At 68.4% G+C, this 57138-nt stretch carries 56 protein-coding genes (1 of these 56 only partly in view); 42 read left to right on the top strand and 14 right to left on the bottom strand.

Going from position 1 to position 57138, the window contains the following annotated elements:
• From ACFVJ3_RS08100 to ACFVJ3_RS08075, 6 genes are all read left to right on the top strand, one after another.
• A protein-coding gene (locus tag ACFVJ3_RS08100; RefSeq protein ID WP_378451576.1) for a bifunctional FO biosynthesis protein CofGH crosses the window boundary here: on the top strand, positions 1–1768 show its 3' portion. The gene continues 851 nt to the left of window position 1, outside the view; 1768 of the gene's 2619 nt are visible here — the last part of the coding sequence; the start codon falls outside the window, past its left edge; it ends in the stop codon at positions 1766–1768.
• A complete protein-coding gene (locus ACFVJ3_RS08095) occupies positions 1765–2526 on the top strand; it encodes a hypothetical protein (protein ID WP_378451575.1) in 762 nt (253 codons plus the stop codon). The genes ACFVJ3_RS08100 and ACFVJ3_RS08095 overlap by 4 nt, the downstream gene beginning before the upstream one ends.
• 108 nt (positions 2527–2634) lie before the next feature.
• The gene (gene fdxA, locus ACFVJ3_RS08090) at positions 2635–2958 is read left to right on the top strand and encodes a ferredoxin (RefSeq protein ID WP_005239185.1); all 324 of its coding nucleotides are present in this window, start codon (positions 2635–2637) and stop codon (positions 2956–2958) included.
• Positions 2959–2960: 2 nt separating this feature from the next.
• Positions 2961–4061, top strand: coding sequence for a succinyldiaminopimelate transaminase (gene dapC / locus ACFVJ3_RS08085; protein WP_378451574.1), 1101 nt, complete (start codon positions 2961–2963; stop codon positions 4059–4061).
• A 45-nt stretch (positions 4062–4106) separates the two neighbouring features.
• On the top strand, positions 4107–4985 hold the full coding sequence (locus ACFVJ3_RS08080; protein WP_378451573.1) for a hypothetical protein: 879 nt from the start codon (positions 4107–4109) through the stop codon (positions 4983–4985).
• 53 nt (positions 4986–5038) lie between these two features.
• Positions 5039–5452 (top strand): PPOX class F420-dependent oxidoreductase, encoded by a 414-nt coding sequence (locus tag ACFVJ3_RS08075; RefSeq protein WP_378451572.1) that lies wholly within the window; start codon positions 5039–5041, stop codon positions 5450–5452.
• Here ACFVJ3_RS08075 and ACFVJ3_RS08070 read toward each other — a convergent pair.
• A complete protein-coding gene (locus ACFVJ3_RS08070; protein WP_378451571.1) occupies positions 5449–6045 on the bottom strand; it encodes a hypothetical protein in 597 nt (198 codons plus the stop codon). The two genes, ACFVJ3_RS08075 and ACFVJ3_RS08070, sit on opposite strands and share 4 nt — an antisense overlap.
• 156 nt (positions 6046–6201) lie before the next feature.
• Here ACFVJ3_RS08070 and pruA point away from each other — a divergent pair, with 156 nt between their 5' ends.
• The 10 genes from pruA to ACFVJ3_RS08020 all read left to right on the top strand — a co-directional run bounded on the left by pruA (position 6202) and on the right by ACFVJ3_RS08020 (position 19111).
• The gene (gene pruA / locus ACFVJ3_RS08065; protein ID WP_378451570.1) at positions 6202–7842 is read left to right on the top strand and encodes an L-glutamate gamma-semialdehyde dehydrogenase; all 1641 of its coding nucleotides are present in this window, start codon (positions 6202–6204) and stop codon (positions 7840–7842) included.
• Positions 7839–8816, top strand: coding sequence for a proline dehydrogenase family protein (locus tag ACFVJ3_RS08060; RefSeq protein ID WP_378451569.1), 978 nt, complete (start codon positions 7839–7841; stop codon positions 8814–8816). The genes pruA and ACFVJ3_RS08060 overlap by 4 nt, the downstream gene beginning before the upstream one ends.
• A 55-nt stretch (positions 8817–8871) precedes the next feature.
• Positions 8872–9528: a rhomboid family intramembrane serine protease gene (locus tag ACFVJ3_RS08055; protein WP_378451568.1), complete on the top strand. Its 657-nt coding sequence runs from the start codon at positions 8872–8874 to the stop codon at positions 9526–9528.
• A 12-nt stretch (positions 9529–9540) separates the two neighbouring features.
• Complete coding sequence (locus ACFVJ3_RS08050) at positions 9541–10941, top strand: acyl-CoA synthetase (RefSeq protein ID WP_378451567.1); 1401 nt, start codon at positions 9541–9543, stop codon at positions 10939–10941.
• Positions 10942–10993: 52 nt separating this feature from the next.
• A complete protein-coding gene (locus ACFVJ3_RS08045; protein WP_378451566.1) occupies positions 10994–12034 on the top strand; it encodes an NADP-dependent oxidoreductase in 1041 nt (346 codons plus the stop codon).
• 129 nt (positions 12035–12163) lie between these two features.
• Positions 12164–13402 (top strand): PucR family transcriptional regulator, encoded by a 1239-nt coding sequence (locus tag ACFVJ3_RS08040; RefSeq protein WP_378451565.1) that lies wholly within the window; start codon positions 12164–12166, stop codon positions 13400–13402.
• A gap of 122 nt (positions 13403–13524) precedes the next feature.
• A complete protein-coding gene (locus tag ACFVJ3_RS08035) occupies positions 13525–15171 on the top strand; it encodes a substrate-binding and VWA domain-containing protein (RefSeq protein WP_378451564.1) in 1647 nt (548 codons plus the stop codon).
• Positions 15172–15281: 110 nt separating this feature from the next.
• Positions 15282–17642 carry an arylsulfatase gene (locus tag ACFVJ3_RS08030; RefSeq protein WP_378451563.1) on the top strand — a complete coding sequence of 787 codons (2361 nt, stop codon included), beginning with the start codon at positions 15282–15284 and terminating at the stop codon, positions 17640–17642.
• 13 nt (positions 17643–17655) lie between these two features.
• A complete protein-coding gene (locus ACFVJ3_RS08025) occupies positions 17656–18585 on the top strand; it encodes an HAD family hydrolase (protein ID WP_378451562.1) in 930 nt (309 codons plus the stop codon).
• Between the two features lie 112 nt (positions 18586–18697).
• Complete coding sequence (locus ACFVJ3_RS08020; protein WP_378451561.1) at positions 18698–19111, top strand: DUF1622 domain-containing protein; 414 nt, start codon at positions 18698–18700, stop codon at positions 19109–19111.
• An 18-nt stretch (positions 19112–19129) separates the two neighbouring features.
• Here ACFVJ3_RS08020 and ACFVJ3_RS08015 read toward each other — a convergent pair whose 3' ends face one another.
• On the bottom strand, positions 19130–20494 hold the full coding sequence (locus ACFVJ3_RS08015) for an amino acid permease (protein WP_378451560.1): 1365 nt from the start codon (positions 20492–20494) through the stop codon (positions 19130–19132).
• 31 nt (positions 20495–20525) lie between these two features.
• Positions 20526–21479, bottom strand: a complete 954-nt coding sequence (dapD, locus tag ACFVJ3_RS08010; protein ID WP_061046243.1) for a 2,3,4,5-tetrahydropyridine-2,6-dicarboxylate N-succinyltransferase — start codon at positions 21477–21479, stop codon at positions 20526–20528.
• 141 nt (positions 21480–21620) lie between these two features.
• On the opposite strand from dapD, the gene ACFVJ3_RS08005 reads away from it, so the two are divergent.
• The 11 genes from ACFVJ3_RS08005 to ACFVJ3_RS07955 all read left to right on the top strand — a co-directional run bounded on the left by ACFVJ3_RS08005 (position 21621) and on the right by ACFVJ3_RS07955 (position 31096).
• Positions 21621–22574, top strand: a complete 954-nt coding sequence (locus ACFVJ3_RS08005; RefSeq protein WP_378451559.1) for an SMP-30/gluconolactonase/LRE family protein — start codon at positions 21621–21623, stop codon at positions 22572–22574.
• A gap of 41 nt (positions 22575–22615) precedes the next feature.
• On the top strand, positions 22616–23689 hold the full coding sequence (dapE, locus tag ACFVJ3_RS08000) for a succinyl-diaminopimelate desuccinylase (protein ID WP_378451558.1): 1074 nt from the start codon (positions 22616–22618) through the stop codon (positions 23687–23689).
• Positions 23690–23731: 42 nt separating this feature from the next.
• The gene (locus ACFVJ3_RS07995) at positions 23732–24532 is read left to right on the top strand and encodes a TIGR00730 family Rossman fold protein (protein WP_378451557.1); all 801 of its coding nucleotides are present in this window, start codon (positions 23732–23734) and stop codon (positions 24530–24532) included.
• On the top strand, positions 24532–25089 hold the full coding sequence (locus tag ACFVJ3_RS07990) for a TIGR00730 family Rossman fold protein (RefSeq protein ID WP_378451556.1): 558 nt from the start codon (positions 24532–24534) through the stop codon (positions 25087–25089). The genes ACFVJ3_RS07995 and ACFVJ3_RS07990 overlap by 1 nt, the downstream gene beginning before the upstream one ends.
• Positions 25090–25173: 84 nt before the next feature.
• On the top strand, positions 25174–26946 hold the full coding sequence (locus ACFVJ3_RS07985; protein ID WP_378451555.1) for a long-chain-acyl-CoA synthetase: 1773 nt from the start codon (positions 25174–25176) through the stop codon (positions 26944–26946).
• A 107-nt stretch (positions 26947–27053) separates the two neighbouring features.
• The gene (folP, locus tag ACFVJ3_RS07980; RefSeq protein ID WP_378451554.1) at positions 27054–27953 is read left to right on the top strand and encodes a dihydropteroate synthase; all 900 of its coding nucleotides are present in this window, start codon (positions 27054–27056) and stop codon (positions 27951–27953) included.
• Entirely contained in the window at positions 27950–28909 is a 960-nt protein-coding gene (locus tag ACFVJ3_RS07975) for a glucosyl-3-phosphoglycerate synthase (RefSeq protein ID WP_011598038.1), read from the top strand. The genes folP and ACFVJ3_RS07975 overlap by 4 nt, the downstream gene beginning before the upstream one ends.
• 52 nt (positions 28910–28961) lie before the next feature.
• Positions 28962–29273 (top strand): DivIVA domain-containing protein, encoded by a 312-nt coding sequence (locus ACFVJ3_RS07970; protein WP_005239244.1) that lies wholly within the window; start codon positions 28962–28964, stop codon positions 29271–29273.
• Positions 29270–29845, top strand: a complete 576-nt coding sequence (locus ACFVJ3_RS07965; protein ID WP_378451553.1) for a DNA-3-methyladenine glycosylase I — start codon at positions 29270–29272, stop codon at positions 29843–29845. The genes ACFVJ3_RS07970 and ACFVJ3_RS07965 overlap by 4 nt, the downstream gene beginning before the upstream one ends.
• Before the next feature lie 150 nt (positions 29846–29995).
• Positions 29996–30163: a DUF3117 domain-containing protein gene (locus ACFVJ3_RS07960; RefSeq protein WP_003936084.1), complete on the top strand. Its 168-nt coding sequence runs from the start codon at positions 29996–29998 to the stop codon at positions 30161–30163.
• Positions 30164–30253: 90 nt separating this feature from the next.
• A complete protein-coding gene (locus tag ACFVJ3_RS07955; RefSeq protein WP_378451552.1) occupies positions 30254–31096 on the top strand; it encodes a putative RNA methyltransferase in 843 nt (280 codons plus the stop codon).
• A gap of 9 nt (positions 31097–31105) precedes the next feature.
• Here ACFVJ3_RS07955 and glgA read toward each other — a convergent pair whose 3' ends face one another.
• Positions 31106–32275, bottom strand: a complete 1170-nt coding sequence (gene glgA, locus ACFVJ3_RS07950) for a glycogen synthase (RefSeq protein ID WP_378451551.1) — start codon at positions 32273–32275, stop codon at positions 31106–31108.
• Between the two features lie 121 nt (positions 32276–32396).
• On the opposite strand from glgA, the gene glgC reads away from it, so the two are divergent.
• Positions 32397–33611: a glucose-1-phosphate adenylyltransferase gene (gene glgC / locus ACFVJ3_RS07945; protein ID WP_283332887.1), complete on the top strand. Its 1215-nt coding sequence runs from the start codon at positions 32397–32399 to the stop codon at positions 33609–33611.
• A 24-nt stretch (positions 33612–33635) separates the two neighbouring features.
• Here glgC and ACFVJ3_RS07940 read toward each other — a convergent pair whose 3' ends face one another.
• Positions 33636–34274 (bottom strand): O-methyltransferase, encoded by a 639-nt coding sequence (locus ACFVJ3_RS07940; protein WP_378451550.1) that lies wholly within the window; start codon positions 34272–34274, stop codon positions 33636–33638.
• 283 nt (positions 34275–34557) lie between these two features.
• Here ACFVJ3_RS07940 and sigE point away from each other — a divergent pair, with 283 nt between their 5' ends.
• The 4 genes from sigE (at position 34558) to tatB (ending at position 37682) form a co-directional block, all read left to right on the top strand.
• Complete coding sequence (sigE, locus tag ACFVJ3_RS07935; protein ID WP_378451549.1) at positions 34558–35190, top strand: RNA polymerase sigma factor SigE; 633 nt, start codon at positions 34558–34560, stop codon at positions 35188–35190.
• A 16-nt stretch (positions 35191–35206) separates the two neighbouring features.
• Positions 35207–35569 (top strand): RNA polymerase subunit sigma-70, encoded by a 363-nt coding sequence (locus tag ACFVJ3_RS07930; protein ID WP_378451548.1) that lies wholly within the window; start codon positions 35207–35209, stop codon positions 35567–35569.
• A 94-nt stretch (positions 35570–35663) separates the two neighbouring features.
• Positions 35664–37187, top strand: a complete 1524-nt coding sequence (locus ACFVJ3_RS07925) for a S1C family serine protease (protein ID WP_378451547.1) — start codon at positions 35664–35666, stop codon at positions 37185–37187.
• A gap of 69 nt (positions 37188–37256) precedes the next feature.
• Positions 37257–37682 (top strand): Sec-independent protein translocase protein TatB, encoded by a 426-nt coding sequence (tatB, locus tag ACFVJ3_RS07920; RefSeq protein WP_378451546.1) that lies wholly within the window; start codon positions 37257–37259, stop codon positions 37680–37682.
• Between the two features lie 66 nt (positions 37683–37748).
• Here the strand turns inward: tatB and ACFVJ3_RS07915 are convergent, their stop codons facing one another.
• The 5 genes from ACFVJ3_RS07915 to ACFVJ3_RS07895 all read right to left on the bottom strand — a co-directional run bounded on the left by ACFVJ3_RS07915 (position 37749) and on the right by ACFVJ3_RS07895 (position 43161).
• Positions 37749–38885, bottom strand: a complete 1137-nt coding sequence (locus ACFVJ3_RS07915) for an Mrp/NBP35 family ATP-binding protein (RefSeq protein ID WP_378451545.1) — start codon at positions 38883–38885, stop codon at positions 37749–37751.
• Positions 38886–38908: 23 nt separating this feature from the next.
• Positions 38909–39784, bottom strand: a complete 876-nt coding sequence (locus ACFVJ3_RS07910) for a lytic transglycosylase domain-containing protein (RefSeq protein WP_378451544.1) — start codon at positions 39782–39784, stop codon at positions 38909–38911.
• Positions 39785–40073: 289 nt separating this feature from the next.
• Positions 40074–41255: a lytic transglycosylase domain-containing protein gene (locus ACFVJ3_RS07905; protein WP_378451543.1), complete on the bottom strand. Its 1182-nt coding sequence runs from the start codon at positions 41253–41255 to the stop codon at positions 40074–40076.
• 116 nt (positions 41256–41371) lie between these two features.
• On the bottom strand, positions 41372–41893 hold the full coding sequence (locus ACFVJ3_RS07900; RefSeq protein ID WP_378451542.1) for a DUF1003 domain-containing protein: 522 nt from the start codon (positions 41891–41893) through the stop codon (positions 41372–41374).
• Complete coding sequence (locus ACFVJ3_RS07895) at positions 41890–43161, bottom strand: magnesium transporter MgtE N-terminal domain-containing protein (protein WP_378451541.1); 1272 nt, start codon at positions 43159–43161, stop codon at positions 41890–41892. Before ACFVJ3_RS07895 ends, ACFVJ3_RS07900 begins: the two co-directional genes overlap by 4 nt.
• A 71-nt stretch (positions 43162–43232) precedes the next feature.
• On the opposite strand from ACFVJ3_RS07895, the gene ACFVJ3_RS07890 reads away from it, so the two are divergent.
• From ACFVJ3_RS07890 to ACFVJ3_RS07865, 6 genes are all read left to right on the top strand, one after another.
• Positions 43233–44195, top strand: coding sequence for an HpcH/HpaI aldolase/citrate lyase family protein (locus ACFVJ3_RS07890; protein ID WP_378451540.1), 963 nt, complete (start codon positions 43233–43235; stop codon positions 44193–44195).
• A 67-nt stretch (positions 44196–44262) separates the two neighbouring features.
• Positions 44263–44754, top strand: a complete 492-nt coding sequence (locus ACFVJ3_RS07885) for a general stress protein (RefSeq protein ID WP_005239275.1) — start codon at positions 44263–44265, stop codon at positions 44752–44754.
• Between the two features lie 232 nt (positions 44755–44986).
• On the top strand, positions 44987–46369 hold the full coding sequence (locus ACFVJ3_RS07880) for an ABC transporter substrate-binding protein (RefSeq protein ID WP_378451729.1): 1383 nt from the start codon (positions 44987–44989) through the stop codon (positions 46367–46369).
• Positions 46366–47313 carry a carbohydrate ABC transporter permease gene (locus tag ACFVJ3_RS07875; RefSeq protein ID WP_378451539.1) on the top strand — a complete coding sequence of 316 codons (948 nt, stop codon included), beginning with the start codon at positions 46366–46368 and terminating at the stop codon, positions 47311–47313. The genes ACFVJ3_RS07880 and ACFVJ3_RS07875 overlap by 4 nt, the downstream gene beginning before the upstream one ends.
• Before the next feature lie 2 nt (positions 47314–47315).
• Entirely contained in the window at positions 47316–48152 is an 837-nt protein-coding gene (locus ACFVJ3_RS07870) for a carbohydrate ABC transporter permease (RefSeq protein WP_005239292.1), read from the top strand.
• A 4-nt stretch (positions 48153–48156) separates the two neighbouring features.
• Entirely contained in the window at positions 48157–49326 is a 1170-nt protein-coding gene (locus ACFVJ3_RS07865; RefSeq protein WP_378451538.1) for an ABC transporter ATP-binding protein, read from the top strand.
• Here ACFVJ3_RS07865 and ACFVJ3_RS07860 read toward each other — a convergent pair.
• Positions 49316–50836, bottom strand: coding sequence for an MFS transporter (locus ACFVJ3_RS07860; RefSeq protein ID WP_378451537.1), 1521 nt, complete (start codon positions 50834–50836; stop codon positions 49316–49318). The two genes, ACFVJ3_RS07865 and ACFVJ3_RS07860, sit on opposite strands and share 11 nt — an antisense overlap.
• A gap of 75 nt (positions 50837–50911) precedes the next feature.
• On the opposite strand from ACFVJ3_RS07860, the gene ACFVJ3_RS07855 reads away from it, so the two are divergent.
• The gene (locus ACFVJ3_RS07855) at positions 50912–52018 is read left to right on the top strand and encodes a winged helix DNA-binding domain-containing protein (RefSeq protein WP_378451536.1); all 1107 of its coding nucleotides are present in this window, start codon (positions 50912–50914) and stop codon (positions 52016–52018) included.
• Here ACFVJ3_RS07855 and ACFVJ3_RS07850 read toward each other — a convergent pair.
• Positions 52008–52874, bottom strand: coding sequence for a hypothetical protein (locus tag ACFVJ3_RS07850; protein ID WP_005264657.1), 867 nt, complete (start codon positions 52872–52874; stop codon positions 52008–52010). The genes ACFVJ3_RS07855 and ACFVJ3_RS07850 overlap by 11 nt on opposite strands.
• Positions 52864–53559, bottom strand: coding sequence for a metallophosphoesterase (locus ACFVJ3_RS07845; RefSeq protein ID WP_185728757.1), 696 nt, complete (start codon positions 53557–53559; stop codon positions 52864–52866). The genes ACFVJ3_RS07850 and ACFVJ3_RS07845 overlap by 11 nt, the downstream gene beginning before the upstream one ends.
• 65 nt (positions 53560–53624) lie before the next feature.
• Between ACFVJ3_RS07845 and ACFVJ3_RS07840 the strand changes: the two genes are divergently transcribed.
• Positions 53625–54212: a suppressor of fused domain protein gene (locus ACFVJ3_RS07840; protein ID WP_378451535.1), complete on the top strand. Its 588-nt coding sequence runs from the start codon at positions 53625–53627 to the stop codon at positions 54210–54212.
• On the opposite strand, the gene corA is transcribed toward ACFVJ3_RS07840, so the two are convergent.
• Positions 54209–55300: a magnesium/cobalt transporter CorA gene (gene corA, locus ACFVJ3_RS07835; RefSeq protein WP_378451534.1), complete on the bottom strand. Its 1092-nt coding sequence runs from the start codon at positions 55298–55300 to the stop codon at positions 54209–54211. The two genes, ACFVJ3_RS07840 and corA, sit on opposite strands and share 4 nt — an antisense overlap.
• Before the next feature lie 146 nt (positions 55301–55446).
• Between corA and ACFVJ3_RS07830 the strand changes: the two genes are divergently transcribed.
• Together ACFVJ3_RS07830 and ACFVJ3_RS07825 are read left to right on the top strand one after the other, a co-directional pair.
• Complete coding sequence (locus ACFVJ3_RS07830; protein ID WP_378451533.1) at positions 55447–56301, top strand: PHP domain-containing protein; 855 nt, start codon at positions 55447–55449, stop codon at positions 56299–56301.
• Positions 56298–56657, top strand: a complete 360-nt coding sequence (locus ACFVJ3_RS07825; RefSeq protein ID WP_378451532.1) for a hypothetical protein — start codon at positions 56298–56300, stop codon at positions 56655–56657. Before ACFVJ3_RS07830 ends, ACFVJ3_RS07825 begins: the two co-directional genes overlap by 4 nt.
• Positions 56658–57138 lie beyond the last annotated feature (481 nt).

Raw genomic sequence — 57138 nt, 5'->3', positions numbered from 1 at the left:
GGCGGAATCGATCATGGCGATCCGTAAGTCGCACAAGGCGTTCGGGCATGTTCAGGAAGTGATCGTGCAGAACTTCCTCGCCAAGCCGGACACCGCGATGCGCGACGTCCCGGATGCGGGTCTCGAGGAGTTCACCGCGACCATCGCCGTGTCCCGGTTGCTGCTGGGCCCGGGGATGCGCATCCAGTCGCCGCCCAACCTGGTCTCGAACACCGAATGCGCGGCGCTGCTGGGTGCGGGTGTCGACGACTGGGGCGGCGTGTCGCCGTTGACCCCGGACCACGTGAACCCGGAGCGGCCGTGGCCGAACCTGGACACCCTGGCCCAGATCACGGCGGAGGCCGGGTTCGAGCTCACCGAGCGCACGGCGGCGCAACCGCAGTATGTGCTCGCCGGGTCGCCGTGGATCGATCCGCGGATCACCGGGCACGTGCAGGCCCTCGCGGACCCGCACACCGGACTGGCGAAGCGGGATACGAAGCCGGTCGGGTTGCCGTGGCAGGAGCCGGACGAGTCGTGGGAGTCGACGGGCCGGGTGGATCTGAACACCGAGATCGACACCGACGGCCGCAACACCGAGACGCGCAGCGACCTGGGCAGCGCGTTCGGGGACTGGGAGACCGTCCGCGAGCAGGTGCTGGAGTTGAGCGGCCCGGTGCGGGTGGACACGGACGTCCTCGCGGCGCTGCGCAGCGCGGAACGCGATCCGGCGGGCTGCACCGACGACGAATACCTGGCGTTGGCGACGGCGGAGGGGCCGGGGCTCGAGGCGATGGTGGCGTTGGCGGATGCGCTCCGCAGGGACGCCGTCGGTGACGAGGTGACGTATGTGGTGAACCGGAACATCAACTTCACCAACATCTGCTACACCGGCTGCCGGTTCTGCGCGTTCGCGCAGCGCAAGGGCGACGCGGACGCGTTCACGCTGTCCACCGGCGAGGTCGCGGACCGGGCCTGGGAGGCGCACGTCGCGGGTGCGACGGAGGTCTGCATGCAGGGTGGCATCGACCCGGAGCTCCCGGTCACCGGGTACGCCGATCTGGTGCGGGCGGTGAAGGCGCGGGTGCCGTCGATGCACGTGCACGCGTTCTCCCCGATGGAGATCGTCAACGGCGCCTCCCGCGGCGGGCAGAGCATCCGGGACTGGCTGACGGAACTGCGTGAGGCGGGTCTGGACACCATTCCCGGCACGGCCGCGGAAATCCTCGACGACGAGGTGCGCTGGGTGCTGACTAAGGGCAAGCTGCCCACCGCCACCTGGATCGAGGTGGTGACCACGGCGCACGAGGTGGGGTTGCGGTCGAGTTCGACGATGATGTACGGCCACGTCGACAACCCGAAGCACTGGGTCGGGCATCTGCGGGTGCTGCGCGGAATCCAGGACCGGACCGGCGGCTTCACCGAGTTCGTTCCGTTGCCGTTCGTGCATCAGAGCGCGCCGCTGTATCTGGCGGGCGCGTCGCGTCCGGGCCCGACCAATCGGGACAACCGGGCCGTCCACGCCCTGGCCCGGATCATGCTGCACGGGCGGATCCCGAACATCCAGACCAGCTGGGTCAAGCTGGGTGTCACCGGTACCCAGGTGATGTTGCAGGGCGGCGCCAACGACCTCGGCGGCACGTTGATGGAGGAGACCATCTCCCGGATGGCGGGATCCGAGCACGGATCCGAGAAGACGGTCGCCGAACTGCGGGCCATCGCCGAGGAAATCGGCCGCCCGGCCCGCGAGCGCACCACCACACACGCACGACGGGACGCCGCGGCATGAGCGAGACGGATCGGCTGGGCGACGACAAGGTCGTCGGCATCCTGGATCGTGCCGCGCGGGGCATCAACCCCGTGCTCGATCTGGCCCTCACGGATCCGTTCGGCATCAAGAGCCGGACGTTCACCCCGACCGCGGAGGACCGGGGCGCCGCGGAGGCGCTGCTCGACGGTATCGCCTGGATTCTCGACACCGTGCAGTTCCCGGGGACGGCGTCGTGGGAGAAGGCGAGCGACGACGAGCGGGCGCGGTGGTGGGTGACCCGGATCGGTGCGTTGAACACGATCGTGGTCGCGTTCCCGGGCATGTTCGGTGTGCTTCTCAACCGGTTCCCGATCCAGGACGTGCTCGGGTTCGCGAATCAGGCCGTCGTTCTCGTCGCCGTCGCCCGGGAACACGGCGTGACGAACCGGTCCGACCAGGTGGACCTGCTGGCGGCCGTGCTCTGCCGGCGTGAGACGGACGCGGTGCTCGCCGACACGGCGCGAACCGATTCCGCGGACGGCGAGTCGTTGTGGCGCCCGTTCGCGCTGATCGGCGCGCTGTGGCGCACCGCCCGCACGGTGCGCGCGCTCAGTGACGAACTCGACAAGCGTCCTGGGCCGGGCTCGACCTACTCGCTGCTGGGCAACATCCCGGTGGTCGGTGTGGTGGCCGGGTATCTCGGCGAACGGGGCGCGCTGGTGAGAGCCGCGAAACAGGGCGAGCAGTGGATCGCGTCCCGGGCGCCGTTGCCCGCGGCGGTACGCCGGGTCAGGTAACCCTCACCGCAGAGAGGTCCGCCGGGCAGGCGATAATAGTGTCTTCCGCGGGGTACAAGCGGCCCGTACCCCGTGCCTACTCGTGTCAGAAAGGCAGGGAGAGCGGCAGTGCCCTACACGATTGCTGAACCGTGCGTGGATGTGTTGGACAAGGCGTGTATCGAGGAATGCCCTGTCGACTGCATCTACGAGGGCGGGCGGATGCTGTACATCCATCCGGACGAATGTGTGGACTGCGGCGCCTGTGAACCCGTCTGCCCCGTCGAAGCCATCTTCTACGAAGACGACGTCCCGGAACAGTGGAACGGCTACATCGCCGCGAATGTCGACTTCTTCGACGACCTCGGTTCTCCCGGCGGCGCGGCGAAGCTGGGCAAGGTCGACTACGACCCGCCGTTCGTCAAGGCTCTGCCCCCCATGGGCGAGGACTAGATGTGCCTCGTATCCCGGTAGCCACAGCACTTCCCGACTTTCCGTGGGACTCGCTCGAGTCGGCGAAGGCGAAAGCCTTCGCCCACCCGGGTGGCATCGTCAACCTGTCGGTGGGAACTCCGGTCGATCCGGTCGCCCCGATCATCCAGGACGCGCTGACCGCGGTCGCCGCGGTTCCGGGATATCCGACGACGCACGGCACCGAGGAACTGCGGAACGCCGCGGTGGAGGCGCTGCGTCGCCGCTACGGCATCACCGGCATCGATCCGGCTGCGGTGCTGCCCGCGATCGGCACGAAGGAGCTCATCGCCTGGCTGCCACGCCTTCTCGGGCTCGGCGCAGACGACCTCGTAGTCATTCCGGAGCTGGCGTACCCGACCTACGAGGTCGGCGCGCTCCTCGCCGGTGCGCGGGTGATCCGGGCCGACGGTCTCAACCGGCTCGGCCCGGAGGGCGCGTCGCTGATCTTCGTGAACTCGCCGTCCAACCCCACCGGCAAGGTGCTCGGTCTCGAGCATCTGCGCAAGGTGGTCGACTGGGCGCGCCGCCGGGGCGCCATCGTGGCGTCCGACGAGTGCTACCTGGGGTTGAGCTGGGAAGGCGAAGCCCTCTCGATCCTCGACGAGCGGGTGAACGACGGCGATCTCACCGGGCTCCTCGCGGTGCACTCGCTGTCGAAGACGTCCAACCTCGCGAGTTACCGCGCAGGCTTCGTCACCGGTGACCCGGCGTTGGTGGCCGAACTTCTCGAGGTCCGCAAGCATGCGGGCATGATGGTGCCGTTGCCGATCCAGTCGGCGATGACCGCCGCGCTCAGCGACGACGACCACGAGAACGAGCAGCGTGAGCGGTACCGCCGTCGCCGCGAGATCCTTCTCGCAGCGGTGCGCGGCGCCGGATTCACCGTCGACAACTCCGAAGCCGGGCTGTACCTGTGGGCGACCCGTGGCGAAGCCTGCCGGGACACCGTCGAGTGGTTCGCCGCGCGTGGCATTCTCGTGGCACCAGGGGAGTTCTACGGTCCCGGCGGCGGCACCCACGTACGCATCGCCCTCACGGCCAGTGACGAACGAATCGCGGCCGCGGCCGAACGACTGGTCTGACCCGAGTCTGCCCGGACAGAGCGGTCACGGTGAAAGTATTGGGCCGTGACCCTCGACGACGTCGCCGACGAACTGTACGGCCTCGACCCCGGTGAGTTCGTCGAGGCCCGCACCGCGCAGGTGACCGCGGCGAGGGAGGACAAGGACCGCGCACTGGCGACCGCGATCGGGAAGCTGCGGAAGCCGACGGTCGTCGGCTGGCTCGTCAACCTGCTCGCCCGCGAGCTGCCCGACGAGGTCGGCGCGCTCCTCGCCCTCGGGGACGCCCTCCGTGACGCGCAGCGACACCTGTCCGGCCCGGACCTTCGGCGGCTGAACACCCAACGGCAGCAGGTGGTGCGCGCGTTGGCGCGCAAGGCCGGTGAACTCGCCGCCGAGCGAGGTCGGACGGTCGGGGAGGACGCGCTGCGGGATGTCGGTCAGACGCTGCACGCCGCACTCGCCGACGCCGCGACCGCCGAGCAGGTGCGGCGCGGCCGGGTGGTGACGGCGGCGAGCTACAGCGGTTTCGGTCCGGCCGGACTCGCCGTCGTCCAGGGAAAGACCGCGAAGACCCCGAAGTCCGAACCCGCCACCACGCCCCCGGAGGAGAAGTCGAAGAAGAAGTCGGTGGAGCGCGACCGCGACGCCGAACGCGCGGCGGCCGAGGCCGAACTGGCGGACGTCACCTCCCAGGCCGACGAGGTCCGCGGCGAACTGAACGACGCGAGAACGGAACTGGAGCAGGCGCGGTCGACGCTGACGGAGATCGACCACCGGATCGAGGAGCTGCGCGTCGAACTCGAACACGCCGAGCAGGAGCGGCAGTTCACCCGGAACGCGGAGAAGGCGTCGGCGGAGGCGGTGCACCGAGGCGAACGAGATCTCGATGCGGCGGAGCGGCGCGTCGAGGAAGCCCGGCGCGCAGTCGACGATCTCGACTGACGAATGTCGCGAACGCTTGACCTCGAGTGCGGTTCAGGTTCTAGCCTGACCCCATGTCCTTCACAGAAGAAGAACTCGACTACCTGGCGTCACAACGCCTGGGCCGGCTCGCGACGGTTCAGCCGAATGGCACGTTGCAGGTCAGTCCCGTCGGTTTCCACTACAACGCCGGCACGTCCACGATCGACATCCAGGGCTACAACATGGCGGCGAGCCGCAAGTTCCGCAACGTCGCCGACAACGGGAAGGTGGCGTTCGTCGTGGACGACGTGCCGTCCGTCGACCCGTGGCGGGTGCGCTGCGTCGAAATCCGCGGGCGCGCCGAGTCCCTCGACGCCGAGGCCGCCGAGGCGAACGGTCTCGGTGGACCGACCATTCGCATTCACCCCGAACGGATCATCAGCTTCGGTCTCGGCGCCACCGACCAGGACGTCCATCAACTCGTGTCGAACGCACGCGACGTCTAGACGTACGCGACGTCCGGACGGTAGCCGGCTGCGAGGACGGCGACGGTGGACGGCGGTGTCAGGACGGTGGCGGTGCCGGCCGGCCGGTTCGCCGGAGTCCCGTATCCCTCGGCCGACCACGGGAGGACGGTGCCGCCCAGCACGACCGCGGGTCCGCCGTCGAACAGCGCGAACGCGCCGTCGGGCAACGACGACCACGCGGCCTCGTGCGTGCGCTGGTGGGAACCGACCAGCCGCTCACCGTGCAGCCGGGCGTCCATCTCGTCCGCGCCGGGCAGCCCACCCCCGTTGGCCGACTGCCACGCGACGCGAAAGTCGTTGTACCGCTCGCGTCGGCACAGGGCGCACGGCCGATGTCCTGCCGCGAGGGCCAGCGCCTCGTCGTGGAAGAACAGGACCGTGTAGTGGCCCCCGCTCCACTGGGCGACGGTGCGGGCCGGGTAGTCGGTGACGCAGATGATCCACCGCTTGCCTGCATGGTTGCGCACGACGGTGTGTCCCCGGTGCAGGCAGCCCCGGTTTCCCATGAACCGGCCACGGAGTGGAATCGCGACGATCTCGGATCGGGGTGACACACGATTCCGTTCGGCCATGTGCCGATGGTAGCCAGCCGACCCGCGCGTCAAAACCGGATGAGTACCCCAGTCCGGCGCTAACCTGGGCTCAAGGGTTCCGCTCGGACGGGTGTCCCCGTCCGCCCGCGGTCCCGGTCACAGTTCCTCACGATCTGAGGGCAGGAGGCAGGCAGCATGGACGCCATCACCCAGGTTCCGGTGCCCACCAACGAGCCGGTCCACACGTACGCGCCGGGCAGTCCCGAACGTTCCCGAGTGCAATCGGCACTCACCGACATCGCCACCAATCCCGTCGACATCCCGCACGTGATCGGTGGCAAACACCGGCACGGTAACGGCGACCGCGTGGACGTCGTGCAACCCCATCGGCACTCCGCCGTGCTCGGCACGCTGCGCAGCGCCACCCACGACGACGCGTCGGCGGCGGTCGAGGCGGCCACGGCCGCGGCGCCCCACTGGCGGGCGCTGTCGTTCGACGACCGGGCCGCGGTCATCCTGCGCGCCGCCGACCTGCTGTCCGGGCCGTGGCGCGAAACGCTCGCCGCGGCGACGATGCTCGGCCAGTCCAAGTCGGTCCAGCAGGCGGAGATCGACGCACCGTGCGAGCTGATCGACTTCTGGCGCTTCAACGTTCACTTCGCACGCCAGATCCTCGCCGATCAGCCGATCTCCTCACCCGGTGTGTGGAACCGGCTCGAATACCGTCCGCTCGAGGGCTTCGTCTACGCCATCACGCCGTTCAACTTCAGCGCGATCGCAGGCAACCTGCCGACCGCGCCTGCGTTGATGGGCAACACGGTGATCTGGAAGCCGTCGTCGACGCAGACCGTCGCCGCGTACTGGACTGTGAAACTGCTCGAGGCGGCGGGAATGCCTCCGGGTGTCATCAATCTGCTCACCGGCAGCGGGCAGGCGGTCTCGGAAGTGCTGCTCAGCGATCCCCGCCTCGCGGGCATCCACTTCACGGGTTCGACCCGGACGTTCCAGCATCTGTGGAGCGAGGTGGGCGCGAACATCGGGAAGTACGCCGGCTACCCCCGGCTGGTGGGAGAGACCGGCGGCAAGGACTTCGTGGTCGCGCACGCCTCGGCCGACGAGGACGTGCTGCGGACGGCGCTGATCCGCGGCGCGTTCGAATACCAGGGCCAGAAGTGTTCGGCCGCCTCCCGTGCCTACGTCCCGAAGTCGCTGTGGCGGCGGATGCGGGACACGTTCACCGCGGAAGTCGACGCCCTCACCTACGGTGACGTGACCGACCTGGAGAACTTCGGCGGCGCCCTCATCGACCGGCGCGCGTACGACAAGAACGTCGCGGCCATCGAACGGGCCCGCAGCGCCGCCGGACTCGAGATCGCCGTCGGCGGCAAGTACGACGACAGCGTCGGCTACTTCGTCCGCCCCACCGTGCTCCTCGCGGACGACCCGGCCGACGAGGCGATGACCACCGAGTACTTCGGTCCGATCCTGACGGTGCACGTGTACGACGACTCGGCCCCGAACGCGTTCGCCGACGTGCTCGCCAAGGTCGACTCGGCGGCCCCGTACGCGCTGACCGGTGCGGTGATCGCCGACGATCGCCAGGCCGTCGAGCAGGCAACGTCGGCTCTCCGGTTCACCGCCGGAAACTTCTACGTCAACGACAAGCCGACCGGTGCCGTCGTCGGGCAGCAGCCGTTCGGCGGGGCCCGCGCGTCGGGCACGAACGACAAGGCCGGGTCCAAGCTCAACCTGCTGCGGTGGGTGTCGGCCCGCACCATCAAGGAGACGTTCGTCCCGGCCACCGACTACCGATATCCGCACATGGGGTCGGAATGAAAGCGCCCACGGTTCTGGCGAATCCGCTGCGCCCGGCGATCCTCGCGGCGGCCCGGTCGTCCCGCGTCAAACGGGCGGTCACCGGCGCCCCGGTCACCCGGAAACTCGTCGACCGCTTCGTTGCCGGGGAGAACCGGGAATCGGCGCTCGCGGCCGTTCGGGAGATCCTCGATTCGGGCCGGTCGGTGTCGATCGACTTCCTCGGTGAGGACACGCGTGACGCCGCGGGAGCCCAGGCGACGGTCGACGAATATCTGGCGCTCGTCGCCGATCTCGGTGCGCTACCGGAAGCGGCGGAAGGGACTCCGGGTGTTCGCCGGCTCGAGGTGTCGATGAAACTGTCGGCACTCGGACAGGCGCTCGCCGGCAACGGCCGCAGGATCGCCACCGACAACGCCCGCACGATCTGCGCCGCCGCGGAGGCGGCCGGGGTGTGGGTGACCGTGGACGCCGAAGACCACACGACCACCGATTCGACGTTGGCGATCGTGCGCGAACTCCGCACCGACTACCCCTGGCTCGGTGCGGTGGTGCAGTCGTACCTGCGACGCACCGAGGACGACTGCCGTGCCCTCGCCGGCCCCGGTTCGAGGGTCCGGCTCTGCAAGGGGGCGTACCGGGAACCCGAGTCCGTGGCATTCCAGGACCGCGCTGCCGTCGACGCGTCGTACCTGCGATGCCTGGGGATCCTCATGGAAGGGTCCGGGTACCCGATGGTGGCCTCGCACGATCCGGCTGTCATCGACGCGGTCGCCCCGCTGGTCGGGCGCACCGGCCGCGCCGCGGACGCCTACGAGCACCAGATGCTGTTCGGAATCCGGGACGTCGAGCAGCGCCGGCTCGCGAACGAGGACAAGCAGGTTCGGGTGTACGTGCCATACGGAAGTCAGTGGTACGCCTATTTCATGCGGCGACTGGCCGAGCGTCCCTCGAACCTGCGGTTCTTCCTGCGCTCGGTGGTCACCCGGGACTGACCGGCGCGGCCCGCGGATCGGTTCCCTCAGGGGTGCGTCGTTGTAGAGTTTCGCGGTGACGACTTCAGGCGCGGGATGGCCCAGCGCGGTCCTGTTCGCCGTCGTTCTCGTCCTCGCGACGCTGCTCGGTTCGACGCGCATCGGCGAGGTCCGGCTCACCCGTCCGCCGCGCACCGCGGTGGTGCTGTGGTTGCTGATCGCCGTGCCGTCGCTGCTGCAGATCGTCGTCCCCGCAGTCCTCGACGCCCTCGAGCGTGACCCCACCCAGATCCGGGACCACCAGTGGTGGCGGATCGTCACGTCGGTTGCGGTGCAGGACGGGGGACTGGCCGGAACCGTGGTGAACCTGCTCGTTCTCGCCTGGGTGGCCCCGCTCGCCGTCCGGGTCTGGGGTGGAGTGCGGGCCGTACTGCTGTTCGTGGCGAGCCAGATCATCTTCGGCCTGTTCACCGCGTTCCTGTTCCCGTCGCCCGGCGCGGGCAATTCGGGCGCCACGCTCGCGCTGGCCGCGTCGTTCGCGGGGTTGGTGATGCAGTCCAAGCAGCGGCGGGTCCTCGCCGCGAGCGGGGGCATCGTGCTCGCCGGGGTCCTGCTGGTGGTGGTCGACGACGCCCACGGGCTGGCCGTCCTGACCGGGGCCCTGCTGGGTGCGGCACTGGCCACCGTCAGTCCACCACCGGGAGACCCACCGGACCGCGTCCGGGCCCTGTGAGAAGCTGTCGATGTGCTGCTGCGATCTCTGAATCCTCTGGCCGTCGCCCAGGGCGACGACATTCCCGACGCCATCCGGATCGGCGACACCACCCTGTCGCGCGGTGATGTGCTCGGGGCGGCGACGTCCGTGGCCGAACGTGTGGCACGCGCGGATCGGGTCGCGATCCTCGCCACCCCCACCGTCACCACCGTTCTCGCCGTCGTGGGCTGCCTTATCGCCGGTGTGACCGCGGTGCCGGTGCCGCCCGATTCCGGCCCCGCCGAACTCGAGCACATCCTGCGCGATTCCGGTGTGCAGGCGTGGCTCGGCGAGGCACCCGCGGACACTGCGGGCCTGCCCGTCGTTCCGGTCCGCGTCCACGCCCGGTCGTGGCACAGCTACCCGGAACCGCCCGAGTCGGGCATCGCGTTCGTGCTCTACACCTCCGGCACCACGGGACCGCCCAAGGGAGTTCTGATCAGCAGGAAGGCCATCGCTGCAGGCCTCGACGGCCTCGTGGACGCCTGGCAGTGGACCGGCAACGACACACTGGTGCACGGACTTCCGTTGTTCCACGTCCACGGTCTCATCCTCGGTGTGCTGGGACCGTTGCGTATCGGCAGCCGTCTCGTCCACACGGTCAAGCCCACCCCGGCGGCCTACGCCGCGGCACGCGGAACGATGTACTTCGGCGTCCCCACGGTGTGGAGTCGCATCGCCGACGACCCCGAGTCGGCGCGTGCGCTGTCGGGTGCGCGACTGCTGGTGTCGGGCAGCGCCCCGCTGCCCGTGCCGGTGTTCGAGAAGCTGCACGAGCTGACCGGGCTCGCGCCGATCGAGCGGTACGGCATGAGCGAGACGATGCTCACGCTCAGCACCAGGGCCGACGGCGAGCGTCGCCCGGGGTGGGTGGGTGTGCCGGTCCGCGGCGTCGAGACCCGGCTGCGCGACGAGCGCGGCGGCGACGTTCCCCACGACGGCGAATCCATCGGCGGACTGCAGGTGCGGGGCCCGATGCTCTTCGACGGTTATCTCGGCAAGCCCGACGCGACGGCCGAATCTTTCACGGACGACGGCTTCTTCAAGACGGGCGACGTCGCCGTCATCGACCCGGAGGGGTTCCATCGCATCGTCGGCCGCGAATCCACGGACCTCATCAAGTCGGGTGGATTCCGGGTCGGGGCGGGGGAGGTGGAGACGTCTCTCCTCGGCCACCCGAGTGTGCGGGAAGCCGCGGTGATCGGCCTTCCCGACCCGGACCTCGGCCAGCGGCTCGTCGCCTTCGTGGTGGGGGACGACGTCTCCGAGACCGAGCTGATCGAGCACGTGGCCACCGAATTGTCGGTGCACAAGCGGCCCCGCGAGATCCGTGTGGTCGAGTCGCTTCCGCGGAACGCGATGGGCAAGGTGCAGAAGCAGCAGCTGTTCTGAAATCGGTAAGGTGGCGGGCGATACCGGCCCAACACGGATTGGCAGGCGCACAGTGAGTGTCGAGAGCATCGTTCAGAGCACCCGAATCGTCCTCGCCTCGCGGCCGGACGGCGCGCCCACCGCCGGCAACTTCCGGCTCGAGGCAGTGAACCTTCCCGAACCCGCCGAAGGTCAGGTGCTGATCCGCGTCATCTACCTGTCCCTCGACCCGTACATGCGCGGCCGGATGAGTGCCGCGGAGTCCTACGCCGACCCGGTCGAGATCGACGAGGTCATGGTCGGTGGCACCGTCGGGCAGGTGGTCGATTCCCGGCACCCGGATTTCGCCACCGGTGACTACGTTCTCGGGTACGCGGGCTGGCAGTCGCACGCCGTGGTCGACGGCAACCAGCTCCGCACACTCGACCGCGACGCCGCGCCGCTGTCGACCGCCGTCGGAGTTCTCGGCATGCCCGGCTTCACCGCGTACTCCGGCCTGCTGAAGATCGGGCAACCCAAGGCAGGCGAGACGGTGGTCGTCGCGGCGGCCAGCGGTCCGGTCGGCTCGGCGGTGGGGCAGATCGCGAAGCTGAAGGGCGCCGGAGCCGTCGGGATCGCGGGCGGCCCGGAGAAGTGTGGCTACCTGCTCGACGAACTCGGATTCGACGCCGCCGTCGACCACCGGTCCCCGAACTTCGCCGAGGAACTGCGCGCGGCGTGCCCCGACGGCATCGACGTCTACTTCGAGAACGTCGGCGGTGCGGTGGCCGCGGCAGTACTGCCGCTGCTCAACCTGTATGCGCGAGTTCCCGTGTGCGGCCTGATCGCGCAGTACAACGACACCGAGGCTCCCGAGGGGCTAGATCGGCTGCCCGGGTTCTTCAGCCGGGTGCTGGTCAAGAGCCTCACGATCCGCGGATTCATCCAGCGCGAGTTCGTCTCCGAGATGTACGCGGACTTCCAGCGCGATGTGTCCGGGTGGATCCGGGAGGGCCGATTCGCCTACCGCGAGGACATCGTCGACGGGCTCGAGAATGCGCCTGCCGCGTTCATCGGTCTGCTCCGGGGAAGCAACTTCGGCAAGCTGGTGGTCCGGGTCGCCGAGGAGAACTGACGGGCCGTATTCGCCCTGGACAGGACGCTGTCGTGATACAACGGTGACACAAGCGGACCCTCGTTATGTTTGCGTGATGTCGATGGTGCGGGAGTTCGGTGTCATCCACATTTGGGAGTGATCAGCTCGATGGCGAATCATAATTCGGGGGCGGGTTCGCAGATCCTCGTCGACGGCAGGCCCGCCTCCGCCCCGCTGCGCGACACGCTGACGGTCGCGCAGAAACTCGTCCGCCATTTCGCCGACAACGTGACCCCCTGCGGTTCGCTTCCCGGCGAACAACTGCAGAGCGACGTCATGGATTTCACGATCGTCTGCCTCGGTCTCGGCATCCAGATGCTCGACGAAGGCATCAGCCCGACGGACGAGGACCTCGCGGAAGTTCGCAACAGCTCCGCGCGCTGGGCCCGCGAGGGATTCCCGTTGAAGCTCGTGCTCCGCATCCTCCACGAAGGCATCCAGGAGGCCGGCGACCTCGTCGCCTCGAACGCCCGCGAGGAAGACCTGCCCGAACTCCTGGTCATCCAGAAGGTGATGTTCACCCTGCTCGAATGCGTGACCGTCGCCGCCACGACCAGCTACGTGGAGGAACTCGAAGCCGTCAACAGCGAACGCGACGGTGCCGCGGTCAATCTCGTCACGGCGCTGCTCAGCGGCAGAAAGGCGGCGACCGCCGCGCGGCACGCGGGTGTGGAGCTGGCCGACGAGTACGTGGTGCTGGGGCTGTCCATTCCGTCGCATCCCACCGAGGCCGTGACCCACCGGCGCAAAGCCGTCGTCGCCCGGCAGAAGCTCCGCCGGTTGCAGATCGAGCTGGCGGACGCCGCGGGTGGTGCCGCCCTGTGTTCGCTGAGCCCGGACGGCGGAACGCTGTTGCTGCCGGGCTCGCCCGAGCGGGCCTGGATGGTGTCCCTGCTCGACCGCATCGGAGCCGCCGCCGGAGTTCCCCTCACCGCCACGGCAACCCGGGTCCGCACCGCCGGTATCCCCGCGGCCGCCGACCAGGTCCACGAACTCCTCGAGCTCGCCCATCAGCTGGCCCTGGAACCGGGCCTCTACGAGATGGACGATCTGGCGCTCGAATACCAGCTCACCCGGCCCGGGCCGGGCAGGACCCACCTGGCGCGGCTTCTCGAACCGTTGCAGGGCTCACCCGAACTGATCGAGACGCTCGAGGTGCACATCGGCCACGATCTCAATCGGCAGCGCACCGCGAAGCAGATGCACCTTCACACCAATACGGTGGACTACCGGCTCAAGCGGGTGGCGCAGCTGACCGGCTGCGATCCGACCCGCCCGTCCGGACTGCGGCAGATCCAGGCCGCGCTCGTGGCCCGCCGGCTCGAGGTCGCGCAACCCGATCGCTGACCCGGGCGCCCGTTACTGACGCAGCGTCGTACGCTGCACCGTTCGTTACGATGTGGGCCGGATCATATTCGGTCCGGATGTGTCGGTGGTCGTCTCGTGACCGAACTGTTAGGGGGCAGGCGATGGCCGGAGGGCGTCATTCCAGCGCGGGGCAGGAGCGAAGTGGTCGCTCGCCCGGGTTCTACGCGGTGTGCGCCGCTGTCGTGATCGGGCTCGTGGCCTCCGTGGTCGTCGTCGTTCAGGCGGTGCGCTCCTGGGCCGACGACTGCGATCAGGTCACCGACTACACCCTCGCCGCCGACCCGAGCATCGCGGCGGCCCTGAGCAGCATTCTCGGCGAAGCGAAGGACACCGACCTGGGCTGCGCGAACGTCGCCGTCAGCGGCGCGACGTCCGGCGACATCGCGGGACGACTCGGCAAGGGAACCGACGCGCCGGACCTCTGGATCCCCGACACCGGCGCCTGGGTGGGCAAGGCGGCGCTCACCGCGGCCGGTCCGGTCGAGGTGATGACGGGGTCGATTGCATCCTCGCCCGTCGTCCTGGCGTCCCGCGAGGAGGACGCCCCCACGTCGCCGACGTGGCTTGCCGCCCTCCAGATCAAGGACATCCAGCTGGGCAACCCCCTCGTGACCGGGGCCGCGCAGGCTCCGATCAACGCGGCACTCGCCGAGGGCGAGGCCGACCCCGTATCCGCGGGGACCGTGCGGGCGGCGCTGGTCCCGCTCGCACAGGAGGAGAGTGCACGCACCGCGGACGAGCCCATCGGCGAGGAGATGCTGCAGGGAGTCGTCGACAACGGTGGCGTCGCCGTGGCCACCGAACAGTCCGTGCTCGATTTCTCCGACGGTGACGGCGCGCGCACGCTCACCGCGACGGTCCCCCCGACGGGCAGCAACTTCATGAACTTCCCGCTCGTCGTCACCTCGCCGGCCCCCGACCGGCACTACAAGGCCACCCAGGTGGCACGTGCCGTCGCCGCTGTTCTGGGCGGTGAGGAGGCCCGTGCGGTACTCGCGGAGAACGGATTCCGCGGACCCGACGGGAGTCCGCCGGCCGACGGCCGCGGCGTCGGCCGGATCACCAAGCTCGCGCTCGAGGACGAGTCGGCGCTACAGGACGCCCTCGGCGGATGGGCGTTGATGGCGTTGCCCATCCGCACGCTCGTCGCGATCGACGTGTCGGGGTCGATGGAGACACCCGCAGGCAACCGGTCGCGCATGGACCTCACGGTCGATGCGGCGCTCGCCGGCAACGCGATGTTCCCCGACAGCGTGTCCGCCGGGTTGTGGGCGTTCTCGCAGGGGCTCGGTGGGGGACCGCAAGACTACAAGGAAATGGTCCCGATCCGCCGCTACGACACGGTGGTCGACGGCCTCACACAGCGCCAGCTGATGGCGCAGCAGGCGGGGAGGGTCGACGGGCTGATCGGCGGCGGCACAGGCCTGTACGACACGACGCTCGCCGCGTTCCGGTCGGTGCAGGAGACGTACGACCCGCGCGCCGTGAACAGTGTGATCATCCTGACCGACGGCGCCAACGAGGATCCGGACTCCATCACGAAGGAACAGCTCCTGAGCATCCTGCAGCGTGAGATGGATCCGGCCCGGCCCGTCATCATCGTGACGATCGGCATCACCGACGACGCCGATGCCGCCACGCTCGCCGAGATCTCGCGGGTGACCGGAGGGTCGAGCTACGTCGCGAAGGATCCCGCCGACATCGCCAACGTGTTCGTCAACGCGCTGGCCGCCCGCGGTCGCAGCTAGCGGAATTCCGTTCCGGCGCAGTCGGACTTTTGGGGCCGCACCCCTAGCAATCCATCGGGCGGTGGTGCTTTGGTGAAAAGGGGGAGTCGGACCCATTCGAGGAGCTCGTCATGGCCAAGCCGTTCAGAGGTGTCGTCAATCTCGATATTCGTGACTCGATCCCGGATTGGGGTCCGTACGAGCAACCGAAGGCGCCGCCCGGTTCGCCGAACGTCCTCTACATCGTGCTCGACGACGTCGGTTTCGGAGCGATGGGCTGCTACGGCGGGCCGATCGAGACTCCGAACATCGACCGGATCGCCGCGAACGGGCTGCGGTACGGCCAGTGGCACACCACCGCCCTGTGTTCCCCCACGCGATCCTGCCTGCTGACGGGGCGTAACCACACCACCAACGGGATGGCGTGCATCAGTGAGTGTGCTGTCGGGTTCCCCGGTGGGAACGGGCACATCCCTCCCGAGTGCGCCACCCTCGCCGAGATCCTGGTCGAGCAGGGCTTCAGCACCGCGATGGTCGGGAAGTGGCACCTGTGCGCCGAGGACGAGATGAACCTGGCGTCGACGAAACGGAACTGGCCGGTCGGCCGCGGCTTCGAGCGCTTCTACGGCTTCCTCGGGGCGGAGACGAATCAGTGGTATCCGGATCTGGTGCACGACAACCATCCCGTCGAGCAGCCCGCCACCCCGGAGCAGGGCTACCACTTCAGCGTCGACATCACCGACCACGCGCTCGACTACCTCGGCGACGTCAAGGCGATCGCCCCGGACCGGCCGGTATTTCTGTACTACGCACCCGGCTGCGCGCATGCCCCGCACCACGCGCCGCGTGAGTGGGCCGACCGCTATCGCGGCAGATTCGACGACGGCTACGAGGCGATGCGCGAGCGGACCCTGGCCCGGCAGAAGGAGATGGGCCTCGTACCTCCGGACACCGAGCTGCCGCCGCTCAACCCGATCGGCACCCCCGACTCCCGCACCGGACCCGACGGTCAGCCGTTCCCACCGCTGGACTTCACCCGCCCCTGGGACACCCTCTCCGACGACGAAAAGCGGCTCTTCGCGCGCATGGCCGAGGTGTACGCCGGTTTCCTCTCGCACTGCGACGACCAGATCGGCCGACTGCTGGCCTACCTCGAGGAGATCGAGCAGCTCGAGAACACCATCATCGTGGTGGTCTCCGACAACGGCGCCAGCGGCGAGGGCGGACCCAACGGTTCGGTCAACGAGAACAAGATCGCCAACAGCGTGCCGGACGATCTCGCCGAGAATCTGGCCAAGCTGGACCAGCTCGGCGGCACCGAGACCTACAACCACTATCCGAACGGGTGGGCGATGGCCTTCAACACCCCGTTCAAGATGTGGAAACGCTACTCGTTCAACGGCGGCACCAGCGATCCGTGCATCTTGTCGTGGCCCGCCGGGATCGAGGCCCGCGGCGAGACCCGCGACCAGTACCACCACGCCATCGACATCGTCCCGACTCTGCTCGACTGCCTCGGTGTCGAACTTCCCGACACGGTCAAGGGATACACCCAGCACCCGATCCAGGGCGTGAGCATGCGCTACAGCTTCGACGCCGGAAACATCCCCACCGCCAAGCACACCCAGTTCTATTCGATGCTCGGCGGGCGGGGCATCTGGCACGACGGCTGGAAGGCCGTCACCACCCACCCGACGCTGAGCGGGTGGAGCCACTTCCCGGAGGACGCCTGGGAGCTCTACCACACCCAGGTGGATCGCTCCGAACTCCACGACCTCGCCGCCGAGGAACCCGGCAGACTCGCCGAACTCGTCGGACTGTGGTTCCACGAGGCCGGCGCGAACCAGGCGCTGCCGCTCGACGACCGCTCGCCCGTCGAACTCCTCACCACCCCACGTCCGCAACTCGCGCCCCCACGCAATCGCTACGTCTACCGACCCGGCGGCGCGGAGGTACCCGAGGCGGTGGCGGTCAACCTCCGCAACCGCTCCTACTCGATCGGGGCGCTCGTCGACCTCCCCGAACCCGGTGCCTCGGGGGTGCTGTTCTCCCACGGCGGCAGGTTCGGTGGCCACTCGCTGTACGTCAAGGACAATCGGCTGCACTACGTGTACAACTTCCTCGGCAGTGATCAGCAGACGATCGACGCGACCGAGGACCTGCCGTCCGGGGAGAACCTCATCCTGGCTGCGTCGTTCGACAAGGACGGGGAGGACCCGCCCGGTACCGCCCACGGGGTGCTGAGCCTGTACTACGGCGACCGCAAGGTCGGCGAGGGCCGAATCCGAACGCAGCCCGGCAAATTCAGCATCGGAGGCGGCGAGGGCCTCAATGCCGGCCGCGACAGCGGCGAACCCGTCACCGACGACTATCCGGGTTCGTCGCCGTGGGCCTTCACCGGTGGCACGTTGAACCGGGTCGCGATCGACGTCAGCGGCGAGCCGTTCGTCGATCTCGAACGCGAAGCCGCGGCCATGCTCTCGCGCGAGTGAGAACGGAAGCGCCATGACGGAACTCCTTCCGAGCTGGCGTGAGGGTGCCGGCAGGGCGGCCATCCTGGGATTCGTCGGGCAGGTGACGGCGGAGGACGTCCCCGTCGAGGATCGGATCGCGGTCTTCGACAACGACGGCACACTGTGGTGTGAGAAGCCGATGCCCATTCAGCTCGACTTCATCCTGCGCCGTCTCGTCGTCATGGCCGAGCACGATCCGGATCTGCGCACCCGTCAGCCCTGGCAGGCCGCCTACACACAGGATTACGGCTGGTTGAACGACGTCATCACGCGGCACTACGACGGCGACGACAGCGGTGTGAAAGAACTCGCCGCTGGTGTGCTGACCGGGTTCGCCGACGTGACCGTCGAGGAGTTCGAGATCCGGGCGGACCAGTTCCTGCGCACCGCCCGGCATCCCACCCTCGACAGGGACTACCTGGCGTGCAGTTACGTACCGATGGTGGAGCTCCTCGACTACCTGGCCGTCAACGGGTTCCGCAACTACATCGTGTCCGGCGGTGGCCGCGATTTCATGCGGCCGATCAGTCACGACGTGTACGGCATTCCGCGGCAACGGGTCATCGGCAGCGGGGTGTCACTGGTCTGGAAGCACGACGGGCGCAGCGGCGCGATCGTCCGCAGAGCCGAGGCGGACGTCCTAGACGACGGGCCCGAGAAGCCGGTGCAGATCTGGAACCGGGTCGGCAGGCGGCCCCTGCTGGCGGCAGGAAACAGCAACGGGGACATCCCGATGCTGCAATTCTCGGAGGCACCGGGCCGGCCGTCGCTGCGGTTGCTGCTGCGCCACGACGACGGCGTCCGCGAGTTCGACTACGTCGCGGGCGCCGAGCAGGCACTCGAACTGGCCGGAACCCACGACTGGACCGTGGTCAGCATCGAAAACGACTGGACAACGGTGTTCCCGCCGCTTCTCGAGTAGTCGGAGGAATCCTCGTGGGTTCGCCGCGGATCGGGGAATCGACGCCTAGCGTGATGCATGGAACGACCGGGCCTCGACTGCGAACACCCTCCCGAACAGGAACACTCACACCATGCGCACTGTCAGGTTCTTCGAACTCGCAACCGGATTGTTCGAAGTGCTCGGTGTCATCGCGATGGTTGTCGGGTTTCTCTTCGCCTTCTTCCTCGCGGTGCGCGCGTGGAGGAGGACCCGAGACGGTGCTCAGGCGTTCAAGACCCTGCGGGAGTCGCTCGGGGGCGCGATCCTGCTCGGCCTGGAATTGCTCGTCGCGGCCGACATCGTCAAGACGGTCACCTCCACACCGTCGCTGACCGATGCCGCCGTCCTGGGAGTGATCGTGCTGATTCGCACTGTGCTGAGCCTGTCCATCGAGATCGAGATCGAGGGTGTCGCACCGTGGCGGAAGGCGTTGGTGACCGGACCGCAGGTGCTCGCCCGTGCGGCGCGCTCGTCCGCGGGGCAGGAGCCGAGTTCGGGCCGGTGAGTCGCCGGCCCGAACCGGTCACACCGTCTGCGACCGCTTGCGCAGCCGGGTGTTGAGCACACCGAGCGCCGCGATGGCGAGGAACAGGACGCACGTCGAGATCAGCTGGGTGCGGGCATCGCTGTCGAACAGCATGAGCACGACGAAACCGGCGAGCATTGCGAGCGTGACGTAGCTGAGCCACGGGAACAGCCACATCCGCACGGTCAGTTTGCCCTCGCGTTCGAGCCTCGGGCGCAGCCTCAGATGCGACACGACGATGAAGATCCAGATGACCAGGAGCGCCGAACCGACGGCGTTCAGAAGAAGTCCGAGGAGGTCGTCGGGCAGCCACCAGTTGAGCAGCACGCTGACGAAACCGAAGAACACCGACAGCAGCACCGCGTTGAGAGGCACCCCGGAATTCGAGATCCGGGCCATGAACGCGGGACCGTCGCCGCGCCGGGAAAGCGAATACGCCATCCGCGACGTGCCGTAGATGTTGGCGTTGAACGCCGACAACAACGCGACCACGACCACCAGTTCCATGAACCCGGCCACGTACGGGATGTGGGCCTGGTTGAGAACCGCCACGAACGGTCCGCTCTTCAGGTCCGACGAGTCCCAGGGAAGGACGAGGACCATGATCGAGATCGAACCGAGGTAGAAGACGCTGATACGCCAGACGACGCTGCGCACCGCCACGGCGATCGAGCGCTCGGGGTCCTCGGATTCGGCGGCGGCGATGGTCACGATCTCGATGCCGCCGAAGGCGAACGCCACCACCAGCAGTCCCGCGGCGACACCGGCGAAGCCTTCCGGCATGAAGCCGCCGTGGCCGAACAGGTTGGTGGTGCCCACCGGTTCGGTGTCCGGCAGCAGGCCGAACACCAGCAGCACGCCGATCACCAGGAACGCGATGATGACGGTGACCTTGATGGCGGCGAACCAGAATTCGAACTCGCCGAAGTTACTGACCTTCGCGAGGTTGACGGCGGCGAAGAAGATCACGAACACCAGGGCGACGACCCACTGCGGAACACCGGGCAGCCAGCCGCTCACGATGCCGGAGGCGCCGGTGATCTCGGCGCCGAGCACCATGATCAGCATGAACCAGTAGAGCCAGCCCATCACGAATCCGGCCCACTCGCCGATGCCGATCCGCGCGTAGTGCGAGAAGGATCCGCTGGCGGGGATCGCCGCTCCCATCTCGCCGAGCATGCGCATCACGAAGACGACGATGATGCCGGCGAGAAGGTAGGAGACGAGGACGGCGGGACCGGCGGTCGCGATACCGACACCGGTGCCGAGGAACAGTCCGGCGCCGATCGCGGAACCGAGGCCCATCATCGTGAGATGACGGACCTTCAGGCCCCGGCCGAGTGTGCTGGTCGAATCGGTCATGGTGCCGGGTGTCCGCGTACCGCTCACCGGATCAGTCGTTTGCGTGCAGAGCGGCGTTCAGTTCCACGCCGGTGCCCTTCCACGGCACGACCTCGACGGCTCCCGACACGGAGTTGCGACGGAAGAGCAGGTTGGACTGACCGTTGAGTTCCTTGGCCTTCACGACGGTGCCGTCCGGCCCGGTGACCTTGGTGCCCGCGGTCACGTACAGACCGGCCTCGAGGACGCAGTCGTCGCCGAGCGAGATGCCGAGACCGGCATTGGCGCCGAGCAGGCAGCGCTTGCCGACGGAGATGGTCTCCTTGCCGCCACCGGACAGGGTGCCCATGATCGAGGCGCCGCCGCCCACGTCGGATCCGTCGTCGACGACGACGCCCGCGGAGATACGGCCTTCGACCATGGAGTTGCCGAGCGTGCCGGCATTGAAGTTGACGAAGCCCTCGTGCATCACGGTGGTTCCGCTTGCCAGGTGGGCGCCGAGGCGGACCCGGTCGGCGTCGGCGATGCGGACCCCGGACGGGACGACGTAGTCGACCATGCGCGGGAACTTGTCGACACCGAACACGGTGACCACACCGCGGATGCGCAGGCGCGACCGCACCTTCTCGAAGCCCTCGACCGCGCACGGACCGAAGTTGGTCCACACCACGTTGGACAGCAGGCCGAACAGGCCGTCGAGGTTGACGCCGTGCGGGGTCACGAGGCGGTGCGAGAGGAGGTGAAGGCGCAGGTAGGCGTCGTGTGCGTCGACCGGCGGCGCGGACAGGTCGGCGATGGTGGTGCGCACCACGACCTGGTCGACCTCACGCGCTTCGTCGGGTCCGGCGAGAAGTGCCAGATCGGAGGGGATGTCGCCACCCTCGATCCGCACGGTGCCCGCCTCGTCGAAGTTTCCCAGCTCGGGTGCCGGGAACCAGGTGTCGAGGACCGTGCCGCCGACGGTCACGTTGGCGATGCCTACTGCTGATGCTCCCTGTGTGCTCACGGCAGTAAAGGCTACTGCCTCATTACTCGGGCATTCCCAGCGGTCGTTATCGGGACGTGATCGAATCGAAACCGAGCGGGTTCCGGCCATGTGGGGGACCATGCACGGGGCACGTGGGACACACCGGGAAAGGTCGTGGCAATGCGCATTTCGCAATGGGGTCGATTGGTCGGAGGCGGCCTGCGGGCCGTGGCCGCGGGCGCGCTGCTCGCCGGGGCAGTGTCGGTGGTGGCGCCGCAGACGGCGTCCGCCGCTCCGGTGTGCCCGGGCGCCGGCCAGGCACCGGTTCTCGTCGGGCGGGTGCCGGGTGCGGCGCTCGAAGGAGTCGCCGTGGACGGCGGCGGCCGCCTCTACACGACGGACCTCGTGAGCGGGCGGGTGTTCCGCCTCGACGCCCCGGGAGCCCCCGCGGTCCCGGTCGCGACGGTGCCGGACGGCGGGGCCGGGGCGCTGGCCTGGGCGTCGGACGGCTCACTGCTGGTGGGGTACGGCGCGGACGTCCGCGTGTTCCTCGGCGACATCCTGCGACCGGGAGCGATCGCGAAGCTGAACACCGCGACCAACGTGCTCACTCCGTTCGCGTCGGGCCTGAGCGCGGCGAACGGACTCGATGTCGCCGCCGACGGAACGGCATACGCCACCAACGACTTCGGAACCCAGATCGGGCGGGTGTTCCCCGACGGGCGGGTGGAGCCCAACTGGGCGACGCTGCCCAGCGCCAACGGCGCGGTGCTCGGCGCGGACGATCGGTACCTCTACGTGTCGCGGACGTTCGTGAATCCGGGTGTGAGCCGGATCCCGCTCGTGAACCCCCGAGCGCCCGAGAGCATCCTCGACCTGTCCGGTCTCGACAACTTCGCCGCACCCGACGGCCTGGCCCTGGACTCGCGAGGCCGTCCGGTGGTCCCGGCCAACGTGCGCGGTGAGATCTGGCGCCTCGACTCGCCGGGACAGTACTGCGTGCTGGCGTCCGGCCTGCCGACGTCGAGCATGGTCGTCTACGGGCAGGGGTCCGGAGGCTTCTCGGCGGGACGGCTGTTCCGCATCGGTTTCGACGGTGCGATCTACGAGATCCCGGGCGGCTTCGACGGGTAGCAGCGCCCGAGCGGGCGGACGGGTCGGCCTAGGGTGGACGGGTGAGCCCACTCGACCTCCACGCCGATCCCATCGACCTCACCGCCGCCCTGGTGGACATCCCGAGCGTCTCGCACGACGAGTCGGCGATCGCCGCCGCCGTCGAGTCGGCGCTGCGGGAGCAGACCACCGGTTTCGAGATCATCCGCAACGGCAACGCCGTGCTCGCCCGGACCGATCGGGGACTGCCGAGCCGGGTGATGCTCGCCGGTCACCTCGACACGGTGCCGATCGCCGACAACGTGCCCTCGCGGCGTGAGGGCGATCTGCTGCACGGATGCGGAACCGTCGACATGAAGTCGGGCGACGCGGTGTTCCTGCACCTCGCCGCCACCATCGAGAACCCCGCGCACGATCTGACCCTCGTCTTCTACGACTGCGAGGAGATCGCGGCCGTACACAACGGGCTCGGACGGATCGAACGCGAGATCCCCGAGTGGCTGCGCGCAGACGTCGCGATCCTCGGCGAGCCGACCGGGGGCCTTATCGAGGCGGGGTGCCAGGGCACGTTGCGGGTGACGCTGACCACCCGCGGCACCCGCGCGCACTCCGCGAGATCGTGGCTGGGCGATAACGCGATCCACCGCTTCGCCCCGGTTCTGCAGCGGCTGTCGGACTACACCGCGCGGTCGGTGGACATCGACGGCTGCGTGTACCGGGAGGGGTTGTCCGCCGTGCGGATCGCGGGCGGCGTCGCGGGCAACGTGGTTCCCGACGCGGCGGCGATGGACGTGAACTTCCGCTTCGCCCCCGACCGCAGCGCCGAGCAGGCGATCGACCACGTGCGGGAGGTCTTCGACGGCCTCGAACTGGGTTTCGAGGTCACGGACCTGTCACCGGGAGCCCTGCCCGGGTTGAGCGACCCGGCGGCCGCTGCCCTCATCGAGGCGGCGGGCGGGCAGTTCCGCGCCAAGTACGGGTGGACGGACGTCTCGCGGTTCTCCGCGCTCGGCATCCCGGCCGTGAACTACGGTCCCGGCGACCCGAACTTCGCCCACAAGCGGGACGAGCACGTGCCTGTGCAGCAGATCACCGACGTGACGACAGTGCTGCGCGCCTATCTGAGCGCCCCGTGACTGCCCGGTGCCCCGAACGGGCCACCCGCTAGCCTGGGGCGCATGGCACCCGAGAAGAACACTCACGGCCGGAAGTCCTCGACCGTGAAGCACCGGGGTCCGGTGCAGTTGAGGCGCGCCCGCAAGGACGACACCACCACCACCGACGAGCGGTTGCTCGACGAGCGGGGCTCGACCGACTGGGTGCACACCGACCCCTGGCGGGTACTGCGGATCCAGAGCGAGTTCATCGAGGGGTTCGGTGCCCTGGCCGAGGTGCCGCGCGCGGTCACCGTCTTCGGTTCCGCTCGCACTCCGGACGGCCACCCGGAGTACGAGGCGGGACGGGCGCTGGGTGCCCGCCTGGCCGAGGCCGGCTACGCCGTCATGACCGGCGGCGGCCCCGGCGTCATGGAGGCGGCCAACCGCGGCGCCAGCGAATCGGGTGGCTACTCCATCGGCCTCGGCATCGAGCTGCCGTTCGAGGAGGGCCTCAACGAGTGGGTCGACCTCGGCATCAACTTCCGCTACTTCTTCGCGCGCAAGACGATGTTCGTGAAATACTCGCAGGCGTTCATCTGCCTGCCCGGCGGTTTCGGAACGCTCGACGAGCTGTTCGAGGCGCTGACTCTGGTGCAGACGCGCAAGGTCACGAGATTCCCGATCGTCCTCTTCGGCACCGAGTACTGGTCCGGGCTCGTGGACTGGTTACGGGGAACTCTCCAACGCAGCGGCAAGATCTCGGAAGGTGACGTCAATCTCTTGCACGTCACGGACAGCGTCGAGGAAGCGGTGCAGATCGTCATACGGTCGCAGCACGGTGTCGACGAAGCTGCCCTGCTCGGTACGGAGGACCAGTGGTGATGCCGGAAACTGTTCCACCGCGGCCGTTCTCGGTGTGCGTCTACTGTGCATCCGGCCCCGTGGACGACCACTTCCTGGAACTCGCGTCCCGGGTCGGCACCGAAATCGGAAAGCGCGGTTGGCAACTCGTGTCCGGCGGTGGCAACGTCTCGATGATGGGTGCGGTGGCCGAGGCCGCCCGCGCGGCGGGGGCGACGACCGTCGGTGTCATCCCGAAAGCCCTGGTGCACAGGGAAGTCGCCGACGTCGACGCGGACGAGCTGGTGGTCACCGACACCATGCGCCAGCGCAAGCAGGTCATGGAGGACCGGGCCGACGCATTCGTCACGCTGCCCGGCGGTATCGGCACGCTCGAGGAGCTGTTCGAAACGTGGACCGCGGGCTACCTCGGCATGCACGAGAAACCAGTGGTCCTGCTGGATCCGCACGGTCATTACACGGGGCTGCTCGACTGGCTCGACGGGCTGCGGGGCGGCGGTTTCGTGGCCCAGCGCGCCCTCGACAGGCTGCTCGTCCGCGCCGATATCGGGGAGGCGCTGGACGCCTGCGTGTCCTGAGGCGCCGTCCGGTCCATGTCGTGGCGCACGTTGTTACCGTGCAGTAAGGTGACCTGACTCATACTGCAGGCCTGAGGGGATGTCATGCGTTCTGAAGCTCGTTCGACGATCGGGGTGGTCGACCTCGCGAGGCGGCTGCCGGCCATGATTCCGGAGCTGCCGACCATGGCGAAGGGGGTCCTCGGCCTGATCCGGACCCCCGACGCGAAGGAATCGATCGGCCTCGTCTTCCAGCGCGCCGCCGCGGCGCACCCGCGCCGCACGTTCCTGCGATTCGAGGGCGAATCGCTGAGCTACCGGAATGCCAACATCCGCGTGAACCGCTATGCCCACGCGCTCGCCGAGCTCGGAGTGGCACGCGGGGGCGTCGTCGGGATCCTGGGCAAGAACTCGCCCGAGACGCTGCTCATCGCGCTCGCGGCGGTCAAACTCGGCGCCGCCGCCGGGATGCTGAACCACAACCAGCGCGGAGACGTGCTCGCGCACAGCATCTCGCTGCTCGACAGTCGGGTCCTGGTGGTGTCCGAGGCGTGCGGCGAGGCCACGGACTCGCTCGACGAACCGCCCGCCGTGCCCTCGGTGCTGTACTTCGACGACCTCGACCGCCTCGCCGAGAAGGCCGGGGACGACAACCCCGAGGTGTGCGAGCAGATCCAGGCCCGGGAGAAGGCGTTCTACATCTTCACCTCCGGCACCACGGGACTCCCGAAGGCCAGCCTGATGAGCCACTTCCGCTGGCTCAAGAGCATGTCCGGACTCGGCAACATGGGAGTCCGGCTGCGTGGCAGCGACGTCCTGTACTGCTGCCTGCCGCTCTATCACAACAATGCGCTGACGGTGTCGCTGTCCTCGGTGCTCGGATCGGGGGCGACGCTCGCACTGGGTAAGCAGTTCTCGGCGTCCAAGTTCTGGGCCGACGTCGAACTGAACCGGGCCACCGCGTTCACCTACATCGGCGAGCTGTGCCGGTACCTGCTGAACCAGCCCGAGAAGCCCGGTGACCGCGACAACTCCATCCGGCTGATGGTCGGGAACGGTCTGCGTCCGGAGATCTGGTCCGAGTTCACCACCAGGTTCGGGATCTCCCGGGTGGCCGAGTTCTACGGCGCCAGCGAGTGCAACATCGCGTTCGTCAACGCCCTCAACGTCGACCGGACGGCAGGCATCTGCCCCCTGCCGCACGCCGTGGTCGAGTACGACGAGGACAGCGGATCGCCCCGGCGGCACTCGGACGGCAAGCTGCGGAAGGTGCGCACCGGCGACGTCGGACTACTGCTGTCGAAGGTGACGGACAGGGCGCCGTTCGACGGATACACCGACGAGGAGGCCACCGACAAGAAGCTCGTCCGCGACGGCTTCGACGACGGCGACTGCTGGTTCGACACCGGCGACCTCGTGCGCCGCCAGGGCTGGTCGCACGTCGCGTTCGTCGACCGGCTCGGCGACACGTTCCGCTGGAAGGGAGAGAACGTCGCGACCACCGAGGTCGAGGGCGCGCTCCTCGCGCATCCCGCGGTCGAGCACGCCGTCGTCTACGGCGTCGAGATTCCCGGGACCGACGGTCGCGCCGGGATGGCCGCGGTGACGTTGCACGAGAACGAGAAGTTCGACGGCCCCGACGTCGCGGCGTTGCTGTTCCAGCGTCTGCCGTCGTACGCGGTGCCGCTGTTCGTCCGCGTCGTCGATTCCCTCGAACAGACGTCGACGTTCAAGAGCCGCAAGGTGGAACTCCGCAAGGAGGGCTACGACGTCGAGGACACCGACACGTTGCACGTGCTGTCCGGGCGCAGCGACGGCTACAAGCCCTCATACGACGGGTACGTCGACGAAGTGGCGAAGGGTTCGCTCCCCAAGTAATGCGGCTACGCCGCCCGTGAGTACTTGTTAACCGCGGGCGGTTGACAAGTACTCACGGGTGGTGGCAGGCCGGGGCCCCGATTTCGCTGCGTGCCAATATTGGTGACATGGCCGAGAGAGACGTACCGCCCGCGCCCGACCACCCGTCGCCCACGCTGTGCGGGCGACCCGTGGCGGTCGATCGTGCGCTCGTGATGGCCATCGTGAACCGGACACCCGATTCGTTCTACGACCGCGGTGCCACGTTCACCGATTCCGCCGCCATGTCGGCGGTCGAACGGGCCGTGGACGAGGGTGCCGACCTCGTCGACATCGGGGGTGTGAAGGCCGGACCGGGTGACGTCGTCGACTCGGCGGAAGAGACCCGGCGGGTGGTGCCGTTCGTGGCCGCGATCCGCGAGCGCTACCCGGAGTTGCTCATCAGCGTCGACACCTGGCGCAGCGACGTGGCCCGGCTGGCCGTCGCGGAGGGTGCCGATCTCATCAACGACACGTGGGCCGGCGCCGACCCTGCGCTCGTCGAGGTGGCCGCGGAGACGGGCGCCGGCATCGTCTGTTCCCACACCGGGGGAGCGGTTCCGCGGACCCGGCCGTTCCGCGTCCGGTACTCCGACGTCGTCGCGGACGTCCTCGCAGAAGTGGTGTCGGCCGCCGAGAACGCGTCCCGGCTGGGTGTGCCCGCCGACTCGATCCTCATCGATCCGACCCACGATTTCGGGAAAAACACCTATCACGGGCTCGAGTTGTTGCGGCGAGTGGAAGATCTTGTAAATACCGGATGGCCAGTGCTCATGGCGCTGAGCAACAAGGACTTCGTCGGGGAGACTCTAGGGGTAGATCTCGTCGAGCGGTTGGAGGGAACATTGGCAGCGACAGCGATGGCCGCCGCAGGAGGCGCCCGTGTCTTCCGTGTCCACGAAGTTGCCCCCACGCGTCGAGTGGTGGACATGGTGGCCGCGATTCAAGGCCGGCGCGCACCGTCCCGCACCGTGCGGGGGCTGGCATGAGTGCCGTGGGGGCCCGGGCGGCCCGCACGATGGTGGCGGAGGAGCGAACCCCTCGCAGCTGGGCCGAGGCGAACAGCTGGGACCAGCCGTCGTGGAGCATCGCCGAACTCGAACGGGCCAAGGCCGGGCGCACCGTGTCGGTGGTCCTGCCCGCGCTCAACGAGGAGGAGACCGTCGCCGCGGTGGTGGACACGATCCACCCGTTGCTCGGTGGTCTGGTGGACGAGTTGATCGTGCTCGATTCCGGATCGACGGACCTGACGGCGGAACGCGCACGCGCGGCGGGCGCCACTGTCATCAGCCGGGAGGAGGCGGTGCCGGCGTTCCCGCCCGTGGCGGGCAAGGGCGAGGTGCTGTGGCGTTCCGTCGCCGCGAGCACCGGTGACCTCATCGCCTTCGTCGACTCGGATCTCATCAACCCGGATCCGGCATTCGTCCCGAAACTGCTGGGACCGCTGCTCACGGCCGACGGAATCCATCTCGTGAAGGGCTACTACCGCCGTCCACTTCGCCTCAGCGGCACGGAGGACGCCAACGGAGGTGGCCGGGTGACCGAGCTCGTGGCGCGCCCCATGCTGGCCTCGCTCCGGCCGGAGCTGACGTGTGTGCTGCAGCCGCTGGGCGGCGAGTACGCGGGCACCCGGGAGTTGCTGTCGGCGGTCCCGTTCGCCCCCGGCTACGGCGTCGAGATCGGGCTGCTGCTCGACACCTACGACCGTCTCGGACTCGGTGCGATCGGCCAGGTCAATCTGGGGGTGCGCAAGCACCGTAACCGCCCGCTGTCCGAGCTCGGGGTGATGAGCAGGCAGATCATCGGCACGATGATGCGGCGCTGCGGGGTGCCCGACTCCGGGGCGGGTCTGACCCAGTTCCTGGTGGACGGCGACTCCTTCGTTCCGACGACGACGGACGTTGCACTGGCCGATCGCCCGCCGATGAACACGGTGTGCCCCTGACCGCGCGCACCTGAGGGAGGTTGCTGTCGGACGTCCGTGACAGGATCGGGGCATGGTGACAGCCCTGCTCTATCTGCTCGTCATGGCGTTCGTCGGCGCGATGCTGTTCCTCGCCGCCAGTGCGGTGTTCGGCCGTTCCGAGGAACTCGCGCCCCTGCCGCCCGGCACCACACTGACGGCCCTGCCCGCCGAGGGTGTGACGGGGGCCGACGTGGAGGCGTTGCGATTCCAGCAGACACTGCGGGGTTACAAGGCCAGCGAGGTCGACTGGGCGCTGTCCCGGCTGGGACGTGAAATCGATTCGCTGCGTGAGCAGTTGGCGGCCGTCGAGGCCGCGTCCGAACGGCCGGGTGATGCCTCGTGACAGCCCACGAAGACCGGGTGCGGTGCGCGTGGGCGGTCGACACGGACGGGTCCGGGCTGTACCGCGACTACCACGACCTCGAGTGGGGTCGTCCGCTGCACGGCCGCGACGAGTTGTACGAAAGGCTGTGTCTCGAAGCGTTCCAGTCGGGACTGTCGTGGATCACGATTCTCCGCAAGCGTGAGGCCTTCCGGGCCGCGTTCGCCGGGTTCGATCCGGAGGTGGTGGCGCGGTACACGGAACGGGACGTGGCGCGCCTGCTCGAGGACGCGTCGATCGTGCGGAACCGGGCCAAGATCGAGGCGTCGGTGAGCAATGCGCGGGCCCTCCTGGAGTTGTCGGACACCGACCTGGACACCCTACTGTGGTCGTTCGCCCCGCCGCCGCGCCCGAGCCGCCTCGCCACCGTCGACGACGTCCCGGCCGTCACACCGGAGTCCACCGCGATGGCGAAGGAATTGAAGCGCCGCGGGTTCAAGTTTGTGGGCCCTACCACTGCTTATGCGCTCATGCAGGCCACCGGGATGGTGGACGACCACGTGGCCGCCTGCTGGGTCCCGATCACGGCCTGAACTGCCGGTGGACCTGCCTATTCGTGACTCAGGTTCCCGGTACTCGTGTCCATAGGGAAGAATGGATGTCACAAGCCTCGCCGAGTGTTGGCGGGGTGCCAAAATTTGTCGAGGCGCAAGCAGGCAGCGCAGATCTGGAGGGAGCAGAGGATGGCGGCCATGAAGCCCCGGACCGGGGACGGTCCCCTCGAAGCAACCAAAGAGGGACGAGGAATCGTCATGCGGGTTCCGCTCGAGGGTGGTGGACGTCTGGTTGTCGAGCTCACCCCGGAGGAAGCTGCCGCACTCGGTGAAGAGCTCAAGGGCGTCACCAGTTAGTCGAGTGCGGAGCGAACCTCACAGGGCAGGCCCCGTCGCCGTTCTCGGTGCGGGGCCTGTTCCGTGTCCGGAACCGGGAGGCGAACGTTCGTGCTGGCCGATGTGACCGACCTGCTGGCGTGCCCGCAGTGCCGGTCCCGCGTGGAACTCGACGAAGGTGCGATCCTGTGCGACCAGGGGCACACCTTCGATGTGGCGCGGCAGGGCTATGTGAGCCTGATGACCGGGGCCGGCGGCAAGTTCGACGGCGACAGCCCTGAAATGATCGCCGCACGTGCGGACTTCCTGGGCGGCGGCAGCTTCGACCCGCTGATGGACGCCGTCGCCGACGCGGTGGTGGCGGGCACCGGGCCCGGCGACGATCCCCGGATCCTCGAGATCGGCGCGGGCACAGGCCACTACCTGGCGCGCGTCCTCGACGCCGTCCCGGCCGGCCGGGGAATCGGCCTCGACGTGTCCAAGTACGCGGCCCGGCGCATCGCCAAGGCACACCCACGCGCCGGAGCAGTGGTTGCCGACGTGTGGCAACACCTTCCGGTGCGGGACCACGTGCTCAGCCACGTCCTGTGCGTGTTCGCGCCGCGCAACGCCGACGAGGCGCACCGGGTGCTCGCCGAGCGCGGGTCCCTGGTGGTCCTCACCCCCACGGAGCGGCACCTGGGGGAGCTCGTGGACCTGCTCGGCATGGTCCGGGTGGACGACCGGAAGGTCGAGCGGCTCGGGGCCGCGATGTCCGGGCGGTTCGAGCGCACCGGCCACGTGGCCGTGGAGTACCCGATGTCGTTGTCGCACCTCGACGTGGCCCGGCTCGTCGGGATGGGGCCGTCGGCGCGGCACCTCACCCCCGGCCGGCTCGCGTCCTCGATCGCGGCGCTGCCGCGGGAATATCCGGTGACGGCGTCGGTGACGGTGTCCACCTACACCCGGCTCTGATCTCCTCGCTCAGCGCCGGGACAGTGCGTCCTGGTAGACGTCGAGGGTCTGCTGCGCGATGGCCGCCCAGGAGAATTCGGCGATCGCCCGCGCCCGTCCGGCCTTGCCCATCGCCTGGGCGGTGCCGACGTCGGCCGCGATTGCGTTGACCGTCTCGGCCAGCGCCTGTTCGAAGGCCTCGGGCTCGTACGAGTTGTAGTGCACCAGACGGCCGGTGACACCGTCCTCCACCACCTCCGGGATACCGCCGACGTCGGACGCCACGACCGCGGTCTCGCAGGCCATGGCCTCGAGGTTGACGATCCCCAGCGGCTCGTACACGGACGGGCACACGAAGACGGTTGCGGCCGACAGGATCTCCCGCACCTGGTCGGTGGGGAGCATTTCCCGCACCCAGAACACGTTGCCCCGGTGCGCCGCGAGCGCGGCGACGGCCTGCTCGGTCTCGGCGGCGATCTCGGGGGTGTCGGGGGCTCCCGCGCACAGCACCAACTGGATCTCGGGCGCGAAGTGGTGTGCTGCGGCGATCAGATGACCGACGCCCTTCTGCCGCGTGATACGGCCGACGAACGCCACCATCGGCTGGTCCGGGTCGACGCCGATCTTCGCGAGGGCGGAGTCTCTCGGACCTGCGGGCCCTGCGTGCCAGACCGACGTGTCGATCCCGTTGCGCACCACGTGGACCCGGTGCGGGTCGACGAACGGATACGCGTCGAGGACGTCGAGTCGCATCCCGGCGCTCACGGCGATCACCGCGTCGGCGTGCTCCACGGCGTTGCGCTCGGACCACGAGGAGATGCGGTAGCCGCCGCCCAGCTGCTCCGCCTTCCACGGCCTCCGCGGTTCGAGGGAGTGGGCGGTGAGGACGTGGGGCACGTCGTACAACGCGGACGCCAGATGGCCCGCCAGGCCGGTGTACCAGGTGTGGGAGTGCACGACGTCGGCACCGGTCGCGGCGTCCGCCATGCGCAGTTCGGCGGACAGCGTCGCGAGTGCCGGATTTGCTCCGGCCAGCGCGGGATCGGGGGTGTGCACGACCGCTCCGACGCGCGGAGCGCCCATACAGTGCACGTCCACCTCACACAGCTGCTTCAACTGAGCAACCAGTTCGGTGACGTGTACACCCGCACCGCCATAGATCTCCGGTGGGTATTCCTTGGTCATCATCGCCACCCGCACCGGCCTAACGTAACCGTCCGGGCCGCTTCGGGCCACCGCTCTCGGACACATTCAGGTATCGGAGAAACGGTGACTCGGCGCTTCGCTGGCGGGGGGAGTGGCCGCCCGATAGGTTGACAGGGTGAGGAGCCAGCCACATGTGCTTGGAATCGTGCTCGCCGGCGGCGAGGGCAAACGTCTCTATCCGCTCACCGCGGATCGGGCGAAGCCCGCTGTGCCTTTCGGAGGCGCCTACCGGTTGATCGATTTCGTGCTCAGCAATTTGGTCAATGCGGGATACCTCCGCCTGTGTGTTCTGACGCAGTACAAGTCGCACTCGTTGGACCGCCACATCTCTCAGACGTGGCGACTGTCCGGGTTCGCGGGTGAATACATCACTCCCGTTCCCGCGCAGCAACGTCTGGGCCCGCGCTGGTACACCGGTAGTGCGGACGCGATCCTGCAGTCGCTGAACCTCGTCTACGACGAGGATCCCGAGTACATCGTCGTGTTCGGTGCCGACCATGTGTACCGGATGGACCCGGAGCAGATGGTGCAGCACCACATCGAGTCGGGCGCCGGAGTGACGGTGGCCGGGATCCGGGTGCCGCGCAGCGAGGCGTTCGCGTTCGGCTGTATCGACAGCGACGAGTCGGGCCGCATCGTCCAGTTCCTCGAGAAACCGGCGCATCCGCCGGGAACCCCGGACGACCCCAACATGACGTTCGCGTCGATGGGTAACTACGTGTTCACCACCAAGGTGCTGGTCGACGCGATCCGGGCCGACTCCGAGAACTCCGACTCCGACCACGACATGGGCGGCGACATCATCCCCGCGCTCGTCGAGGCGGGCGAGGCGTCCGTGTACGACTTCAAGGACAACATCGTCCCCGGCGCCACCGACCGCGACCGGGGCTACTGGCGCGACGTGGGAACGCTCGACGCGTTCTACGACGCCCACATGGATCTCGTGTCGGTCCATCCGATCTTCAACCTCTACAACCGTCGGTGGCCGATCCGCGGTGAGACGGAGAACCTCGCGCCCGCCAAGTTCGTGCAGGGCGGCCTCGCGCAGGAGTCCGTGGTCGGGGCCGGGTGCATCCTGTCGGCGGCCACGGTGCGCAACTCCGTGCTCAGCTCCAACGTGATGATCGACAGCGGCGCGACGGTGGAGGGCAGCGTCCTCATGCCCGGTGTGCGCATCGGCAAGGGTGCCGTCGTGCGCCGCGCGATTCTCGACAAGAACGTGGTCGTCGGCGACGGCGAGATCATCGGCGTCGACCTCGAGCGCGACAAGCAACGCTTCGCCGTCAGCAACGGCGGCGTCGTCGCCATCGGCAAGGGCGTCTGGATCTAGCGGGAGGGCCCCGGAACGGGGCTCTCAGAGCTTGGACGCGCAGAGCAGGCCGTCGCCGATCGGCAGGAACACGCGGATCAGCTTGTCGTCCTCGGCGAGCGCCTTCGCGGCCTCGCGAACGGCGACGGTCGCCGCGTCACGCTGGCTCGGGTCGACGACCCGTCCGCCGTGCAGGGCGTTGTGCAGCACGATCGCGCCGCCCGGCCGCAGCAGGCGAACCCCTTCGCGGACGTAGTGCGGGTGATCGACCGGTGCGCTGTCGACGAACACCAGGTCGTATGCCCCGTCGGCGAGCCGCGGCAGGACGTCGAGCGCCCGGCCGTTGATCAGCCGCGTCCGGGCGGGTGCGATGTCGTTGGTCCGAAACGACAGCTTGGCGGCCCGCTGGTGCTCGGGTTCACTGTCGATTGTGGTGAGCACGCCGTCCTCGCGCATGCCCCGGAGCAGCCACAAACTGCTCACACCCGCGCCGGTTCCGACCTCGACGACCGTCTTGGCGTCCAGCATGCGGGCAAACAGGGCGAGAGCAGCACCGACCGCAGGAGGTACCGGTCCGGCACCGAGGTCGTCCGCCCGCTCCCTGGCCGCACCGAGGGCCTCGTCTTCACGGACAGCCCCTTCTGCGTGGGTGAGTATCCGTTCGGCGTTTGTCTGCACGCACATGAGGCTATCGGGGTCTCGTCATCGCCGCTGCGAGGCGCGCTCGACAACAGTGCCGCGACCTGCCCGGCCGCGATTCTCAGGAATACCTCAGCTTGCTCACACCGCACACATATCGCGGTGGGAAAGAGTATGTCCAACGCCAGATCCGAAGACCGCCCGGCGGGGAGATCACGACGACGGAGGAAAGTCCGAGAGCCTGGGAACAAATCCTGGCCCTCGGGAGTTGACGCCTATACCACGTCCAGTGATCTGCGGTCCTGAGTAGGAGGATCCACTTAACTCGATGAGCAACAACACGATGGCTCCAGACGAGAAGAACACCGACGAGCAGCTGTCGGACGCCGAGCTGACGGGCACGGCTGTATTCGATGCCACAGGCGAGAAGTCCGCAATGCCGTCCTGGGACGAACTCGTCCGCGAGCACGGCGACCGCGTCTACCGACTGGCCTACCGGCTGTCGGGCGATGCGCAGGACGCCGAGGACCTCACTCAGGACACATTCATCCGCGTGTTCCGTTCCCTGTCCGACTACCAGCCCGGCACGTTCGAGGGCTGGCTGCACCGCATCACCACCAACCTCTTCCTCGACATGGTCCGCCGTCGTAACCGCATCCGCATGGAAGCGCTCCCGGAGGACTATGATCGTGTCCCGGCCGACGGGCCGAACCCCGAGGAGATCTACCACGACGCCCGCCTGGACGCAGATCTGCAGGCAGCGCTCGACTCGTTGGCCCCGGAGTTTCGCGCCGCGGTCGTGCTGTGTGACATCGAAGGACTGTCCTACGAGGAGATCGGTGCCACACTGGGTGTCAAGCTCGGAACCGTGCGTAGCCGCATCCACCGCGGCAGGCAGGCTCTGCGTGAGCATCTGGCTGTGAACGGAAAGGTTGACTCCGATCAGATCGGCGTCGGGTAGTTACCAGGAGGGACGAATGACGCAGGGGCGTGTACCTCGCCAGTTTGGCTCCACCGAACACCTGGCGAGTGAGGCGATCGCCGCCTACGTCGACGGTGAACTCCGCATGTCCGCTTATCTGCGCGCCGCCCACCACCTGTCGATCTGCGCGGAATGCGCGTTCGAGGTGGACTCCCAGCAGCAGGCCCGGCGGGCGTTGCGCCGCAGCGGCGACGTCGCCATGCCGTCCGGCCTCCTCGGTCTGCTGAGCCAGATCCCCAGTTGCAACCAGGGCGATCCCGCCGACAAGTCCCCGTTCGACTCCCACACCCCGGATTCGCCGTTCACGAGCGCGTACTCGATCACGAGCCGGATCTGGTCCCGGCGCCGGCGCCGTTGAGCGCATCCGGACCGACGACGGCGGTGTCCGCGCTCAGCGAGGCATCGGTGATACTGGGGCGCGTGACTGACGCACACGAGGGGGACACGACAGCGTGACGGCGGATTACAAGACTCCGGGTTCCGATACGACGGCATCCGACGGTCCCGTGGCGGACGAGTCGGGCACGCTCCGCCCGGCAGACGCCCCACGGCTCGATCCGAGGCCCGTCTACCGGCCGCAGATCGACGCAGCGTCCAGCCGCGCGTTCGGAAGACCCGGTGGCGTCACCGGTTCCTTCGCCCCGTCGGATGCCCGGCGTGAGAGCGAGCCTTCGGTGAAGGTCGGTGCCCCCGACCCCGTGCTGGCGGAGGCGTTCGGCCGGCCGGACGGTGAGGTCGACACCATTCAGCGTGATCCCCACCGGAAGCCCGCGGCCCCGGCGGTCGAGGCACCGCCCGCCGACCCGTGGCGTGACCCCGACGCGGGCGTCGAGCTCGGCTCACCGGCGTTGCACGCCGAAGAACATTCCCGCCCGCCCGCCCCCGCGCTCAGTGCCCGCGAGGTCCTGTTCGGCGGCAAGGTGGCGCCGAAGGCGCTCGCCGTGCTCGGCGGAATCGCACTCGCGATCGGTCTGGTCGGCGGCCTCCTCGCCGCCGTGATCACCGCCGATCGCAGCTCGCTCACCAGCCAGAGCGTCACCCTCGTCCAGGGCGGCGGCGAGGAAGACCTCGGACAGTCGCCCGTCGCGCAGGTCGCGGACGCCGTGCTGCCCGCCGTCGTGTCCATCCAGGTGGCGGTCGGCGACCAGGGCAGTACCGGTTCCGGTGTCGTCATCGACGGCGCCGGCTACATCGTCACCAACAATCACGTCATCTCCGCCGCGGCCACCGCCCCCGACGGCGGCAAGATCCAGGTGATCTTCTCGGACGGGACCAAGGCCGAGGCCCAGATCGTCGGTCGCGACATCAAGACCGACCTGGCCGTACTCAAGGTTGCCGCCGACAATCTGACGGTCGCGGAACTCGGCAAGTCCGGCGACGTGCAGGTCGGCGAGGACGTCGTCGCCGTTGGATCGCCCCTCGGGCTCAGCAAGACCGTCACCCGTGGAATCGTCAGCGCCCTGCACCGTCCGATGCGACTGTCCGGCGAGGGTTCCGACACCAACGCCGTCATCGACGCCGTCCAGACCGACGCCGCCATCAACCACGGCAACTCGGGCGGCGCGCTCGTCGACGACACCGGCCGGGTGATCGGCATCAACACCGCCATGCTCAGTGAGTCCGGCGGCTCGGTGGGCCTCGGCTTCGCGATTCCCATCGACGACGTCACCGCGGTCGCTCAGACCCTCATCCGGGACGGCCGGATGCACCACCCGGACATCGGCGTCAACGCCCGCACCGTCGTCAACGACAACACCAGCGGCGCCCAGGTGGCCAATGTCCGTTTGGACAGCCCGGCCGCGCGCGCAGGGATCGTCGAGAACGATGTGATCGTCAAGGTCGGCGACCGCACGGTCACCAGCGCCGATGAACTGGTCGTCGCCGTCAACCTGCAGAAGATCGGCGAGCCCGTCCGGGTTCAGCTGATCCGCGAGGGCCGACTCGTCGATGTCGACGTGACCCCGGCCTCCGACTGACTCGAGAGGTTGCTGTGAGATCGCTCCGCCACCTGGGCACACACCCTCACCGCACAGTAGGCTGACCACGTGTTCGGCAACATTGGTTGGGGCGAGTTCATGGTCCTCCTCGTCGCGGCTCTGGTCATCTTGGGACCCGAGCGGCTTCCGGGTGCGGTCAGCTGGGTAACGAAATCACTGAGGCAGGTCCGCGAGTATGCGAGCGGCGCCAGCCAGCAACTCAAGGACGAGCTCGGTCCGGAGTTCGAGGATCTGCGTAAGCCGCTGTCGGACCTCAATCAGCTGCGGGGCATGACTCCGCGCGCCGTCATCACCAAGCACCTGCTCGACGGTGACGATTCGATTCTCACCGGCAATTTCGACAAGCCGAATCCGGTGTCGTTCGACAAGTCGGGAACGAAGGCCGTGAGCGCCGATCCGTCGACGCCCACTTCTCCGCAGAACAAGCCGCTCGCGGCAGGCGAGCGCCCCCCGATCGACCTCGACGCAACATAGGCCCTCCGGGCCCGTGCGCCTTTCTGGTTGCTGGAACAACCAGAAAGGCGCACGGGTGCGAAGCGCCTAGAGGTGGCGGGTGGTGTCGATCCCCAGCGACATTCCGGCGAGTCCCCGCTTGCGGACGGCCAGCTTGTCCGCGATGTCGCGGAGTGCCGTCGCGGCAGGCGAATCCGGGTGGCCGAGGACGATGGGAACGCCGCCGTCGCCGCTTTCACGGACCGCCTGCTCGAGCGGGATCTGTCCCAGCAGCGGCACCTTCGCGCCCACAGCCTTCGTGAGGCGGTCGGCGACGGCCTGCCCGCCGCCGGACCCGAAGATGTCCATCCGGCTGCCGTCGGGCATGTCCATCCAGGACATGTTCTCGACGACTCCGACGATGCGTTGACGGGTCTGCAGTGCGATGGCGCCCGCGCGCTCGGCCACCTCGGCGGCCGCCTGCTGCGGGGTGGTGACGACGAGGATCTCCGCACCGGGGATCAGCTGCGCGACGGAGATGGCGACGTCGCCGGTGCCGGGCGGCAGATCGAGCAGCAGTACGTCGAGGTCGCCCCAGAAGACGTCGGCGAGGAACTGCTGCAGCGCGCGGTGCAGCATCGGTCCACGCCACACGACCGGGGTGTTGCCCTGGGTGAACTGGGCGATGGAGATCATCTTCACGTCGTGCGCGACGGGCGGCATGATCATGCGTTCCACCTGCGTGGGCTTGGCGTCGGTGCCGAGCATGCGGGGAACGGAGTGTCCGTAGATGTCGGCGTCGAGAACGCCCACCGACAGTCCGCGGGCGGCGAGTGCGGCGGCCAGGTTGACGGTGACACTGGACTTGCCGACGCCGCCCTTGCCGGACGCGACCGCGTAGACGCGGGTCAGGGAACCCGGCTGGGCGAACGGGATGACGGGCTCGGCCGAGTCTCCGCGCAACGACTTGCGGAGTTCGGTGCGCTGCTCGTCGCTCATCACGTCGAGTTCGACGCGGATCGCACCGACACCGGGGACGTCGGCCACGGCCTTGGTGACACGGTCGCTGATCTCGGTCCGCATCGGGCAGCCCGCGGTGGTCAGGTAGATCGCGATGTCGACGCTGTCGTCGGCCGCGATGTCGACGCTCTTGACCATCCCGAGTTCGGTGATCGGTTTCCGGATCTCGGGATCCTGGACGCGCGCCAGGGCGCTACGGACAGCGGACTCGCTCAGGACTGACATGACTCAATGGTAGGGATGTGCGCTCAGTGGATGCGCGGCAGGTCCGTGGCCGCCGGGATGATTCCGCTGGAGTAGCCGGCGGACCATGCGAGGACGTTGGCCACGTAGGCGGCGGAGTTGTTGTAGCGGTGCACGGCCTTGGCGGCCTGAATCGGATCCTTGACATTCAATCCGCCGTCACACAGGTACTTTCCGGTGGTCAGCGCGGAGTCGAAGAGGTTCTGCGGATCGGCGACGCCGTCGCCGTTGCCGTCGCCCGCGTAGCGATTCCACGTCTCGGGCAGGAATTGGGTCGGTCCGACGGCGCGGTCGTAGTTGGCGTCGCCGTCCAGCTTGCCGCCGTCGGTGTCTCGGATGACCGCGTTGCCGCCGAGGCTGCCGTCCAGGACGGGGCCGAGGACGGGCTTGAGCATGTTGCCCTTGTCGTCCGCCTTGCCGTCGTAGGCGTGGGTGGACTCGACGCGGCCGATTCCGGCGATGAGCGTCCAGTACATGCCGCAACCCGGCTGTTCGACCGCGAGCACGCGCTCGGCGTTCTGGTACGCCGCGACGCTGATGGCCGGGATGCCGAGCGCGCCCTGGGCGATGCTCGCCGGGAGGGGCGGGGTCGCCTGGACAGGTGCGAGTGCCGGCGGAGCGGGCGCCTCGGCGGCGGGTGCGGCTTCGGCGGCGGTCTCGGCCGCGGGGGTGACGGCTTCCGCGGCCTCGGGTGCGGTGTCGGTCGCCTCCTGGGCGACGTCGGCGACCTCCGACGAGGAGCTCGTGGAGAGGAAGGGAACCTTGGGTGTGGCGCCGGCCGTGTTGGCTGCGGTGATCAGTCCGATGGGGACGAGTCCGGTAAGCGCGATGACCGAATTGCGGCGGATATGGGAATCCGTCTTCTTGTTGTGCCGACCCACTCGATTGCCTCCTGCGACCCCCGTCTCGGGGTGTTCCGTTCAACTGACCGGATCGAGGCTACCTGATTCGATATGTTTCCGTTATCCAACCGTGATCAAACGGGCTTGTATCGCACGGTTCCGTTACTCCGAAGGCACGTCAGCGAGGGTAACGAACACGGCAAGGTCACGCCACGACGCGCAGGGGACGGGTGTCGGACGGACCGCGCCCGTCGCTTCGTCAGGGATCCGGCGCCCGAACACGCCGTCGCGCGCCCGCAAGCAGAGCGCGCGGCGGAGGCGGGAGTGTTTACCGGGGAACGGCGTCGGCCGGAGGGGCGCCCGGGTCGGGCTCGACCGGGTCGGGTGCGGCGGATGCCGGAGCCCCGGGGTCGGCGGGCGGGCAGAAGATCAGACAGGGCAGCTGCGGCAGCGGCGGGAGCCCCGGAATCGGCGGGGCCGGAGCGGGCGTCGTGGGACTGGCCGCACCGTCCGTGGACGGCTGCGGGGTGGTCGCGAGATCGCGTGGAAGGTCCGATTCGGCCGCGGCGGCGTCGGCGAGACGTCCGGGCGACGGCGAGGCCGACTCCGACAGCTGGCCCGGCGTCGGAGTTCCACCGTTCTTGTAGGCGTTCGACCAGGTGATGACGTTGGCGGCGTACGCAGCAGAGTTGTTGTACCGCAGGACCGCGCGGGTCTCCTGGAGCGGATCGCGGAGATCGAGACCACCCGAGCAGAGGTACCGGGCGGCCGCCAGCGTCGCGTCGAACGCGTTGTTCGGATCGGCGACGCCGTCCGCGTTGCCGTCGGACGCGTACTTGGCCCACGTGGACGGAATGAACTGCATCGGTCCGACGGCGCGATCGTGCCCGGGGTCGCCGTCAGTGGCGCCGCGGTCGGTGTCTCGAATGACTTCGTTGCCCGCCAGCCGGCCGTCGAGAACGGGACCCAGGATCGGGGTGAGCGTGGTGCCGACCGAGTCGGTCCGGCCGCCGCCGGCGTGACCCGATTCTATGCGTCCGATACCGGCCAGCAGGTGCCACGGCAGACCGCACTTCGGGGACTCCGCCATCATCTCGAGTTCCGCGGATCGGTACGCGTTGAGCACGATCTCCGGGATGCCCAGAGCGCTCAGGATCACCGGTGCGGCGATGAGCCCGGTGCCGGACGGCGACGTCGGCGATGTCGGCGATGTCGGCGATGTGGGGTTTGTCACCGCGGGCAGCGGCGCGGGCGGTGGGGGAGCGGCCCTCTGGGACCGCGCGACCCGGGGTGTGGGCGCCACGATTCCCGACGGCGGGAAGTACGCGGCCTGCGGCGTGGTTCCCGACGTGATCGACGCTGCTGCGAGCGTCGTCGATCCCGACGTGGAGGCGAAGGCGGAAGAGTCCACGGACGCGCCGCTCACAGCAGAACCGCCGGTCGAGGACCCGAGGGTGGCGACTGCGCCCACTGTCAGGGCAGTCACCGTCAACAGTCCACGTATCCGCACTCGATCACCCCCTGCGGTGCTCTTCCTTTTCGCACACCGCATACATCCGAGAAGATGTGACTGACGTTACATATACGTGATCGACCCTGCCGCAGTTTGCGGGGATTCGCCGACCCTCACTTGCGCCGGGTACGGGTGTCTTCCTCGTCACCCAGCAGCGACTTGATCTCGTCGAGCTCGCGCCGCAGGTAGTCGCGGGTGGCCACCTCACCGACCGCGATCCGCAGCGCTGCCAGTTCCCGAGCGAGGAACTCGGTATCCGCCTTCGTCTGCTCGGCGCGCGAGCGGTCCTCCTCGAGGGAGACGCGGTCGCGGTTCTCCTGGCGGTTCTGCGCCAGCAGGATCAGCGGCGCCGCATAGGCGGCCTGGGTGGAGAACGCCAGGTTGAGCAGGATGAACGGGTACGGGTCCCACTGCAATCGGACGGCGAAGACGTTGATGATGATCCAGATGATCACGATCACCGTTTGGATCATCAGGTAGCGGCCCGTGCCGAGGAAGCGGGCGAAGTTCTCGCTGGCCCGCCCGACGGCCTCTACGTCGTACGTGACCCGGAAGCGGCGGTTGCCCCGCGGGGTGTCGAGGCGCTGTCGGTCGGACAGGCTCCGGGCGGCTGCGCTGGGTGACTTCTCGCTCATCCGTCGATCTCCTCTTCACGCCAGTCCTCGGGGAGGAGGTGGTCCAGGACATCATCGACGGTGACCGCCCCGATCAGATGGTCCTCGGCGTCGACCACCGGCCCGCACACCAGGTTGTAGGTGGCGAAGTAGCGGGTCACCGACGTCAGGGAATCCTCGGGTGCCAGCCGCGGCATGTCGGTGTCGAGCAATCCGCCGACCAGGCTTGCGGGCGGCTCGCGCAGCAGCTTCTGCAGGTGTACGCAGCCGAGGTAGCGGCCCGTCGGCGTCGCGGTCGGTGGGCGGACGACGAACACCATGCTCGCGAGAGCGGGGGTGACGTCCGAGATCCGGGCGCGGGCCAGGGCCTCGGCGACAGTCGTCGACGCGGTGAGGACCACCGGCTCCGGAGTCATCAGACCGCCCGCGGTGTCGGGGGAGTGCTCGAGCAGGCGGCGGACCGGCTCGGAGTCCTGTGGGTCCATCAACTGCAGCAGCGATTCGGCCTCGGTCGCGGGAAGCTCGCCGAGGAGGTCGGCGGCGTCGTCGGGGTCCATGGCCTCGAGGACGTCCGCGGCGCGCTCGACCTCGAGGTGCATGAGCAGGTCCGTCTGGTCGTCGGAGGGCAGTTCCTGGACGACGTCGGCGAGGCGTTCGTCGTCGAGTGCGAGGGCGAGTTCGTGGCGGCGTTTCTCCGGCAGTAGCCGCATCGCGTTCGCGACGTCGGCCGCCCGCATGCCCTCGAACTGCGTGAGCAGTGCCGAGACGCCCTGGCCGGGCATTGCCAGGTCGGTCTGCGTGAGGCCCTGGACGTGCTGCCACTCGACGACGTGCATGGTGGCGCGGCGACCGAGCCGGCCGCGGTGCCCGCGCACCGCGACCTTCGACACCACCCAGTCCCGGGTGCGGGTCTGCTCGATGCCCAGATCGACGACGATGATGTCGGCGTCCCGCAGCTCCTCGAGTTCCGGGTCGTCCACGCGCACGTGGGAATCCGCCACCTGGGCGAGGGCGAGCACCTCGCCGGGCCGCTGCTGGAATCGGCGCAGACTGACGTTGCCGGTGGTGAGTGTCACCGAGCTCGGTTCGATGGCGGTGACGCGGAGCATCGGGACGAAGATGCGTTTGCGCGTGAACAATTCGATGACCAGTCCGAGGACGCGCGGCTGCTGCCGACCGACGCGCGCGGTGATCACCACGTCCCGGACGCGGCCGATCGACTCCCCGTCGGGGCCGAGCACCACCAGGCCGGCCAGCCTGGCTGCAAAAACCTTGTTCGCAGCTGCCATGATTGCCAGGCTAGATCCTTGTACAGAAATACAGGGAATCGAACACCTGCGAAAGTGGAGGATCGTCCGTCATGAGTTCCGTCTACAGGCCACGGCGATCGGTGCTCGCCGTTCCGGGCAGCAACCGCAAGATGATCGACAAGGCGAAGGGGCTGCCCGCCGACGAGATCTTCCTCGACCTCGAGGACGCGGTGGCACCGCTCGCCAAGCAGGAAGCGCGCGGCACCATCGCCGAGGCGCTCGCCGAGGACGGGTGGGGCGACCAGATCAAAGTGGTGCGGGTCAACGACTGGACCACCGAGTGGACGTACGCCGACGTCGTCGAGGTCGTGGGACGCGCGGGCGCCCACCTCGACGCGATCCTGCTGCCGAAAGTGCCGGACGCCAGCCATGTTCAGGCCCTCGACCTGCTGCTGACCCAGATAGAGAAGGCTAACGGGCTCGAGGTCGGCCGGATCGGCATCGAGCCGCAGATCGAGAATGCGATCGGGCTCACCAACATCGACGCCATCGCGACGGCCAGCCCCCGCGTGCAGACCCTGGTGTTCGGTCCCGCCGACTTCATGGCGAGCATCAACATGCGCACGCTGGTCGTCGGGGAGCAGCCGGACGGCTACGACCGCGGCGACGCCTACCACCACATCCTGATGACCATCCTCATGGCCGCCCGCGCGCACGGGGTGCAGGCCATCGACGGTCCCTACCTCCAGATCCGCGACGTGGAGGCGTTCCGTCGGTCGGCGCAGCGCACGGCCGCGCTCGGCTTCGACGGCAAATGGGTGCTGCATCCCACCCAGATCGAGGCGGCGAACGACGTGTTCAGCCCCCGCCAGGACGATTACGACCGGGCCGAACTGATCCTGGACGCCTACGAGTTCCACACCTCCGCGGCCGGCGGCGGTCGCGGTGCGGTCATGCTCGGCGACGAGATGATCGACGAGGCGAGTCGCAAGATGGCGCTCGTGATCTCCGCCAAGGGTCGCGCCGCGGGTATGAAACGGACCACCGAGTTCGTGCGACCTGACGAGAAATAGCCTCAGCAGGCAGAATGGTTCTCACAGGACCGATCCTGAGAGAACCACACGAGGAGACCAGCTGACGATGACGAATCCACTCGGACAGTCCAATGGGGCGCGGCGTGGGGCTCTGCCGGAACCCCCCACGGGCTGGCCCATCGGTTCGTATCCCACCTATGCGGAGGCGCAGCGCGCCGTCGACTACCTCTCCGATCAGGAATTCTCGGTGGAGGACGTCACCATCGTGGGTGTCAACCTCATGCAGGTCGAGCGCGTGCTGGGCCGCCTGACCTGGGCGAAAGTGATTGGCGGGGGCATTGTTTCGGGCGCCTGGCTCGGCGTGTTCTTCGGTTTGCTGCTGGGCATCGTGACGGGCGGTTTCCTGGCGCCGCTCGTCGTCGGCATCGTCGGCGGCATCATCTTCGGGCTGATCTCCACGACGATCCCGTACGCGGCGACGCGCGGGACCCGGGACTTCGCGTCGACGATGCAGCTGGTCGCCGGGCGGTACGACGTGCTGTGCGAGCCGAAGTCGGCGGAGAAGGCCAGGGACATGCTGGCCAAACTGGCGCTCTGATCGGCGCTCCCGCCTCGACCTGCGGGTTGCGGTCGGGTCACGGATTGCGTCCTATTCGCGACGTTCGCGGCGATTTCACCCAGTTCGCCGACGATGTCGGATAGGTTTACGGCGCAATGCGTGGGCCCAGGCCCTCGCCGAAACCGTGACCTGTCGGTGGAGTGCGCGTTCCGGCAGGAACAAATGTGCGGGCCCGCGTGCCCAGCCGTACCGCGACTGGATCCGTGAGGGGCTGCTCGAGGAGGCGGCTGTGCTGCATCGCACCAAGCCCGGACGCTCACTGAAGTGGGGACTGATCGGTGCCGCCACCGTCCTCACCGTTCCCCTGCTGGCTGCATGCGGGTCGTCCGAAGAGGGCATCGTCCTCAGCTTCTACACGGCTGCCGACGGGGCCGAACAGTACGCGGAGGCTGCGGCCAACTGCACGGCCGCGGCCGGCGGCCGGTACACCGTGGAGCAACGCACGCTGCCGAAGGGCGCGGACGATCAGCGGCTCCAGCTGGCCCGCCGGCTCACCGGAAACGACACGTCGCTCGACATCATGACGCTCGACGTGGTGTGGACCGCCGAGTTCGCCGAGGCCGGCTGGGCGGTGCCGCTCCCACCCGGCATCGCGGCGGAGGTCAGCGAGGGCACGCTCGAAGGCCCCCTCGAATCCGCGAAGTGGCAGGACCAGCTGTACGCCGCGCCCCTGAACACCAACACCCAGTTGCTCTGGTACCGCAAGGACCTCATGCCGGACGGGCAGCCGCCGCAGACGTGGGATCAGATGATCGACATCGCGGAGGGCCTCGCCGCGGAGGGCAGGCCCAGTTGGATCGGGGTGCAGGGCAAGCAGTACGAGGGCCTGATGGTGTGGTTCAACACCCTGCTCGCGAGCGCGGGCGGGTCCGTCGTCGCCGACGACGGGACCACCGTGACGGTCGCGGACGGCGACGCCGCCCTGCAGGCGCTCGAGGTCATGAAGCGGGTGGCCACCGCGAAGGGTGCCGACCCGTCGGTTTCTCAGGGCGACGAGGCGTCGTCCCGGCTCGGGATGGAGAGCGGAAAGGCTGCGTTCGAGGTCAATTGGCCGTTCGTGCTGCCGGGCATGATCGAGAACGCCGAGAAGGGGGACCTGCCGTTCATCGACGAGAAGGGCAACCCGACGTCCGTGGACACGGGCAACACGGTGCTCACCGTCGACGGTCAGCAGAACTTCCTCCCCGCGCCGTACCCGTCGGTGATCCCCGGGCGGCCGGCCGAGGTGACGATCGGCGGATTCAACATCGCGGTCGCGAAGACCAGCCAGCACCCGGACCTGGCGTTCGAGGCGGTGTCGTGTCTGCGGAACGAGGAGAACCAGCGCAACAACGCCGTCAACGGTGGTGTGCCGCCGACGTTGGCGAGCCTGTACGACGATCCGGCGTTCCAGGAGGCGTACCCCGCGTGGCGCGAGGTGCGGGAGAGCCTCGAGACCGCTTCCGTTCGCCCGGTGTCACCGGCGTACCAGAGCATTTCGACCCTGATCACCGCCACGCTGAATCCGGTCGGTGACATCGATCCGCCGCATACCGTCGACGAACTCGCCGAACAGGTACGCAAGGCGGTCAACTCGGAAGGGCTGATCCCGTGACGACCGAAACCGTGCAGGCGGGCCGGGCCGAAGAGCCGAAAGTCGCCTCGAAGAAGCAGATTTCGGAGGGGAAGAAGGCTGAACGCCGACTGGGACTGTGGTTGGTGGCGCCCGCCGCGATCCTCATGATCGCGGTGACGGCCTACCCCGTCGTCTACGCGGTGTGGCTGAGCTTGCAGCGCTACGACCTCCGCTTCCCCGACGACCGCAAATTCGTGGGCCTCGCGAACTACGTGTCGGTGCTGTCGGACGGGTACTGGTGGCAGGCCTTCACGGTGACGGTGAGCATCACGGTCGTGTCGGTGGTGATCGAATTCGTCCTCGGCCTGATCCTGGCACTCGTGATGCACCGGACGCTCGTCGGGAAGGGCATCGTACGGACGGTGGTGCTGATCCCGTACGGCATCGTCACCGTGGCCGCCGCGTACAGCTGGTACTACGCGTGGACGCCGGGGACCGGGTATCTCGCCAACCTGCTGCCCGACGGCAGTGCCCCGCTGACGCAGCAGATTCCGTCGCTGGCGATCATCGTGCTCGCCGAGGTGTGGAAGACGACGCCGTTCATGGCGCTGCTGCTGCTCGCCGGACTGGCCCTCGTCCCCGATGATCTCCTCAAGGCCGCGCAGGTCGACGGCGCCGGGGCGTGGACGCGGCTGGTGCGGATCATCCTGCCGCTGATGAAACCCGCGATCCTCGTGGCGCTGCTGTTCCGCACGCTCGACGCGTTCCGGATCTTCGACAACATCTACGTCCTCACCAAGGGCGCCAACGACACCGGATCGCTGTCGATCCTCGGCTACGACAACCTGTTCAAGGCGTTCAACCTCGGAATCGGCTCGGCGATCAGCGTCCTCATCTTCCTCTGCGTCGCACTGCTCGCGTTCGTGTTCATCAAGCTGTTCGGCGCCTCGGCTCCCGGGTCCGACACGGAAGGAAACCGATAGCCATGGCCGTTGTCGACACACCTCGCCGCAAGATCAGCTGGTCCGTGGTCAACCTGCTCGTCCTGCTCTACGCACTGGTCCCGGTGCTGTGGATCGCCAGCCTGTCGTTCAAACCCGCGGGAACGATCAAGGACGGCAAGTTCATTCCGCAGAAGTGGACCCTCGACAACTACCGCGGAATCTTCCAGACCAACGCGTTCACCAGCGCGCTCATCAATTCCATCGGCATCGGCCTCATCTCCACCGTGATCGCCGTCGTCATCGGCACCATGGCCGCCTACGCCATTGCCCGGCTGGACTTCCCGGGCAAGAAGCTGCTGGTCGGCGTGGCCCTGCTGATCGCGATGTTCCCCCAGATCTCCCTCGTGAGCCCGTTGTTCGACATCGAGCGCAGACTCGGGCTGTTCGACACCTGGGCGGGTCTGATCCTCCCGTACATCACATTCGCGCTCCCGCTGGCCATCTATACGTTGTCCGCCTTCTTCAAGGAGATCCCCTGGGAGCTCGAGAAGGCGGCCAAGATGGACGGCGCCACACCGGCGCAGGCGTTCCGGAAGGTCGTGGCACCGCTGGCGGCGCCGGGCATAGTCACCGCCGCGATCCTGGTCTTCATCTTCTGCTGGAACGACCTGTTGTTCGCGATCTCGCTGACCTCGACGGAACGGTCCATCACCGCGCCTGCCGCGATCGCGAACTTCACCGGCGCTTCCCAGTTCGAGGAGCCGACGGGCTCGATCGCCGCGGCCGCAATGGTGATCACGATCCCGATCATCATCTTCGTGCTGTTCTTCCAACGACGCATCGTGGCCGGTCTGACCTCCGGCGCAGTGAAGGGATAATTCTGTGGCCGAAATCGTGCTCGACAAGGTGACGAAGCTGTACCCGGACGGTGCCAAGGCGGTGAGCGACGTCGACATCACGATCGCCGACGGCGAGTTCATCATTCTGGTCGGACCGTCCGGGTGCGGAAAGTCGACCACTCTCAACATGATCGCCGGTCTGGAGGACATCTCGTCCGGTGAACTGCGCATCGCGGGGGAGCGGGTCAACGAGAAGGCGCCGAAGGACCGCGACATCGCGATGGTGTTCCAGTCGTACGCGCTGTACCCGCACATGACGGTGCGGCAGAACATCGCGTTCCCGCTCACGCTGGCGAAGATGTCGAAGTCGGACATCGCGGCGAAGGTGGACGACGCCGCCAAGGTCCTCGACCTCACCCAGCACCTCGATCGCAAACCGGCCAATCTGTCGGGCGGGCAGCGGCAGCGGGTCGCGATGGGCCGGGCGATCGTCCGCAACCCCAAGGCGTTCCTGATGGACGAGCCGCTGTCGAACCTCGACGCCAAGCTCCGCGTCCAGATGCGCACCGAGATCGCCCGGCTGCAACAGCGACTCGGTACCACCACGGTGTACGTCACGCACGATCAGACCGAGGCGATGACCCTCGGCGATCGGGTGGTGGTGCTGCGGGGCGGTGTGGTCCAGCAGATCGGGGCGCCGCAGGATCTGTACGATCACCCGAACAACCTGTTCGTCGCGGGGTTCATCGGCTCGCCGTCGATGAACTTCTTCCCGGGACAGCTCACCGCCGACGGCGTGACGACGCCGCTCGGCGAGTTCACGCTGCCCCCGGAGACCCGCGACAAGATCGGGTCGTCGAACACGGCGAAGGACGTCGTCGTTGGGATCCGTCCAGAGCACTTCGAGGACGTGGCGCTCGTCGACGAGGGGCAGAGGGCGGCCGGTGCCACGTTCACGGCCAACGTCGAGGTGCTCGAGTCGATGGGTTCGGACAAGTACGCCTATTTCACTGCCGAGGGGCCGCAGGTGACGTCCCGGGAACTCGAGGAGCTCGCCGCCGACTCGGGTACCGCGGTCGCGGGCGGCGGGCAGCTGGTCGCCCGGTTGTCGACCGAATCGTCCGCGGCGCACGGCAGCCCGGTGGAACTGTGGTTCGACCGGGTGAAGATCGCCCTGTTCGATCAGGACTCGGGAGCGAACCTCACCCGCTGACCGTGGTGTGGCGCTCACCCGAACCTCGGGTGTTCGCCCCGCCGAGACCGCCGACCGTGCCCCACTCGGCCGCGAGGGCGGTCGCGTGGACCTCGTCCTCCTCCTCGTCGGACGGGGTGCGGGTGGTGCGCGTGATCCCGAAGAACGGCAGCAGGCCGGCGAGCGCGGCTGCGGTCGCGCCGACGACGAACGCGATCACGTACGCCGATTCGGTCGGGACATCCGTTCCGTCGATGGTGATGCCGGCGAGCAGGGTCGCGAGCAGCGCACTGGCGAACGAACTGCCCACGGACCGGGCGATTGAGTTGATGCTGTTCGCGACGCCGGTCTCGTCCTGCCGGACCTCGGCCACGAGCAGCGACGGCAGCGCCGCGTACGCGAGGCTGATGTAGGTGTTGACCAGCAGGATGGCCGCAACCACCTCCCACGTGCGGTCGTGGGCGAAGACGAACACGACGAAACCGCTGACGCCGACGACACTCGCGGCGATCAGAACGGCACGGGAACCGAAGCGGTGGATCAGCTTTCCGCTCAGGATCGAGGCGAGGACGCCGCTGATCGCGCCCGGCAGCAGGTACACGGTGCTGGCCTCGAGGACGGTGGCCCCGAAGCCGTATCCGGCGACCGCGCGCGGGGTCTGGACGAAGTACGAGCTGCCCAGGAACATCACGAACATCGACATGCCGACCACGAGCGCGGACAAGTGGGTGACGAGGACGGGCGGGTTGGTCAGCAGCCGGGGCGCGACGAGTGGGTCGGTGATCCTGCGTTCGTAGAGGAACCAGCCGATCAGGACCAGGATTCCCGCGATTCCGCTGACGATGGTGACGGGAGACGTCCAGCCCCAGGTGCCGCCCTCGGCGAGCGGCAGCAGGACGAGGACCAGGCCGGCGGCGAGACCGGCCGCACCGATCCAGTCGATGGAACCCGTGCCGACGCGCGGGCGGCGGGGGATCGCGATCCAGGCGAGGACGAGTCCGGCGGCGGTGATGGCCGAGGACAGCCAGAAGATGCGGTGGAAGTCGGCGCCGTCGGACACCAGCACACCGGTGAGGACGATGCCGAAGCATCCGCCGAATCCGAGGGTGCCGGAGAAGATCCCCATCGCCCCGGTCAGCTTCTCGGCGGGGAGTTCGTCACGCAGGACCGCGATGCCGATGGGGAACAGTGCGAACGACACGCCCTGGAGCACGCGGGCGAAGATCAACACCCCCACGGACGTCGACACCGCACCGATCAGGGACCCGAGCAGCACGACCACGAGCACCCCGAGCAGGACGGGCCTTTTGCCGCGGAGATCGGCGAGGCGGCCGAGGACGGGTGTCGCGGTGGCGGCCGCGAGGAGGTTCGCGGTGAGGAGCCAGCCGACGGCGGTGGGGCCGACGTCGAGTTGCGCACCGATGGTCCCGACGATCGGCACCACCAACGTCTGCAGAACGGCGACAATCATCACGACGAAACACATGACGGGCAGGAGAGCCCTGGCTGCGGTTGTCGATCCGGCGGCCATGGGGTCCTCCTGTAGGGGTCGGTGAACGGGCGTAATCAAACACGGTACTGGGGCTAACTAATGAAGGGGTTCACGGTGGGGTCTGAACGCATGTCGAATCGAGCGCTGGGCCGGGCGACACTGGCCAGGCAATGGCTCCTGAGCCGTTCGGACACATCCGCCCTCGACATGATCGAGCACCTCTGCGGACTGCAGGCCCAGGCGCCCGCCCCGCCGTATTTCGCACTGTGGGCGCGGTTGACACGATTCCGCGCCGAGTCGTTGTCGGACCTCGTCGAGAATCGCGCGGTGGTGCGGATCGCCGCGATGCGCGGGACGGTCTTCGCCTTGTCGGCCTCGGACGCGCTCTCGTTCCGTCCGCTCACACAACCGCTGCTCGACCGCGACCTCCACACCAACACGCAGTACCGGTCGAGTCTCGCCGGGATCGACTTCGGCGCCCTCGCCGCCGCGGGCCGCGAACTGGTGCGCGACGAACCGCGCACGCAATCGCAGATGCGGCCCCTGCTCGAGGAGCGGTTCCCCGGCCGCGACGGGGCCGCGCTCGCCCACGGGGTGCGGGGACTGGTCCCGATGGTCCAGGTTCCCCCGCGCGGGCTCTGGGGCAGATCGGGGCAACCGGCGCTGTCGACGCTGGAATCGTGGGTGGGTCGTCCACTGTCCGCGTCGCCGTCCCTCGACACGATGCTGTTGCGCTACCTCGCCGCGTTCGGCCCGGCGAGCGCGCGGGACGCCCAGGCCTGGTCGGGGCTGACCCGGCTCGGGGAGGTCCTGGACCGGCTGCGGCCGGAACTCCGGGTGTTTGCCGGGGAATCGGGATCGGAACTCTTCGACCTTCCCGACGCGCCTCGGCCGGACCCGGGCACCCCCGCCCCCGTCCGGATCCTCGCGCCGTTCGACAACGTGCTGCTTTCGCACGCGGACCGCAGTCGCCTCCTCGACGACGACGTGCGGAAGCAGGTCTTCACCCAGAACGGCATCATCAAACCTGCCGTCCTGGTGAACGGCCGGGTCGCGGCGTTCACCACGACGGTGGTCGAGAAGTCCCGTGCGGTACTCGAAGTGGAGCCGTTGGCGAACATCGCGAAGACGCACCGCACCGCGATCGAGGCGGAGGGCAGGCGACTGCTGAAGTTCGCGCACCCCGACGCGGCCGAGCGTGTCGTGCGGTTCACGGGCTAGCCGGTTTGTGCCTGCGCGGTGCGAGGTGACTGAGCTCGGCGATGATCTCGTCGTTCCAGACATGCTGGCGCACAAGGCGGTAACGCTCGCGCGCCACCCACAGGTAGGCCTCGGCGTCGGTGTGGTCGGGCAGCATCTCCGCGGCCCGCAGCATCCGGACCACCGGCAGGAACTCCTCACCGAACCAGCGCCGGGCCACGGTCTCACGGCTGAGGAATTCGCCCACCTCCTGCATGAGCCTGAAGCCCCAGGCCTCGACGCTCTGGCTGATCTCGGCGTACTCCCAGGGGTCGGTGACGACCACCGCCGCCCGCTGCGGCCCGCTCAACGGCACCCGCGTGAGGAACAGGCGGCGGTGGTCCTTGATGACCAGGTCGCCGCGCTGCGCGATCCCGTCGGGGGAGATCTTGGTCTGGATCTCGGTGACGTAGGCGTCGATCGTGCTCCAGTGCATCGCGTACGCGATGGAGACGCGGTGGTGGCCGTCGCTGACGAAGTGCATGGACCCGATCCGGTACACCTGGATCGGCGGCACCGACTCGCCCCGGCGCTGCGCGGCCGCGAGCCGTTGCCAGCGCTCGCGCACGCGGGTGGACGTCGGCCGGAAGAACCGGTCGAAGTCGCGGGTGCGGTCGACGCTGCCGACGATGGAGTTGACCGGGATCACCTGCAGTCCGAGCGATCGTTCCCCCACCCGGCCGACGGCCGCGACCACCTCGTCGAACGGCAGGATCTCGTTGACGTCGTCCGGTTCGCGGCGCAGCCAGCTGACCAGCCGCGACAACTCGGCGCGACGACGCTGGCGGGTGAAATCGTTCTCCGCGTCGGCGGCGGGGAACCCGGTGTCACGTGCCATGCCGGCGCCTCACGATGGTGGGGTCGGCGCCCGGGGCCAACTCCATCAGGGTGAATCCCACGGTGTTGATCACCGTCGTCGCGCCGAGCGTGCGGTCCTCGGCCGCCCGGCCGTACGGGTGGACGTGCCCGTGAATCATGACTCGGGCCTGCAACCTGCCCGCCAGGTTCTCGAAGCATTCGAACCCCCGGTGCGGCGGATCCTCCTGGTCGCCCACCCCGCGCGGCGGACTGTGCGTAAGCAGCACGTCGACGCCGGACACACCCGAGCGGCGCGCGTGCCACGCACTCGTCAGCGCCAGGTTGCGCGCCCGCCGCCGCTGCTGCCGCTCGGTCCACTGATTGGGGCCGTCGTTGTAGCGGATCGATCCACCCAGACCCGCGATGCGCAGTCCCGCGATCCGCACGATCCGGCCGTCCGCGTTGACCGCGCCGCAGGGGCCCGGCCACGCCGAGGGCAGACCCGCCCGCATCCATCCGACACGTCCCGCTGAGTAGCCGGACAAGTCGGCGTCGTGGTTGCCCGGCACGAAGACACACGGCGCGTCGAGCGCGTCGATCAGGTATTCCAGGTAGTCGAACGGGAGATCGCCCGCACCGAGGATCAGGTCGACGTCCATGGCACGCACCTGCGAACTCCACAGCGACTCGATCGTCTCGTCGGACACTGCGAGTACCGAGACCATGCTCCGACGCTACCGGCTCGCGAGGCCGGAGGACGGGTGAGCGGCTTCGGTGGTTTGATGACTGGGTGACTGACAGCGTTGTGGCCTCCGTTCGCGCGCACCTGCTGGGGCAGATCGGGGGACCGGAGCCGACTGCGGCATCGGTGACGTTCCTGGGCGTCGAGCCGCTGGACGTGCTGCGCTTCGCGCCCGACGACGAGGATCTGGTTCGCTACGTGACCCTGGGGTGCTCCCGGCACCCGATGGGCGACCCCGGCGAACTGGTGGCCGACCGGCTCCGTGGCCCCCGCGCCGAACTGATCCTCACCCTGCGCGGCGGCGCCGGGGTGGCGTCGGGAGTTGCGCGCACACTCGCGGTTCTGGCGGCGGCTCCATCGGTGGAAGGGGTGGTTCTCGTCGAGGACGCGCTGCTCGACCTGGGGGAGCCGCTGTGGAAGGACGCACCGTTCACCGCCGTGCTGCTCGGTGAATCGACCGTCCCCGACCTCCCGCTGCCCGAACCGGCGGAGGCCGTGCGGTTCCTCGCGGTCGTGCCGCTCACCGGCACCGAGGCGGCGTGGGTCCGACTGCGCGGCGCCGGCGCACTGCGCGACGCCTGGACGGAGGCGGGCATCGACGTCCGCGATCCGCACCGCGGTGCCGCGTCCCTCTAGAGCCAGTGATTCCGGCGGAACGTGACGAACAAGCCCACCGCCACCGATGCGATCACGAACACCACGCCGTGATAGCCGTACTGCCAATGTAATTCGGGCATGTTGTCGAAGTTCATGCCGTAGATGCCCGCGATCATCGTCGGCACGGCCGCGATGGCCACCCATGCCGAGATCTTGCGCATGTCGGTGTTCTGCTGCACGGCGATCTTGGCGAGGGCGGCATCGACGAGTGAGCTGAGGACCTCGTCGTATTCGGCGATCCGCTCGGCGACGGTCGTGTGGTGGTCGAGGACGTCGCGGAAGTAGCGGCGGATCTCCTTCGGCACCGGATTGCCCGGTGTTCGCGTCAGCCGCAGGAGCGGATTGGACAGCGGGTTCACCGACTTGCGGAGTTCGACGATCTCCCGCTTGAGGAGGTAGATGTGTTCGACCGCGACGCTGCTGCGCGGACTGAACACCGCCTCCTCCATGCCGTCGACGTCCTCCTCGATGGCCTGGGTGACCTCCAGGTAGGTGTCCACCACGTGGTCCGCGACGGCGTGCAGCACCGCGTACGGGCCCAGGGCGAGCCGCTCCTGGTTCGCCTCCAGCGCATGGCGGACGTTCGCGAGCGGGGAATGGTCACCGTGCCGCACGGTGATGACGAAGTCGGCGCCCACGAACACCATGATTTCGCCGGTCTCGACGATCTCGCTGGCCGTGGCCACCGACTCGTGAGGCACGTAATTGACCGTCCGCAGCACCAGGAACAGGACGTCGTCGTAGCGTTCCAGCTTCGGTCGCTGGTGGGCGTGGACGGCGTCCTCGACCATCAACTCGTGCAGCCCGAACGTTTCGGCCACGCTCTCCATCTGCCCCTCGTCGGGGGCGAGCAACCCGACCCACACGAACCCTTCACCCCGCTTGCGGACCTCGGCCATCGCGGCCTGGTGCGTGTACTTGCCGGGGAGCCTGGTGCCGTCGACGTACACACCGCAGTCCACGATGGCGCGCGCGGTCGGGATGCGGATCCTGGGGCCCGCGTCCTTGTCACCGCTGCGCTGATCCTTGTCGCTGCCGCGCTTGGGGAGTGAGGGCACAGACGGCACGGGCCTCTCCCTTCACCGTCGAGTCGGAAACGCTGCTGGTGAATCGTACGTCAGCACCCGCTCCGGGCCGGCGGCGTCGCACGACACGCCAGGCGTCCGGGCCGCACGCTCGGACCGCGTGCCACGACACCTGACAGACTGGTCTGGTGCTCATCGATCTCCACACCCATTCGACGGCCTCCGACGGAACCGACAGCCCGGCGGACCTGGTGCGTGCCGCGGGGGCGGCAGGACTCGACATCGTGGCGATCACCGATCACGACACGACCGCGGGGTGGGCCGAAGCGGTCGCGGCGTTGCCTGCGGGGCTCGCATTGGTTCGGGGCATGGAGATGTCCTGCGAAGGACGCGGTGAGGACGGACGCCCGGTCGCGGTGCACCTCCTCGCCTACCTGTTCGATCCCGCGCACGCGGCGTTCGCGCGCGAACGGGAACGGTTGCGGAACGAGCGGATCGTGCGAATCCGCGCCATGGCGGAGCTGATGATGGAGGACGGTCTGCCCATCGACGCCGACGAGGTGCTCGCGGAAGCAGGTCCCGCGGCGGGGCGCCCGCACCTGGCGAGGGCCCTGATGCGCGCCGGAGTGGTCGGCAGCGTCGGTGAGGCGTTCGTGGACCTGCTGGCCCCACGCGGCCGGTACTTCGTCGACAAGTCGGACACCCCCCTCGACGACGCCGTGCAGCTGGTGGCGGCGGCCGGGGGAGTGAGCGTCCTCGCCCACGGACGGGCCCGCACGAGGGGACGGCTGCTGTCGCTCGATCACGTCCGCGACCTGGCGGGAGCCGGTTTGCACGGGCTCGAGGTGCATCACCCCGACCATTCGTCGGTCGACGCACGGGTACTGCAGGAACTGGCCGACGAGCTCGGTTTAGCCATCACCGGCTCCTCCGACTATCACGGGACGAACAAGGCCATCCGGCTCGGCGAGTTCACGACGGACGCCGACGAATTCGACACCCTCGTATCGAAAGCATCCGGGGTGCAGGTGGTCTCGGCATGAACACGCACGAGTCCGAGCGGTACGACCCCTACGGTCCCACCGTCCCGAGGAGGGTGACGGCCACCGAACCGCGACGCAGTCCTCTCGTGGTCCGCGCGCTGCGCGCCCTCAGCGGGGCCGTCGCCGCCGGCGTGGTGATCCTCTGCCTCGTCGTCATCGGCTCCGCCTACGTGGGCGGCGGCCGGGGCTTCCCCGGCCCCGGGGCGATCTCCATCACCGCACATGTGGTCGCATCCGTGTTCGTGATCGTGGCGCAGCGGGTTGCGGACCGCCGCGACGGCCTCGTCGCCGTCGTCGCATCCGTGGCCGTCCTCGCGGCGGCGGCGCTTCTGCTGGCTACTCAGTGGTGGGGTTGACGGACGCTCGGCCCGATATGTGAAACCGGCTCTCACAGTGACCCGTCGGTAACTTATTCTCACAGGTAGAGGCCAGAAAACGTGAGACATCTGACTGTCGTGGCAATTTGATTGTGCATCGATATTCGTGCCAGACTTAGCACCACTCCGACGTCGGCGCCACCGCCCTTCGGCGGGGGTTTTATGGCAGTGTTGCCAGGGCTCACCCGCCCGTGCCATGACGCTTCGGAAGTTCTGCGGCCATCGTGATCGCGCACCCCGGAAGCTTCACCCTCAGTTGTCGTTCGTGGAGTAACTGTGAAGATCAGCGCCGATCCTCACGGTTACTTCTCAGTAACCCGGCCCCGAGTGAGCCTGGACTTAGCAGGAGTGTCATCGTGTCCATCGTGTCCGAATCCACCACACCGCAGAAGGTCGAGCTGACCGACGAGGAGATCTTCGCCGGCCACATCGGGGGGAAGCTCTCGGTCGAGACCACGAC

Source organism: Rhodococcus sp. NPDC127593, from assembly GCF_042671975.1.
Classification (GTDB): Bacteria; Actinomycetota; Actinomycetes; order Mycobacteriales; family Mycobacteriaceae; genus Rhodococcus_F.
The sequence above is the reverse complement of the archived record's forward strand: the minus strand, read 5'-3'. Positions and strand labels throughout refer to the sequence as shown.

What these genes read in the sequence shown, in the direction of transcription:
- ACFVJ3_RS08095 (WP_378451575.1), top strand. Translation starts at nt 1,765, where the DNA reads ATGAGCGAGACGGATCGGCTGGGCGACGACAAGGTCGTCGGCATCCTG.
- ACFVJ3_RS08060 (WP_378451569.1), top strand. Translation starts at nt 7,839, where the DNA reads ATGAAAGCGCCCACGGTTCTGGCGAATCCGCTGCGCCCGGCGATCCTC.
- ACFVJ3_RS08070 (WP_378451571.1), bottom strand. Translation starts at nt 6,045, where the DNA reads ATGGCCGAACGGAATCGTGTGTCACCCCGATCCGAGATCGTCGCGATT.
- folP (WP_378451554.1), top strand. Translation starts at nt 27,054, where the DNA reads ATGGCCGAGAGAGACGTACCGCCCGCGCCCGACCACCCGTCGCCCACG.
- ACFVJ3_RS07985 (WP_378451555.1), top strand. Translation starts at nt 25,174, where the DNA reads ATGCGTTCTGAAGCTCGTTCGACGATCGGGGTGGTCGACCTCGCGAGG.
- ACFVJ3_RS07850 (WP_005264657.1), bottom strand. Translation starts at nt 52,874, where the DNA reads ATGGCACGTGACACCGGGTTCCCCGCCGCCGACGCGGAGAACGATTTC.
- ACFVJ3_RS08015 (WP_378451560.1), bottom strand. Translation starts at nt 20,494, where the DNA reads ATGACCGATTCGACCAGCACACTCGGCCGGGGCCTGAAGGTCCGTCAT.
- ACFVJ3_RS07990 (WP_378451556.1), top strand. Translation starts at nt 24,532, where the DNA reads ATGCCGGAAACTGTTCCACCGCGGCCGTTCTCGGTGTGCGTCTACTGT.
- ACFVJ3_RS08025 (WP_378451562.1), top strand. Translation starts at nt 17,656, where the DNA reads ATGACGGAACTCCTTCCGAGCTGGCGTGAGGGTGCCGGCAGGGCGGCC.
- ACFVJ3_RS07845 (WP_185728757.1), bottom strand. Translation starts at nt 53,559, where the DNA reads ATGGTCTCGGTACTCGCAGTGTCCGACGAGACGATCGAGTCGCTGTGG.
- ACFVJ3_RS08040 (WP_378451565.1), top strand. Translation starts at nt 12,164, where the DNA reads ATGGCGAATCATAATTCGGGGGCGGGTTCGCAGATCCTCGTCGACGGC.
- ACFVJ3_RS08075 (WP_378451572.1), top strand. Translation starts at nt 5,039, where the DNA reads ATGTCCTTCACAGAAGAAGAACTCGACTACCTGGCGTCACAACGCCTG.
- ACFVJ3_RS07940 (WP_378451550.1), bottom strand. Translation starts at nt 34,274, where the DNA reads ATGTGCGTGCAGACAAACGCCGAACGGATACTCACCCACGCAGAAGGG.
- ACFVJ3_RS07825 (WP_378451532.1), top strand. Translation starts at nt 56,298, where the DNA reads ATGAACACGCACGAGTCCGAGCGGTACGACCCCTACGGTCCCACCGTC.
- ACFVJ3_RS08035 (WP_378451564.1), top strand. Translation starts at nt 13,525, where the DNA reads ATGGCCGGAGGGCGTCATTCCAGCGCGGGGCAGGAGCGAAGTGGTCGC.
- ACFVJ3_RS07885 (WP_005239275.1), top strand. Translation starts at nt 44,263, where the DNA reads ATGACGAATCCACTCGGACAGTCCAATGGGGCGCGGCGTGGGGCTCTG.
- ACFVJ3_RS07900 (WP_378451542.1), bottom strand. Translation starts at nt 41,893, where the DNA reads ATGAGCGAGAAGTCACCCAGCGCAGCCGCCCGGAGCCTGTCCGACCGA.
- ACFVJ3_RS07995 (WP_378451557.1), top strand. Translation starts at nt 23,732, where the DNA reads ATGGCACCCGAGAAGAACACTCACGGCCGGAAGTCCTCGACCGTGAAG.
- ACFVJ3_RS08030 (WP_378451563.1), top strand. Translation starts at nt 15,282, where the DNA reads ATGGCCAAGCCGTTCAGAGGTGTCGTCAATCTCGATATTCGTGACTCG.
- ACFVJ3_RS07870 (WP_005239292.1), top strand. Translation starts at nt 47,316, where the DNA reads ATGGCCGTTGTCGACACACCTCGCCGCAAGATCAGCTGGTCCGTGGTC.
- ACFVJ3_RS07895 (WP_378451541.1), bottom strand. Translation starts at nt 43,161, where the DNA reads ATGGCAGCTGCGAACAAGGTTTTTGCAGCCAGGCTGGCCGGCCTGGTG.
- ACFVJ3_RS07915 (WP_378451545.1), bottom strand. Translation starts at nt 38,885, where the DNA reads ATGTCAGTCCTGAGCGAGTCCGCTGTCCGTAGCGCCCTGGCGCGCGTC.
- ACFVJ3_RS07970 (WP_005239244.1), top strand. Translation starts at nt 28,962, where the DNA reads ATGGTGACAGCCCTGCTCTATCTGCTCGTCATGGCGTTCGTCGGCGCG.
- ACFVJ3_RS08005 (WP_378451559.1), top strand. Translation starts at nt 21,621, where the DNA reads ATGCGCATTTCGCAATGGGGTCGATTGGTCGGAGGCGGCCTGCGGGCC.
- sigE (WP_378451549.1), top strand. Translation starts at nt 34,558, where the DNA reads ATGAGCAACAACACGATGGCTCCAGACGAGAAGAACACCGACGAGCAG.
- pruA (WP_378451570.1), top strand. Translation starts at nt 6,202, where the DNA reads ATGGACGCCATCACCCAGGTTCCGGTGCCCACCAACGAGCCGGTCCAC.
- ACFVJ3_RS07890 (WP_378451540.1), top strand. Translation starts at nt 43,233, where the DNA reads ATGAGTTCCGTCTACAGGCCACGGCGATCGGTGCTCGCCGTTCCGGGC.
- ACFVJ3_RS07975 (WP_011598038.1), top strand. Translation starts at nt 27,950, where the DNA reads ATGAGTGCCGTGGGGGCCCGGGCGGCCCGCACGATGGTGGCGGAGGAG.
- ACFVJ3_RS07960 (WP_003936084.1), top strand. Translation starts at nt 29,996, where the DNA reads ATGGCGGCCATGAAGCCCCGGACCGGGGACGGTCCCCTCGAAGCAACC.
- ACFVJ3_RS07860 (WP_378451537.1), bottom strand. Translation starts at nt 50,836, where the DNA reads ATGGCCGCCGGATCGACAACCGCAGCCAGGGCTCTCCTGCCCGTCATG.
- ACFVJ3_RS07930 (WP_378451548.1), top strand. Translation starts at nt 35,207, where the DNA reads ATGACGCAGGGGCGTGTACCTCGCCAGTTTGGCTCCACCGAACACCTG.
- ACFVJ3_RS08020 (WP_378451561.1), top strand. Translation starts at nt 18,698, where the DNA reads ATGCGCACTGTCAGGTTCTTCGAACTCGCAACCGGATTGTTCGAAGTG.